Annotated in this window: 38 protein-coding genes and 2 pseudogenes; 16 read left to right on the top strand and 24 right to left on the bottom strand. The window is 68.5% G+C overall.

Annotated elements, in window-relative coordinates; translation table 11 throughout:
* From MZTS_RS25090 to MZTS_RS02585, 4 genes and pseudogenes are all read left to right on the top strand, one after another.
* A pseudogene (locus MZTS_RS25090) lies at nt 1–178 on the top strand (septum site-determining protein MinC); the annotation flags it as partial.
* Nucleotides 179–190: 12 nt separating this feature from the next.
* Nucleotides 191–1,006 carry a septum site-determining protein MinD gene (gene minD / locus MZTS_RS02595; RefSeq protein WP_192281182.1) on the top strand — a complete coding sequence of 272 codons (816 nt, stop codon included), beginning with the start codon at nt 191–193 and terminating at the stop codon, nt 1,004–1,006.
* Nucleotides 1,003–1,284: a cell division topological specificity factor MinE gene (minE, locus tag MZTS_RS02590; RefSeq protein WP_192281179.1), complete on the top strand. Its 282-nt coding sequence runs from the start codon at nt 1,003–1,005 to the stop codon at nt 1,282–1,284. Before minD ends, minE begins: the two co-directional genes overlap by 4 nt.
* A 165-nt stretch (nt 1,285–1,449) precedes the next feature.
* Complete coding sequence (locus tag MZTS_RS02585; protein ID WP_192281176.1) at nt 1,450–2,061, top strand: PepSY domain-containing protein; 612 nt, start codon at nt 1,450–1,452, stop codon at nt 2,059–2,061.
* A 57-nt stretch (nt 2,062–2,118) separates the two neighbouring features.
* Here the strand turns inward: MZTS_RS02585 and MZTS_RS02580 are convergent, their stop codons facing one another.
* From MZTS_RS02580 to MZTS_RS02520, 13 genes are all read right to left on the bottom strand, one after another.
* A complete protein-coding gene (locus MZTS_RS02580; RefSeq protein WP_192281172.1) occupies nt 2,119–3,471 on the bottom strand; it encodes a cytochrome P450 in 1,353 nt (450 codons plus the stop codon).
* A 142-nt stretch (nt 3,472–3,613) separates the two neighbouring features.
* Nucleotides 3,614–4,552 carry a glycoside hydrolase 5 family protein gene (locus tag MZTS_RS02575; RefSeq protein ID WP_192281169.1) on the bottom strand — a complete coding sequence of 313 codons (939 nt, stop codon included), beginning with the start codon at nt 4,550–4,552 and terminating at the stop codon, nt 3,614–3,616.
* Entirely contained in the window at nt 4,552–5,316 is a 765-nt protein-coding gene (locus tag MZTS_RS02570) for a TIGR04290 family methyltransferase (protein ID WP_192281166.1), read from the bottom strand. The genes MZTS_RS02575 and MZTS_RS02570 overlap by 1 nt, the downstream gene beginning before the upstream one ends.
* Complete coding sequence (locus MZTS_RS02565; RefSeq protein ID WP_192281164.1) at nt 5,313–5,918, bottom strand: histidine phosphatase family protein; 606 nt, start codon at nt 5,916–5,918, stop codon at nt 5,313–5,315. The genes MZTS_RS02570 and MZTS_RS02565 overlap by 4 nt, the downstream gene beginning before the upstream one ends.
* Nucleotides 5,915–7,018 (bottom strand): inositol-3-phosphate synthase, encoded by a 1,104-nt coding sequence (locus MZTS_RS02560; protein ID WP_192281161.1) that lies wholly within the window; start codon nt 7,016–7,018, stop codon nt 5,915–5,917. The genes MZTS_RS02565 and MZTS_RS02560 overlap by 4 nt, the downstream gene beginning before the upstream one ends.
* A 169-nt stretch (nt 7,019–7,187) precedes the next feature.
* Entirely contained in the window at nt 7,188–8,276 is a 1,089-nt protein-coding gene (locus MZTS_RS02555; protein WP_192281159.1) for a UDP-glucuronic acid decarboxylase family protein, read from the bottom strand.
* Nucleotides 8,273–9,406, bottom strand: coding sequence for a CgeB family protein (locus MZTS_RS02550; protein ID WP_192281156.1), 1,134 nt, complete (start codon nt 9,404–9,406; stop codon nt 8,273–8,275). Before MZTS_RS02550 ends, MZTS_RS02555 begins: the two co-directional genes overlap by 4 nt.
* Nucleotides 9,403–10,512: a CgeB family protein gene (locus MZTS_RS02545; protein ID WP_192281153.1), complete on the bottom strand. Its 1,110-nt coding sequence runs from the start codon at nt 10,510–10,512 to the stop codon at nt 9,403–9,405. The genes MZTS_RS02550 and MZTS_RS02545 overlap by 4 nt, the downstream gene beginning before the upstream one ends.
* Nucleotides 10,509–11,630: a CgeB family protein gene (locus tag MZTS_RS02540; protein WP_009866426.1), complete on the bottom strand. Its 1,122-nt coding sequence runs from the start codon at nt 11,628–11,630 to the stop codon at nt 10,509–10,511. Before MZTS_RS02540 ends, MZTS_RS02545 begins: the two co-directional genes overlap by 4 nt.
* On the bottom strand, nt 11,627–12,745 hold the full coding sequence (locus MZTS_RS02535; RefSeq protein ID WP_192281150.1) for a glycosyltransferase: 1,119 nt from the start codon (nt 12,743–12,745) through the stop codon (nt 11,627–11,629). The genes MZTS_RS02540 and MZTS_RS02535 overlap by 4 nt, the downstream gene beginning before the upstream one ends.
* A complete protein-coding gene (locus tag MZTS_RS02530; RefSeq protein ID WP_192281147.1) occupies nt 12,736–14,028 on the bottom strand; it encodes a TIGR04295 family B12-binding domain-containing radical SAM protein in 1,293 nt (430 codons plus the stop codon). Before MZTS_RS02530 ends, MZTS_RS02535 begins: the two co-directional genes overlap by 10 nt.
* Complete coding sequence (locus tag MZTS_RS02525) at nt 14,025–15,122, bottom strand: SDR family NAD(P)-dependent oxidoreductase (protein ID WP_192281144.1); 1,098 nt, start codon at nt 15,120–15,122, stop codon at nt 14,025–14,027. The genes MZTS_RS02530 and MZTS_RS02525 overlap by 4 nt, the downstream gene beginning before the upstream one ends.
* On the bottom strand, nt 15,119–16,168 hold the full coding sequence (locus tag MZTS_RS02520) for an NAD-dependent epimerase/dehydratase family protein (protein ID WP_246481958.1): 1,050 nt from the start codon (nt 16,166–16,168) through the stop codon (nt 15,119–15,121). Before MZTS_RS02520 ends, MZTS_RS02525 begins: the two co-directional genes overlap by 4 nt.
* On the opposite strand from MZTS_RS02520, the gene MZTS_RS25085 reads away from it, so the two are divergent.
* From MZTS_RS25085 to MZTS_RS02490, 7 genes are all read left to right on the top strand, one after another.
* Nucleotides 16,112–16,309: a hypothetical protein gene (locus MZTS_RS25085; protein ID WP_246481959.1), complete on the top strand. Its 198-nt coding sequence runs from the start codon at nt 16,112–16,114 to the stop codon at nt 16,307–16,309. The genes MZTS_RS02520 and MZTS_RS25085 overlap by 57 nt on opposite strands.
* A gap of 523 nt (nt 16,310–16,832) precedes the next feature.
* Nucleotides 16,833–17,789: a helix-turn-helix domain-containing protein gene (locus MZTS_RS02515; protein WP_192281140.1), complete on the top strand. Its 957-nt coding sequence runs from the start codon at nt 16,833–16,835 to the stop codon at nt 17,787–17,789.
* Nucleotides 17,790–18,241: 452 nt separating this feature from the next.
* The gene (locus tag MZTS_RS02510) at nt 18,242–21,019 is read left to right on the top strand and encodes a xanthine dehydrogenase family protein molybdopterin-binding subunit (RefSeq protein WP_192281138.1); all 2,778 of its coding nucleotides are present in this window, start codon (nt 18,242–18,244) and stop codon (nt 21,017–21,019) included.
* Nucleotides 21,016–21,531 (top strand): 2Fe-2S iron-sulfur cluster-binding protein, encoded by a 516-nt coding sequence (locus tag MZTS_RS02505; RefSeq protein ID WP_192281135.1) that lies wholly within the window; start codon nt 21,016–21,018, stop codon nt 21,529–21,531. The genes MZTS_RS02510 and MZTS_RS02505 overlap by 4 nt, the downstream gene beginning before the upstream one ends.
* 11 nt (nt 21,532–21,542) lie before the next feature.
* The gene (locus MZTS_RS02500; protein WP_009866029.1) at nt 21,543–22,163 is read left to right on the top strand and encodes a hypothetical protein; all 621 of its coding nucleotides are present in this window, start codon (nt 21,543–21,545) and stop codon (nt 22,161–22,163) included.
* 86 nt (nt 22,164–22,249) lie between these two features.
* Nucleotides 22,250–23,374, top strand: a complete 1,125-nt coding sequence (locus MZTS_RS02495) for a hypothetical protein (RefSeq protein WP_246481955.1) — start codon at nt 22,250–22,252, stop codon at nt 23,372–23,374.
* A gap of 379 nt (nt 23,375–23,753) precedes the next feature.
* Nucleotides 23,754–25,073: an MFS transporter gene (locus MZTS_RS02490; protein ID WP_246481954.1), complete on the top strand. Its 1,320-nt coding sequence runs from the start codon at nt 23,754–23,756 to the stop codon at nt 25,071–25,073.
* Between the two features lie 53 nt (nt 25,074–25,126).
* Here MZTS_RS02490 and MZTS_RS02485 read toward each other — a convergent pair whose 3' ends face one another.
* Entirely contained in the window at nt 25,127–25,783 is a 657-nt protein-coding gene (locus MZTS_RS02485) for a 2,3-bisphosphoglycerate-dependent phosphoglycerate mutase (RefSeq protein ID WP_192281132.1), read from the bottom strand.
* A gap of 105 nt (nt 25,784–25,888) precedes the next feature.
* Here MZTS_RS02485 and MZTS_RS25635 point away from each other — a divergent pair, with 105 nt between their 5' ends.
* Nucleotides 25,889–26,446, top strand: a complete 558-nt coding sequence (locus tag MZTS_RS25635) for a hypothetical protein (protein WP_210329076.1) — start codon at nt 25,889–25,891, stop codon at nt 26,444–26,446.
* Here MZTS_RS25635 and MZTS_RS02475 read toward each other — a convergent pair.
* The 9 genes from MZTS_RS02475 to MZTS_RS02435 all read right to left on the bottom strand — a co-directional run bounded on the left by MZTS_RS02475 (nt 26,433) and on the right by MZTS_RS02435 (nt 35,065).
* Nucleotides 26,433–28,028, bottom strand: coding sequence for an aspartate:alanine exchanger family transporter (locus tag MZTS_RS02475; protein ID WP_192281127.1), 1,596 nt, complete (start codon nt 28,026–28,028; stop codon nt 26,433–26,435). The two genes, MZTS_RS25635 and MZTS_RS02475, sit on opposite strands and share 14 nt — an antisense overlap.
* Before the next feature lie 125 nt (nt 28,029–28,153).
* Nucleotides 28,154–28,750: a glycosyl hydrolase family 65 domain-containing protein gene (locus MZTS_RS02470; protein WP_192281124.1), complete on the bottom strand. Its 597-nt coding sequence runs from the start codon at nt 28,748–28,750 to the stop codon at nt 28,154–28,156.
* A complete protein-coding gene (locus MZTS_RS02465; protein ID WP_192281121.1) occupies nt 28,743–28,985 on the bottom strand; it encodes a hypothetical protein in 243 nt (80 codons plus the stop codon). The genes MZTS_RS02470 and MZTS_RS02465 overlap by 8 nt, the downstream gene beginning before the upstream one ends.
* Before the next feature lie 3 nt (nt 28,986–28,988).
* A complete protein-coding gene (locus tag MZTS_RS02460; protein ID WP_192281118.1) occupies nt 28,989–29,993 on the bottom strand; it encodes a 2-hydroxyacid dehydrogenase in 1,005 nt (334 codons plus the stop codon).
* A 483-nt stretch (nt 29,994–30,476) separates the two neighbouring features.
* Entirely contained in the window at nt 30,477–30,737 is a 261-nt protein-coding gene (locus MZTS_RS02455) for a PRC-barrel domain containing protein (RefSeq protein ID WP_246481953.1), read from the bottom strand.
* A gap of 160 nt (nt 30,738–30,897) precedes the next feature.
* Nucleotides 30,898–31,887 carry an AraC family transcriptional regulator gene (locus tag MZTS_RS02450; RefSeq protein WP_192281185.1) on the bottom strand — a complete coding sequence of 330 codons (990 nt, stop codon included), beginning with the start codon at nt 31,885–31,887 and terminating at the stop codon, nt 30,898–30,900.
* Between the two features lie 584 nt (nt 31,888–32,471).
* Nucleotides 32,472–33,536: a heme-dependent oxidative N-demethylase family protein gene (locus MZTS_RS02445; protein ID WP_192281111.1), complete on the bottom strand. Its 1,065-nt coding sequence runs from the start codon at nt 33,534–33,536 to the stop codon at nt 32,472–32,474.
* An 18-nt stretch (nt 33,537–33,554) separates the two neighbouring features.
* On the bottom strand, nt 33,555–34,499 hold the full coding sequence (locus tag MZTS_RS02440; RefSeq protein ID WP_192281108.1) for a PDR/VanB family oxidoreductase: 945 nt from the start codon (nt 34,497–34,499) through the stop codon (nt 33,555–33,557).
* Nucleotides 34,496–35,065, bottom strand: coding sequence for a dimethylamine monooxygenase subunit DmmA family protein (locus MZTS_RS02435; RefSeq protein ID WP_192281105.1), 570 nt, complete (start codon nt 35,063–35,065; stop codon nt 34,496–34,498). The genes MZTS_RS02440 and MZTS_RS02435 overlap by 4 nt, the downstream gene beginning before the upstream one ends.
* An 867-nt stretch (nt 35,066–35,932) precedes the next feature.
* Here MZTS_RS02435 and MZTS_RS02430 point away from each other — a divergent pair.
* Complete coding sequence (locus tag MZTS_RS02430; protein ID WP_192281102.1) at nt 35,933–37,678, top strand: trimethylamine N-oxide permease; 1,746 nt, start codon at nt 35,933–35,935, stop codon at nt 37,676–37,678.
* Nucleotides 37,679–37,759: 81 nt separating this feature from the next.
* Here the strand turns inward: MZTS_RS02430 and MZTS_RS02425 are convergent, their stop codons facing one another.
* Complete coding sequence (locus MZTS_RS02425; protein ID WP_343068685.1) at nt 37,760–38,884, bottom strand: helix-turn-helix transcriptional regulator; 1,125 nt, start codon at nt 38,882–38,884, stop codon at nt 37,760–37,762.
* Nucleotides 38,885–39,257: 373 nt separating this feature from the next.
* Here MZTS_RS02425 and MZTS_RS02420 point away from each other — a divergent pair, with 373 nt between their 5' ends.
* From MZTS_RS02420 to MZTS_RS02410, 3 genes and pseudogenes are all read left to right on the top strand, one after another.
* A complete protein-coding gene (locus MZTS_RS02420; protein ID WP_192281097.1) occupies nt 39,258–40,388 on the top strand; it encodes an aminomethyl transferase family protein in 1,131 nt (376 codons plus the stop codon).
* 35 nt (nt 40,389–40,423) lie between these two features.
* Entirely contained in the window at nt 40,424–41,779 is a 1,356-nt protein-coding gene (locus tag MZTS_RS02415) for a flavin-containing monooxygenase (protein ID WP_192281094.1), read from the top strand.
* A gap of 40 nt (nt 41,780–41,819) precedes the next feature.
* Nucleotides 41,820–44,114, top strand: a pseudogene (locus MZTS_RS02410) (trimethylamine N-oxide demethylase); the annotation flags it as partial.
* Between the last annotated feature and the right edge of the window lie 75 nt (nt 44,115–44,189).

Below are 44,189 nucleotides of genomic sequence, written 5' to 3'. Positions count from 1 at the left end.
CATCGCGGGCGCCGCCCGCAACCCCCGCGCACGCATCTACTGCCGCAAGTTCGAGCCCGAGCTTCTCGGCATCGACCGCCTCGTCCGCACGGCCGAGGACATGGGCACCCACCTGCGCGGCCAAGCGGTCCAGATCTGGTCCGACGGCGGCGCGATCAAGATCGCAGCCTTGGGTTAAGGGGAAACGAGAATGGCCAAGGTTCTTTGTGTCACGTCCGGCAAGGGCGGCGTCGGAAAGACGACCACGACGGCGGCGCTCGGCGCGGCGCTGGCGCAGGCCGGCGAGAAGGTCTGCGTGGTCGATTTCGATGTCGGCCTGCGCAACCTGGACCTCGTGATGGGCGCCGAGCGGCGCGTGGTCTACGACCTCATCAACGTCACCAACGGCGACGCCAAGCTGCCCCAGGCGCTGATCCGCGACAAGCGCCTCGACAACCTCTCCCTGCTGCCCGCCTCCCAGACCCGCGACAAGGACGCCCTCACCGATGAGGGCGTGGCCAAGGTGATGGACGAGCTGCGCGGCAAGTTCGACTGGATCGTCTGCGACAGCCCCGCCGGCATCGAACGCGGCGCCCAGCTCGCCATGCGCCACGCCGACGTCGCCGTGGTGGTGACGAACCCCGAGGTCTCCTCGGTGCGCGACTCGGACCGGATCATCGGCCTGCTCGATTCCAAGACCGTGCGCGCCGAGCGCGGCGACACGATCGAGAAGCACCTGATCCTCACCCGCTTCGACCCGGCCCGCGCCGATCGCGGCGACATGCTCAAGGTCGACGACGTGCTCGAGATCCTCTCGATCCCGCTGCTCGCCATCATCCCGGAGAGCCTCGAAGTCCTGCGCGCCTCCAATGTCGGCTGCCCGGTGACGCTGAACAACCCGCTCTGCGCCCCGGCCCGGGCCTATATCGACGCGGTGCGCCGCCTGAAGGGCGAGACCGTGCCGATGGCGATCCCGTCCGACCGCAAGTCCCTGATCAACAAGCTGTTCACACGGAGGGCCGCATGAGTGTCCTGACCTTCCTCAAGCCGCGCGGCTCCGGTTCGGTCGCCCGCGAGCGCTTGCAGTTGATCCTCGCCCACGAGCGGGCGGAGAACGGCCGGCCCGACCTGATCATCACCTTGCGTGAAGAGATCCTCAACGTCATCGCCAAGCACGTCACGGTCGAGCGGGACAAGGTGCAGATCAAGCTGGATCGCGGCGAAGGCGTCTCGACGCTGGGCGTGGACATCGAGTTCCCCGTCGACGCGGTGATCAAACCGAAGGCGAAGCGCGCCTCCGCCTGATCCCGGCTACCGAGCCATCGAAACCCGCGGCATCGCGCATGATGCCGCGGGTTTTCTCGTTTTTTCCAGCCCTTGCCGGTGCTCGGATCGGAGCGGCCATGCAACCCAACCGTCCGCTCGGCTGTTCAAGGAGCCCATTCCCATCTGACGCACGGAAGATTCGATATGACGACGAGGGTGCTCCACCTCATGGCCGCCGCCGGTCTGCTCGCCCTGACGACGGGAATCGCCGCCGCCCAAAACCCCGACGTGACCACCAACCCGGAGAATACCGGGCGGGCCCCGACCGCGACCCAGGCCAGCAAGGACGACAAGAACCTGAAGGAGTGGCAGGTCGCCAAATCGGCCAAGGTCGATCTCGCCACGGCCATCGCCACGGCGGAAGGCAAGGGCGACGAGAAGGGCGGCAAGGCCATCGACGCCGATTTCGAGAAGGCCGGCAGCAAGAACCCGGCGCATTACGCGGTCAAGGTCGTGTATCCGAGCGGCAAGCTCGTCGAATACGGCATCAATGCCGATACCGGTGAGGTCTACAAGACCGAGAACCAGCCGATCGAGCGCTACTTCACCCGCCTGAAGGTCAGCGACTTCCAGAACGCCAAGGTCTCGCTGAAGGACGCCATCGCCCTGGCGGAGAAGACGGCGGCCGGCGGCAAGGCCTACGAGGCCGAGGTCGAGCGCGAGGGCAATGCCGTCGAGTACGAGATCAAGGTGGCGCTGACCGACCGCGAGCAGGAGATCAAGATCGGGCCGGACGGCACGGTGAAGAAGGACTGACCTTCTCTCAGGCTCGCAACCTTCGGCGGGTGCCGGTCTAGGCCGGCATCCGCCTCGTCATGTCCGCAGCGTCAGCCGGAAGGCCGGGGCATGGTCGGGCTGCGTGGTCACCACCGCGGCCGGCAGCACCGGGCGGGCATCCGCCCGGGCGAGCCGGAAGCGCCCGACGATCCGGCTCAGCGCCAGGGTCGCCTCGGTGAGGGCGAAGGCGGCGCCGATGCAGACCCGCGGCCCGGCCCCGAAGGGTAGGTAGGCGAAGCGCGGCACCGGGCTCGCGCCGGGCAGGAAGCGACCGGGGTCGAAGGCGTCGGGATCGCGCCACAGCCGGCGGTGCCGGTGCAGCAGCCAGGGCGAGATCGTCACGCTGTCGCCGGGCTGCACCGTCTCCCCGCCGAGCGTGTCGACACCGGCGGCGCGGCGGGCCAGCACGAAGGCCGGAGGATAGAGCCGCACCGTCTCGTCGATCACCGCGCGGGTGAAGGGCTTGTCCGCTTGACCCGATTCGGCCGCGACCCGCTCCTGGGTTTCGGGCGAGAGCGCGAGCAGGGTGCAGGCCCAGAGCAGGGTCACCGCCGTGGTCTCGTGGCCGGCCAGGATCATGGTGGCGACCTGATCGCGCAGCTCCTCATGCGAGAAGCCCCGGCCCGTCTCCGGATCGCGGGCGGCGCGCAGCAGATCGAGAAGGTCGCGCGCCTCGCCCTCCCGCCCCTCGTCGCGGTCGGCGATGACCTGATCGAGGAAGGCGACCCACTCGCGCCGGAAGCGGGCGCGGGCCCGGTCCAGGGGCGTGGCGAAACGCAAGGGCACGATGGCGTCCGTGAGATGCGGGCGGCCGAGCCGCTCGGCATAGGCCGCGAGGTAACCGCGCAGACGCCCGCCGTGGCTTTCCATGCCGACCGAGAACATGGTCCGCCCGGCGATCTCCAGGGCGAGGCGCTGGAGGGCGGCGAAGAGATCGACGGGCCCTTTCGCCGCCTCGATCTCCAGCGCGGCGACCGCCTCGTCGCTGGCCGAGAGGATGTGGGGCACCAGGGTCTCCACCGCCCGCGGGGTGAAGGCGGGGGCCAGGGTCCGCCGCTGGTGGCGCCATGGGGCGCCCTCGCTGATGAGCAGGCCGTCGCCGAGCAGGGGCCGCAGCATGCGAATGGTGATCGGCGTGCGGATGTAGTTGGCGGCGTTGTCCACCAGCACGCGCCGCACCGCCTCGGGATCGCTCACGGTGAAGCGCGTCCGCCCGAGCAGGCGCCGCCGCAGCAGGGGCGCCTCGTAGGCGGCGGCCGGCCAGCAGCCGATGCCGTTGGTGCGCATCGCGGCCACGAAGCGCAGGGTCGGCAAGTCCCGCTCCGGCGGCGCCGGCACCGGCGGCACCAGACGCGGCACCGCCTGAGCGAGCGGAGCCTGCATGTCCATTCCTCGTTCCCCTGCACCCTTCGGTCGGTCCGCCCAGCGTTCTAGGCACTCGGGCAGCGCCCCGAAAGGTGACGGCCGGCTGCCCAGGATTGCAGATCGCGGGATGCGGACGGGAGACGCAGGGCGCGGAGAGGAAGGCGCTCTACGGCAGCGACATCTCCGACACCGGCACCGCCTCGGCCCGGACCGCAGCGGGTTCGGCGTAGCGGCTCACCATCGCGGCACAGAAGGCGGCGAATTCCTCCCGCACCAGCGGGGCGCTGGTGTGGTGGGGGGCGATGCCGCGATGCTCGGGGGTGAAGCAGAAGGTGACCGTCACCTTGAAATCCTGGAGCGCCGCCATCTGCCGGTCGAACCAGTCGAGGGCATTGGGGCGAAAGATGTCGGCCCAGGACAGGCCGGTGCGCAGATAGGTGACGCCGAGGCGTTTCATCCAGGCCACCGCCTCGTCGAGGCGGTGATCTTCGTAGTGGAACCACTGGCACAGGCCGAAATCCGGCGTGCAGCGGGCGAATTCCTCCAGCGCTCGCTTCGGCGTGCCGTCCTGGCGCAGGAGGCCCATGTGGAAATGGCGGTAATAGGAGGAGCCCTCCGCCTCCCGGTGGCGGGTGGTGGCCTCCCATTCCCGCGGCAGATCGTAGAGGCTGTACCAGTGGATGCGGGGGGCTTGGCCCTTCAGCAATTCGGCGGTGCGGCGGCAGCCCCAGGCCTGGACCTCCTCGGCGCCGAAGCTCGACACGCCGACCTCCGAGACCCAGACCGGCAGAGGGGTGACGGCGCGGATCTCGGCGATCTTGGCCGGCCATTCGTGGATCTGCCAGAGATTCCAGTCGAGGGGGAAGCCGTGGACCGCCACGGCGTCGAGCCCGTCGAGCACGCCCTGCGCCTGCATGCGCCGGATGAAGCCCGGATCGATCGGCGAGATCCCGCCGAGCACCTGCGGCAGGGTCGGCGCCTCGGCCCGGATCGCGCGGGAGGCTTCCTTCACCATCTCCCCGAACAGGAACCAGTCCGGATCGATCTCGGGATCCCAGTGCGATTTGTTGTTGGGCTCGTTCCAGAGCATCACCGAGTCGAGCATCACGTCTCCCCGTTGCCGACCGGGCGCGCCGGATAGACGGCCTCCGCTCCGTAGGGAGCCTCGACCCGGCGGCAGAGATAGACCTCCGCCTCCGGCCGGCTTTGAATGGAAAAGCCGCTCGCGCGCAGCATCGCCTCGATGCCGGCGCGGTTCGGAATCCACCAGTTGGTGCAATCGTTGGCGTAGGCGTGCTCGACGAAGTGGAGCTTCGGGTAACCGGGCCGCTCGAAGGCGTCCATGTCGAAGAAGTCGTAATCCTCGGCCACCGGCTCGACCTGCGGCGAGCCCCGCAGCATCGATTGGAACACCAGGAGATCGTCCGCGACATGCGCGTGGATCAGGTCGAGGGCGAGCAGGGGGTGGCGAAGGTGGTAGAGCACCCCCATGAACAGCACCACGTCGAAGCGCTCGCCCAAGCGCCCGACATCGTAGACCGAGAGGTTGCGGAACTCGATATCGTAGCCCAGCCGCTCGGCGACGAAGCGTCCTTGCGCCAGGTAGCGCGCGTCCGAATCCAGGCCGAGCACGCGGGCGGCACCGCGCCGCTTCATCTCCACGCTGTAGAAGCCGGCATTGCAGCCGATATCGAGCACCGATCGGCCGGTGAGATCCTCCGGCACAGAATGCGCGAAGCGGCGCCACTTGAAGCCCGGATAATCGCCGAGGAAATGGTTCGGCGCGGTCCAGACGCCCTCGCCCAGATCGATGTTGTGAAACCACGGCCCAAGGGCCTCCGCCTGCCGGCGCAGTTCGGCCTGCCTCATCCGGTGAACCGCTCGTTGAGGGACACGACCCGGCCGCCGCCGGGCCAGAGTTCGGCTTCGCTGCACGAGGCCGGCGCGACGACGATCCGGTCATAGGCGTCGAGGAAGAGCCCGAGCAGACCGAGCAGGGCGGCGCGGATCGGATCGCCGTGGCTCACGAGGAGGACGGGTGGCCCCTCCTCCCGCGCGAGGCGGTCGAGCAATCGCCCGATCCGGGCCTGCACCTCGCCCATGCTCTCGCCGCCCGGCGGGCGGGCCGAGGCGCGGGTCGCATTCCAGGTGTCCCAGGCCGGATCGCCTGCGAGTTCGGAGAAGCTCCGGCCGGTCCATTCGCCGAAGGCGATCTCGTCGAGTTCGGGCATGATCTCGATGGCGAGACCCAGCCGGTCTGCGAGGGCCGCCGCCGTCTCCCGCGTGCGCGCCTGCGGGCTCGACAGGAGGCGGAGCCCCCCCTCCCCGGCGAAACGCTGCGCAAGAATGTCGGCCAGGACTCTCGCCTCGGCATGGCCGCTCTCGCTCAAGGACACGCCGGGCATCCGCCCGCAGAGGATATGCCCGAGCCGGTCATGGCTGCCGTGGCGCAGGAAGACGACGCGCCTCATGCGGGCTCGCCGGCCACGAAACGGAGGGTACGCTCATGCGCCTCCCCATCGGTGAATTGCAGCGGCGGCGACTTCATGAACCACGCCGACGGGCCGGTCAGCGCCCCGCCGATGCCCCGGTCGAGGGCGATCCGGGCGCAGCGCACGGCATCGACGACGATGCCGGCCGAGTTCGGCGAGTCCCAGACTTCGAGCTTCAGTTCCAGGTTGAGCGGCACGCCGCCGAAGCCGGTGCCCTCCAGGCGGATATGCGCCCATTTGCGGTCTTCGAGCCAGGGCACGTGGTCGCTCGGGCCGACATGGACATTGCCCGGCGCAAGCGGCGCGGCGAGTTGGCTCGTCACCGCGCGGGTCTTCGACAGCTTCTTCGATTCCAGCCGGTCCCGCTCCAGCATGTTCAGGAAATCGGCATTGCCGCCGAAATTGAGCTGATAGGTCCGGTCGAGCCGCACCCCGCGCTCACGCAGGAGATGGGCCAGCACCCGGTGGACGATGGTGGCCCCGACCTGGCTCTTGATGTCGTCGCCGACGATCGGCAGGCCCCTCTCCTCGAACCGGGCCCGCCACGCCGCGTCGGAGGCGATGAAGACCGGGATGCAATTGACGAAGGCGCAGCCGGCATCGAGGGCGCAGCGGGCGTAGAACTCGGTGGCGCGCTGGGCGCCGACCGGCAGGTAATTGACGAGCACCTGGGTGCGGCTGCGCTTCAGCTCCTCGACGACGTCGGCGACCGGTTCGGTCGCCTCGGCGATGATACCTTCGAGATAGCGGCCGATCCCGTCGAAGGTCGGGCCGCGCCGCACGGTGACGCCGCTCGCAGGCACCTGGGCGAAGACATGGGTGTTGTTGGGAGCCGCCAGGATGGCCTCGGCGAGATCCCGGCCGACCTTGGCCGCCGAGACGTCGAAGGCGCTGACCACCGCGATGTCTCCGATCCGGTAGCCGCCGAGATCCGGCGAGATCAGGCCCGGCACCGCTTCGTCTCCAGAGACGTCGCGGTAATGGTGCAGCCCCTGCACGAAGGACGAGGCGCAATTGCCGACGCCGACGAGCCCGACGCGGATCGGCTCGGAGCCTGTGTGACCGAGGTGCTCTGGCACGCTCAAGCCTCCTCATGCTGAGGCGCCGAGCAAGGCTTAAGCCTCGAAGCGCCCCGGAACGACCACCGATCCCTTGGCAGCTCTTCGCCGGGAGAAGCGTGGCGGCGTGCGTCGAGGTTGCTGACGCAGCACCTCGGCATGAGGAAAGCCGGGGGAGCGATGAGGGCCGTCATGACTGCCCCTGGGCGAGATCGCCGAGTGCCGGCTCGGTCGGCGGGAAGGGGCGGCTTCCGACGAAGCGGCCGAGACCAGGCACCGCCGCCGGCTCGGCGGGGCGGATTTCGGGGGTGAGGATTTCCTGGGCGAACCATGCGATGGTCGCTTCCAGCCCCTGTTCGAGCGGCACCTGCGGCGACCAGCCGAGCAGGTCCTGCGCGCGGGTGATGTCGGGACGGCGGCGCTGGGGATCGTCCACCGGCAGCGGGCGGCGGGTGATCGTCGAACGGGTGCCGGTCATCCGGCTCACCAGGGCGACCAGTTCCGCCACCGTCATCTCGCGCGGGTTGCCGAGATTGACCGGACCGCCGGGGGCCTCCTCCCGGTCCATCAGCCGCATCAGCCCCTCGACGAGGTCGGCGACGTAGCAGAACGAGCGGGTCTGCTCGCCATCGCCGTAGACGGTGATCGGCTCGTCCGCGAGGGCTTGGCAGACGACGTTCGAGACCACGCGGCCGTCATCGGCCCGCATCCGGGGGCCGTAGGTGTTGAAGATGCGCGCGACCCGCACATCGAGCCGGTGCACCCGCTCGAAGTCGAAGGCCAGGGTTTCGGCCGAACGCTTGCCCTCGTCGTAGCAGGCGCGCGGACCGGTGGGATTGACGTTGCCCCAGTAGGATTCGGTCTGCGGATGAACCTCGGGATCGCCGTAGACCTCGCTGGTGGAGGCCTGCAGGAAGCGCGCGCCGTCCTCCCTCGCCCGCTCCAGCAGATGGTTGGTGCCGACGACGCTCGTCATCATCGTGTGCATCGGGTCGGCTTGGTAATGCGGCGGCGAGGCGGCGCAGGCGAGATTGAAGATGCGGTCGAAGCGCGGCAGCCTCGGCAGGGGCCGCGTCACGTCCGCCTCGACCCACTCGAAGCGTGCCTCGCGCCCGAGATGGGCGAGGTTGCCGCGCCGCCCGGTCAGGAAGCTGTCGAGGACGACGACGCTGGCGCCCCGCGCCAGCAGCGCATCGACGAGGTGCGAGCCGATGAAACCCGCGCCTCCCGCCACGAGAACGCGCTTGCCGTCCTGCTCGCCCATCGCTCGACTCGTCATGCACTCACTCCCTCGACTGGGGCTTCGCGGAACAAGAGTGGGGCACCGGGCCTGCGCCGGTCAGCGGCCTCGCGCAGATGTGCGTCGAGTTCCGCGGCGCGGTGCGCGGCCGAATGCCGGGCCAGCACCGCCTCCCGCGCCGCCGTTCCGATCCGGCGGCGCTCCGCTTCCGGTCGGTCGCGCAGAATCGCGAGCACGGCATCGGGCGTGTCCGGACAGAGGATCTCGCGATCCGGGGCCAGGATCGTCTCGAGCCCGTCCCAGCGGTCGCTGATGAGGGGCGTGCCGGTGCTCGCCGCCTCGAACAGGCGCACGCTCGGGCTCCACCCGGCGGCGATCATGTCGGCGCGGGTGACGTTCAGGGTGTACCGGCTCGACGCGTAGAATGCCGGATGCGCGTCCGGCGCCAGGTGATCGATGCGGGTGACGTTGGCCGGCCACTCGATCCCGGCCGGATATTGCGGTCCGCCGACCGCGAAGCGCAGATCCGGCGCGCGCCTTGCGGGCTCGATCAGCAGGCGTTCCAGGGTCGGCTGCCGGTCGGGGCTGTAGGTGCCGAGATAGCTGAGATCGTAAGCCGGCTCACGGTCGAGCGCGGGATAGGCCTGCGGATCGACCGAGCAATACAGCGCGCGGGCGGCCGGGGCACCGTAGTCCCGCTCCAGCCGCTCCAGGGTCGGGCCGCCGGTGAAGGAAAGGTAGAGGTCGTAATCGCGGATCTGGGCGCGGCCGAGATAGGCGCAGGTGCCGGCTTCCAGTCCGGTCAGGGTGATCGGCGTGTCGATGTCGTAGAAGGCCCGCACGCCCCGCGCCCAGGAGAGGACGCGGTTCCCGACCGCGATCCCCTCCGGCACGTAGGAGCCGACGATGACCGCGTCCGCCGCCTCGATCAGCCCGCGATGGGCCCGCAGCTCCGAGAGATCCGCGTAGAGCATCAGCCGGCAGAAATCGGGATCGGGCAGATCGCGGTGGGCGGCGTACCAGGGCACGTCGCGCTCCAGGAAGGTGACGGTGTGGCCGCGCGCGGCGAAGGCCTTGAGCAGGGCGCGATAGGTGGTGGCGTGGCCGTTGCCCCAGGACGAGGACAGGCTCAGGCCCAGAACCACGAGGCGGAGCGGGGATTCGGTCATGCCACGCTCCGCTCGAACGAGGCGGCGGCCTTGCGCGTGGCCTCCTCCCGGAAGATCGCATCGACCTGGGCGCCGCGCCGGGCATAGGTGTGCTCGGACAGGATCCGGCGGCGGGCCGCCTCGCCGATGGCGCGGGCGCGCTCAGGGGTCAGCGCCGCGACATGATCGGCGACGTCGCGGCCGTCGCGGGCGACAAGCACTTCCTCGCCCTCCTTCAGGAACAGGCCGAGCCCCTCCCAGGCATCGGTGATGAGGCAGCCGCCGGCGCCCGCCGCCTCGAACACCCGGGTCGCGGGCGAGAAGCCCACCGCCGCCATGCTCTCGCGGGCGATGTTGAGGACGGCCAGCGGCGAGACGTTGAAGGCGTTGTGGTCGCGGGTCGAGACATGGCCGATGTGGCGCACGTTGAGCGGCAGGCCCCTCGCCTCCCAGCCGCTTCCGCCCAGGAGGAAGCGCCGCTCCGGCAGGCGCGCCGCCGCGACGAGGAAGAATGTCTGCACCCGCTCCTCGCGGTCGGGCAGGCGGTTGCCGAGGAAGGCGAGATCGGCGGCGAAGCGCGGATCCGGCGCAACCGGGTGGTGGGTCTCGGGATCGAGGGCGTTGTAGACCGGGATGCAGGCCCGCGCGCCGAAAGCTTCATAGGCCGACACCACCGGCGGGCCGCCGCCATAGGTGAGGACGAGATCGAGGGCGGGCATCGCCCGGTGCAGGACATGCCCCGGATCGCCGCGCATCTCGGCGAGCGTCGCCGGCGCGTCCACGTCCCAGAAGATGCGGATCGCCTCGGGCCGCGCGGCGGCGGTCACACCCTCCAGAAGTTCGTCGTCGAACACGCCGACGCCGCTCGCCTTGACCACGATGTCGGCCGCCGCCGCCTCGGCGACCACCGCCCGCATCGCCTCCGGCGTCGCGGGATAGACCCGCACCCGCGCCCAATCCGGCGGGTCGATGTCGCGGTGGCTCTGCCGGTCGAAGGCGTCGGGCTCGTAGAAGGTGATGCGGTAGCCGCGCCCGGCGAGATCGCGCAGCAGGCCGCGATAATAGGTGGCGGCGCCGTTCCAGTACGAGGAGAGCAGCGAGGAGCCGTAGAACGCGATGGTTTTCATGCGCGCCTCCAGGAGCGGGGGGCTGCGGCGGGTCCGGTGAGGGACGCCGCGATGGCCAGAAGTTCGTCGGCGCGGTGCCGGCAGGTGTGGCGGGCGCGGATCGTGGCGAGGCCGTGGGCGGCGAGCGCCCGGCGCAGATCCGCGTCGGAGGCGAGCGCCCGCAGGTGGCGCTCCATCTCCGCGCCGTCCCGGGCGACGAGGTAATCCGCGCCCGGCGTGAACAGCCCCTCCGCATCGTCCCACGGCGCGCTGGCGAGCGGGATGCCGCAGGCGAGCGCCTCGAACACGCGGATGGTCGGGATGCCGGGCAGCGCCTCGACATAGAAGCGGCGTGGCACATGCACGGTGGCGAGGGCGCGGGCGAACAGGCCCGGCGCGAGGGCGTTCGGTGCCCAGCCATGGTAGCGGGCGCCGTAGCGGTCCAGCGTCGCCAGCGCCGCCTCGGGATAGCGCACGCCGTAGATGTCGAGGGGCAGGCCGGCGGCTTCGGCCGGGCGGAACAGGAAGTGTTCGAGTTCCCGCGTGCGCTCGCCGTCGCCCCAATTGCCGATCCAGACGAGACCGGCGCGGTCGGCCTCAATGGTGGGCGGCTGGAAGAGGCGGGTATCGGCGGCCTCGTGCCAGACGAAGGTGTGCCCGTCCCACCCGCGGGCCCGATAGACCCGGGCCAGGGCTTCGCCGAAGGCGAGGATGCCGTCGTAGCCGGAGAGATCGAAGGCAGCCATCTCGTCGGAGGCGCTCACCGCCCGGTGGTGGGTATCGTGGAACAGCAGGGTGCCGAACCGGCCGTTCTTGCGCGCCCGCCCGAGGCCGGCGATCAGGCCGGGGGCGTTCCACTCATGGGCGATGACGAGATCGGCGCCCCGCGCCCGCTCGACGGCCTCCGCCTCCTCCCGATAAGTGCGCGACGAGAGTTCGGGATAGGCTTGGCGATAGGCATCGAGCCCGGCCGGTCCCCGGTCGCGCAGGAGGTTGTCGAGGCTCCAAGCGCCCTCGGGCTCGTGGGCCTCGACGCCGTGACCCTGGGCAATCAGTTCGCGCAGGACGCCGCGCAGAAAATGGGCGTTGCCGTGGTTCCAGCACGAGGCCAGGGAATGGGTGAAATAGACGATCCTCATGCGGCCGCCCCCGCTGCATCCGCGCCGAGGCAATCGCGGAACACGCCGAGCACGCCCGCCGTCATGGCCTCGGTGCCGTAGCGGGCGGCGCGGGCACGGGCCGCCCCGGCGAGCCGCGCCCGTTTGTCGGGATCGGCGAGCAGGCCCTTCGCCGCTTGCGCGGCGGTGGCCTCGTCGTCGGCCGGAATCAGGATCGCCGCGTCCTGCCAGAGTTCCGAAAAGGTCGGGATGTCGGAAAGCACCAGGGCGCAGCCGGCACCCGCCGCCTCCAGCACCGCGAGCCCGAACGGCTCGTAGCGGGCGAGCGAGACGAAGACCGGGCGCCGGTCGAGTTCGCGCGCCATTCCCGCGCCGTCGAGGCGGCCGAGGGGACGCAGATGCGTCGGCGTGCAGCGCTCGCCGTTCGGCCCCTCGACCGGCCCGGCCGCGAACAGCGGCACGTCGAGGCGGGCCGCCATCCGGTCGAGGGCGGTGGCGTTCTTGGCCGGATCCCAGAGCCGGCCGGCGGTGAAGGCGTGCGCGACCGGCGCCGTTTCCGGCAGCGTCTCGGCGCAATGACGCCCGTTGCACACGACCTGCGGCGGTTGCGGCAAACCGTAAGCGGCGCGGGTCGCCTCGGCGAAGGCGCGGGTCGGCGCCAGCAACCGGTCGGCGGCGCGGCAGCCCCGCGCGGCGAGCTCGCTGCGCCACGCGAGATCCTCCGGCAGCGGGCCGTCGCCGAGGGCCGCCCACCATGTCGCGACACAGGAATGGCACACCGCCACCACCGGAACCTCGAAGGCGCCGAGCGCCAGGGCCGGGGCATGGAGATGGACGAGATCGGCGCCGACATCGCCGGCGAGCCGCGCCAGGGCGGCGGCAGCGGCGACGACCTCGGCGGGGCGGCGGGCGGTCCAATCGAGGGGCAGGCCGGTCGGCACGATCCGGGCGCCGGTCTCGGTCTCGGCGCGGGTCAGGGCCCCGGCGGAAGGCGCCGGCCCCATCAGCGCCAGCGTCACCGACAGGCCATGACGCCCCAGGCCCCGGGCAAGTTCGAGGCTGTATTGCCAGACACCGCCGAGGGCATCGGCGCTCATCAGGATATGCGGCCGGGCCGGCCCCTGTCTCATCGGCATCCGCAGCCTGCCTCCAGTTCGGCCAGGGGCAGCGGGCGCTCCTCTTGGATGTCGCTGAAGCGCTCGAACTGAGCGAGGTAATGCGCGTGCGCCCGCTCCCAGGCGCCGTCATCGGGCTCGCCCCAGAGCCGGCGGTAATCCGGCGAGCTCGGATAGGGATAGAGCGGCACCGGATCGTTGGCCCAGACGCCCTGTCCGCGCAGGCGGTCGCGCCAATCGGCGACGAGACCGGGATCGTCGCCCGCCACGGCAATGAGATTGGCCTGAACGAAGGGGACGGAGCGGCGGGCATAGATCAGCCGCTCGGCAAGATCGTCGGTGGAGGCGCGGCATTTCTTGTCGAGGGCGGCGCGGCCCTCCTCGGTCAGGCTCTCGACCCCGGCCTCGATGGAGACGCAGCCCGCCGCCCCGAGCAGGTCGAGCATGTCCGGCTTCCAGAGATCGATCCGGGTCTGCACCCCGAACTTCACCCGTCGCCCGACCAGGGCTTCCAGCAGCGGCTTCTGCGGCAGGAAAATTTCGTCGACGAAATAGAGATAGGTCACGCCCTGGGCGATCAGCCCGTCGATCTCGTCCAGCACGAGGGAGAGATCGCGGCGGCGATAGGCATCGCGGAAATCGATCTTGGCGCAGAAGCTGCAGGTATAGGGGCAGCCGCGTGAGGCCTCGACCTCGGCGCCCGGCCCGTCGGGCACGGTGTCGAAGCGGTGGTGGTGATGGTGGTGGCAGGCGATCCAGGCATCCGGCCAGCGTAAAGCCGGCAGATCGGTGAAGCGGGCGGCCTGGGGCGGGCCGGTGACGGCGGTCTCCCCTCCAACGCGATAGGCCAGCCCTGGAAGGGCGCGGACATCCTCGGCTCCGGCGAGGCGGGCGACGATCTCCTCGCATTCGCCGCGCACGACGAGGTCGCAGCCGAGCTTATCCAGGGCCGGGCGCGGCGTGGCCGAACCGTGCGGGCCGACCGCGACGGTGCGACCACCCCGATCCCCGAGGGCGTCGAGGAACAGGCGCGGCACCCGCAATTCCGGCGGGGCGCAGCGCCAGAACAGATAGGTCGGGGCCGTGGTCACCACGGTCATGCCGGGGGCGAAATCGGCCACGCGCCCGGCGGCCTCCTCGGTCGAGAGGCCTTCGAGGGGGGCGTCGACGATCAGCGTCTCGTGGCCGGCAGCCCGCAGCAGGGCGGCGGCATAGCCGAGCTCGAGCGGCAGATGCGGCGCGCGGCAGCCGAAATAGATGCTGTTGCGGTAGTCCCAGGCGGGATTGACCAGGGCGACCCTCACAGCGCGGCCTCCGTCTGGCGGCGCGGCACCGCCGCGGCGGGCGGCGGCTCCACCCATTCGGCAAGCCAGCGGGCGAGCTGCGCCACGCCCTCGCGCCACGGCAGGGGCCGTTCCAGGCCGAGCGCCGCGATGGCGCGGCGCGGATCGGAGACGTAGTAGCGCTGGTCGCCCGGCCGCCACGGACCGGTCTCGATCGCGATGCCGCGGCCGAGCAACTGGCCGGCATGGGCGATCAGCCCGCGCAGCGACACGGCATTGGCCGGCCCGCCGCCGAGATTGAAGGCCCGGCCCGCCACATGGTCAATCCGCGCCAAAGCCGCCCGGTAGGCGGCAACGCAATCCTCGACATGGAGGATATCGCGCACCTGCCGCCCGTCGCCGTAGAGCGTGATCGGCTCGCCCCGCAATGCCCGGATCAGGAAATGCGCGACCCAGCCCTGATCCTCGTTGCCCATCTGGCGGGGGCCGTAGATGCAGCTCATCCGCATCACCACCGTGGGCAGGCCGAAGCTGCGGGCATAGTCGAGCACGTAGGCATCGGCGGCGCCCTTGGAGCAGCCATAGGGCGTGTGGAAGTCCAGCGGCCGGTCCTCGCCGACGCCGTGGGCGCGCAGATGCGGGTCGTCCGGCCGGTAAGCCTCGCCCTCGACGCCGAGGGCGATCTCCGGCAGGCTGCCATAGACCTTGTTGGTCGAGGCGAAGATCAGCGGCACGGGTTCGCCGCGGGCGCGCAAAGCCTCCAGCAGGTTCAGCGTCCCGCCGAGATTGACCTCCATGTCCTCACGCGGCGCGACGAGGCTCGTCGTCACCGCGACCTGGGCGGCGAAGTGGAACACGGCGCCCGCCTCCCGCACCGCTGCGTCCAGCGCGTCCCGGTCGCGGATATCGGCGATCACCGGCACGATCCGCCCGCCATGGCGCTCGGTCAGCCAAGCGAGGTTGCGCTCGACGCCCGGCCGCGCCAGCGCGTCGTAGATGAGCACGGTGCGCCCCTCGGCGGCGAGGCGGTCGGCGAGATTGGCGCCGACGAAGCCGGCCCCGCCAGTCACGAGGACGGGGCGGTCATCGGCAGGAGAGGATGAGGCGGCGCTCACGCGACGAGCCCCCGCGCTTCAAGCTCGCGCCGCGCCTCGGCCACCCGGTCGACGGCCTGCTGTTCGGCGACCCAGGCGGCGAGTTCGGCCAGCCCTTCCTCGAAGTCGCGCTTAGGGGCGTAGCCGAGTTCGCGGGTGATCTTGCCGATATCGGCGATGCAGTGGCGGATATCGCCGGCCCGGGCCTGACCGGTGACCTCCGGCGCGATGGCCTCGCGGCCCATGGCGCGGGCGAGGAGGCGCGCGACCTCGCTCACCGTGCGGTCCTGCCCCGAGCCGACATTATAGACTTGGCCCGCCGCATCCGGATGTTCGAGGGCCAGCACGAAGGCCTGAGCCACGTCCTCGACATGGACGAAATCGCGCCGCTGCTCGCCATCCTCGAAGATCATCGGCGGCTGGTTGTTGAGGAGCCGCGCGGCGAAGATCGCGAGCACCCCGGTATAGGGATTCGAGAGCGCTTGGCCGGGGCCGTAGACGTTCCACAGCCGGAGCGCGACGCCCTCCATGCCGTAGGCAGGGGCGAGCGTCAGGGTCAGGCGCTCCTGCATGTACTTGGTCAGGGCATAGACCGAGGCGAGCGCCGGGCGCTTGGTCTCCGGGGTCGGCACCGGCCGCAGCGGGTGCCCGTCCGGGCCGAGGGGATCCCAGGGCTCGCCCGGCTTGCGGGCCTTGCGCACCGCGTCCTCGACCGTGGCGCCCCCTTCCGTGCGGTAAAGCCCCTCACCGTAGATGCTCATGGAGGAGGCGACGACGACGCGCTTCACCGGCGCCTCGATCAGCGCCTGGAACAGGGTCGCGGTGCCGCAATCGTTGACCGAGACGTAGCGCTCGACCGCGTACATGCTCTGGCCGACGCCGACTTCCGCCGCGAGATGCACCACATGGGTCGCTCCCGACAGCGCCCGTGCCATGGCCTCACCGTCGCGCACATCGCCCGCCACGAACTCGATTGCGGGGTCGAGACCTTCGGGACCACTTCGGATGCCGTGCACCTGCTCGATCAAACTATCGAGAACCCGGACGCGGTAGCCTCGACGAAGCAGGGCATTCGCGAGATGCCGACCGATGAAGCCGGCGCCCCCAGTGATGACGGCGAGATGTTTCATGGGCAGGCGAACGTCTCCTGTCGCGACCAGCGCGAAATGATCTTTCAGCGCAAAGCAACCTATGATGATGACCTATGATATTTGAATAAAAACCTCATTTGATTGCCGGAATATTCTACCAGCACTCGCTTTGGATATCTCGGCGGCGAGGATCTTTGTTCCTGCTTTTTCATCCCCAAGGCGCAGATGTGTCGATCGGGGCGAGCGCGTCGCAGCGGCCGTGTCAGGCGGCGCTTCCTTCCATCCAGCGACGGCGCGGGCGGGCTGAACATCTCGAGATCGTCGGCGAACCGATCGAGGATCGGGCACGCATTCGCCGGGCAGGTCGGCAGGTACTCCGTTCCGTCAGTGCCGGAGGCACGTCCTCGCCGAGCAGGCGGTCATTCGCGAAAGTCAGGGCGAGCGCGCAGAAATGGCGAGCGCACAGAAGCCGAAACAGACGCGGGTGGCCGGGGATCCGCTGAGCGCGCCCCGCGAAAGACGCCGAGACCAGGCAAGCTCAGGCCCAGGCGCTCCCGCAGGTTGCCAACGCGGCGCGCTTCAACAGATAGATCCAAACAAAGGATAGGTCGGCGTCCTCGGGCAAACAGGAAATCTGTGCGTGTCTGAATGTGAGGTTGTGCATAGCGTCATCGAGACGACGAGCCATGTCGAGCCGACACGCGCCTTCGAGTTCTGGCGCAGCACGGCGCTGGCCCGCTTCGGCGATGTCGATCTCCAGCATCCGCGCGAGTCGTTCTCGGCCAAACGCCTCACGGTCGCGCAGCCGGACTGGATCCTGACGCATACGGTCAGCAGTCCGATCGGGCTGAATTTCAGAACCCGGCACATCGACCGCAATGCGCGGGACATGGTGGTGATCGGCCTGGGCATCGATGGGATCGGATATCAGCAGCAAGGTGAGCGCGGGACGCAACTCGGAGGCGGCGATGTGAGCCTCCTGTCCCGTGCTCGCCCTTTCGTCGTGGGAACACGGAGCGCGTACGAGGAGATTCGCCTCGCCGTGCCGCGGGAGACCATCGAGGCCCGGATCGGCCCTGTCGAAGCCTTCGCGGGCGGCTGCGTCGGCGCGCCGTCGGCGAGCGCGGAGTTCAGGGCCTTCATGCGCAAGCTCGCCGCATCCGTCGCCTGGATGACGCAGAGCGAGGCACAGGTCGCGATCGACAGCGCGCTGCACCTGCTGGGTTGTCTCGCCCGCGACACGGCCGAGCGGTCCGATACGGAGGTCTCGCATGCGATGGCGGTCTCGCTCGCCCGCGCGCACATCGTGCGCCGGATACATGATCCGAATCTCGACCCACACGAGATCCATGTCGCGCTGGGCATCTCGCGGGCGCAACTCTACAGGGCCTTCTCACAGACCGGCGGCATCGCGGCGGCGATCCGCGACACGCGACTCGACCTCGCATACCGGCGCTTGACATCGCCGCGCGACGACAAGCGGAAGATCGCGACGATCGCGTATGCCTGCGGCTTCACCGACATCCCGACCTTCAACCGCGCGTTCCGCCGGCGTTTCGATCTCTCGCCGCGCGACGTTCGGACGGGCCACGCCTGATCGACCGCCCGTGGATCGGGCCGTCGCCGCCGCGGCCCGCGGACATATTCCTTGTCGATCCGTCTCGGGGGCGTGTGAAGTCGGCGGATTGGATACTGTGTGAGACAATGGAGTCCTTCCAAGGCGCTGTGTGACGCGCCGAGATGCGCAGCGGCTGCCAATATAGTTTTTGCCAATTTCAGTAATCTGAAATTTACAAATATGTCTGTTTTACAGCGCAATAACCCGTTGATTTGCGCAGGCAAGACGTGGTTTTAAATCCTTCAAGAGAAAGCGCGGGGCATCATTCTGCCGGCGGATACAAATCCCCAATCGAACAATTGGCATCATATTTTATAATATCGATATAACCAAACAAGCGGGAACAGGATTTCAAAATTTTCGAAATCCGCGCTCAATTTGGGTGAGGTCGCAGCCGCACGTCTGGCGCATGTTGTTGGGGAGTCTGCAGGATGCGAGCGTCGCGGCGCGATTTCGTCAAGTTCGGCATGGCCGGCGGCATCGCGGTCACGCTGTCCCGTCTCGGCCCGGCCCAGGCGGCCTCCGGGCCGCAGCCCTTCCTCGTCCATGAGACGCTGCCTCAGGCGAGCTCCAGCAGCCCGGCCACCGGACGGATCGACGGCGTCGCGAAGGTGACGGGCGAGAAGCTCTATGCCTCGGATTTCCGCGCCTCGGACATGCCGGGCTGGCCGGCCCTGACGAGCCACGCCCTGCTCGTGCGCGCCCACGACGCGACGCATATCTACGAGGGACTCGACCTGTCCCGCCTCGACCCGGCCGCCGCCCCGGACGTGGTGGTGACGGCCGCTGACCTCGCACGCCTCGGCGTGACGGTGCCGGCCTTCTACGCGGGCGACCTCCTCTGCCCGGTCGGCGAGACGCCGCTCTATCTCGGCCAGCCGGTCGCGCTCCTCCTGTTCGCGCAGTTCGACGCCTACGACCGGGCGCGGCTCGCCTTCCGCGACGGCGGGCCGCTCACGTTCGGCCGCGAAACCGGCCCGCTGAAGCGGCCGAACTATGCCGCCTATCGCTTCACCCGCGTCGCCGGGGCGACGCCCGAGGCGCCCGACCTCTACGCGCCGATCCGGGAAGGCTGGATCAGCCCGGGCTTCACCGAGAGTTCCGGCCGGCCGATCTGGGCGCCGCTGCCGGTGGCCGAGGGCGGAGCCTACGCCCAGGGTGCCCGGCACGGCGAGGCGATCCGCGCGGAGCTGAAGGCGGCCGGTCCGGGCGTGCTGACCCTGGAGCGGGATTTCACCACCCAGTCGGTCGACCCGATGTTCCTGGAGCCGGAGGCCGGGCTCGCTTGGTACGAGCCGTCGGCCAAGGTGCTCGACATCGTGCTCGGCGTGCAATCGCCCTTCGAGGCGGCGGAATCGGTGGCGACGCTGCTCGGCAGCGCGCAGGCGGATCGCCGTCCCACGCGGATCGACGCCAAGTTCGCCCATGTGGGCGGCGGCTTCGGCGGGCGCGACCACACGCCCTTCCCCCTCTACGTGGCGCTGGCGGCGCTCTTCCTGCCCGGCCGGCCGGTGCGCCTCGCCCACGACCGGTTCCAGCAATTCCAGGGCGGCGTGAAGCGCCACGCCTTCGCCATGCGCTCACAGATCGGGGTCGACCGGGCGAGCGGTTTGATCCGCGCCTTCGCCGCCGACCACGTTCTCGACGGCGGCGGCCTCGCCAACTACTCGGCCAGCGTCGCGGCGGTCGGAGCCACCGGGGCAATCAGCCTGTACAGCGTGCCGAAGGTCGACGTGACCACGGTGGCCGAGCACACGCGCGGCGTCACCGCCGGGTCCATGCGCGGCTACGGCACGCTGCAGACCATGACGGCGCTGGAGACGCTGATCGACGAGGTGGCGACCACCCTGCCCCTCGACCCGATCGAGCTGCGCCGGCGCAACGCCCTGCCGCCCGGCGGCCGCACCATGACGGGCAACCCCTTCTCGGTCTCGGTCCGCGCCCTCGAGATCCTCGACAAGCTCGAGGCCCATCCGATCTGGCGGGACCGCGCGCTCCATCAGCGGCAGGCGCGGCCCGGCCGGCTCGTCGGCACGGGCGTCGCCTGCGCGGCCAAGGATTACGGGACCGGGGCGGATTGCTCCCTCGGCGCGGTCAGCATCGACCCCGAGGGCCGCGTCGCGATCCACAGCGACGCCGTGGAGATGGGCAACGGGATCGGCACGGCGCTCGCCAACCGCGTCGCCGCTCAGATCGGCCGCCGCGCCGACGCGGTGACCGTCGCGCAGATCGACGCCTTCGATGCGCTGAGCCTGCGCACCTCCGGCGATCCCTACGCGATCAGTCAGGCCGAGCAGGACGCGGCGGCGCGCGACCCGCGCTGGGTGCCGGCGATCTCCTCGCCGACCAGCGCCTCCATCGGCGCGCATGTGGGCACGCACGCGGCCGCCGAGGCTGCCCGCGTCGTCTTCCGGTTCGGCCTGTGGCCGGCGGCGCTGGCGCTCTGGGACATCGGTCCCGGCGATCCGCGCGCGCGCCAGTGGCGGGACGCCTACTGGCAGGGCGACCGGCTGATCCTCTCCGGCCTCCCGCCCCTGGCGCTCGGGACCATCGCCGCCAAGGCCCATCAACAGGGGGGCGTGACCGGCGCGATGACGCACGCCTTCTCCCGCTGGGCCTGGGCGGAGGCGACCTTCGGGCTTCCCGGCGAGGACTGGACCGCCGACATCGACGCCCTCGCGGTCCGGCGGGGCGCGGGCGGCTTCGAGCGGATCGACCGCCAGGCGGTCGCCTTCCCGCCGACGGAGTACAACCGCATCGGCACCGCCTTCACCTCCCTGTGCGGCACGGTGGTGCGGGTGGAAATCGACCGCGCCAGCGGCGCGCTCACCATCGCCAAGGCCTACAGCGTGCTCGAATGCGGCGCGGTGCTGGTGCCCCAGGTCGTGCTCGGCCAGGCGCAGGGGGGCTTCGCCATGGGAGTCGGCTACGCCCTGCTGGAGACCCTGCCTCCGTTCGAGGACGGGCCCGGCAACGGCCAGTGGAATCTCGGACGCTACGTGGTGGCGCGCGGCTCCGACCTCCCGCTGCACGACCTCGAGATCGAGGTGCTGCCGCCGCTCTCGCCGCGCGAGCCGCCCAAGGGCATGGCGGAGGTGGTGATGATCCCGGTGGTGCCGGCGCTGCTCAACGCGATCCACGCGGCGACGGGCCACCGCTTCCAGTCGCTGCCGGTGACCCAGGCGATGATCAAGGGAGTTCTGGGGTGACGACGATCTCGCTCACGATCAACGGGCGCCCGCACGGTCCGGTCACGGTCCGCGACGACCTGACCATGAACGACTTCCTGCGCGAGGTGCTGGGCCTGACCGGCACCAAATTCGGCTGCGGGGCGGCGCAGTGCCTGAGCTGCGCGATCATCGTCGACGAGCCCGACGGCACCAGCGCGACGACGCCGACCTGCATCGTGCCGGCCGTGTCCTTCGACGGGAAGGCGATCCGCACCGTCGAGGGCCATGCCCGGGACGGCCGGCTGACGGCCCTGCAGGCGAGCTTCGTCGAGCATTTCGCCTTTCAGTGCGGCTACTGCACGCCGGGCTTCCTGAACGAGGGCCAGGTGCTGCTGGAGCGCCTGGAGAAGGCCCCGATCGCCCGCGCCGACGTGGAGCGGGTGGTGGCCGAGGCGCTCGACGGCCATCTCTGCCGCTGCTCGGGCTACGTGAAGTATCACGAGGCGGTGCGCACGGTCATCCTCGCCGACCCCGCTCGCTTCCTCGCCTGAGGGACGTGGCGATGCGCATCGCTCTCCGCGCCGCCGTGATCGGCCTCGCCGGCCTCCTCGCCGGCACGATGGCGAGCCGGGGCGCTCCCGCCGAGCCCGGCGACGGGCCCGCCACCGCCCTGGCGAGCCCCGAACGCTTCGCCGGGATCGCCGATCCCGCGGCGCGCTCGGCGGCCATCTTCACCGAGCTCGGCCGGGTGCTGACCCACCCGCGCTGCACCAACTGCCACCCGGCCGGGGATCGGCCGCGGCAGGGCGACGGGGCCCGGCCGCATCAGCCGCCGGTCTTCCGCGGTGTGGACGGCCATGGCCTCCCGGCCCTGCGCTGCGCCAGTTGCCACGGGCCCGCGAATTTCGACCCGGCCGGCATGCCCGGCCATCCGGTCTGGCACCTCGCCCCGGCGGAGATGGCCTGGGAGGGCCGGAGCGTCGCGGCGATCTGCGCGCAGATCAAGGATCCGGCCCGCAACGGCGGCCGCTCCCTGCAGGATCTCGTCGCGCATATCGGCAACGACAGCCTCGTCGGCTGGGCCTGGGCGCCGGGCCGTGGGCGCAGCCCGGCGCCCGGCACCCAGAAGCGAGCCAAGGCGCTCGTCGAGGCCTGGATCGTCAGCGGCGCCGCCTGCCCCTGACACGCCGTCCGCGAACGGTGAGAGCGGGCGCGGCCCTGTCGCCCGGCCCGGGGATGAGACCTGTCCGTCGCGACTTGGAGCCATCGATGAAGAGGAAAGACATGAGCCGCCTCGCCGCACCGCGCCGCTGGTCCGCCGCCGCGCTGTCCGCCGTCCTCGCGCTCGCCGCTGGCACGGCCCAGGCGCAACCCGAGATTCCGGCCTATATGGACGTCATCGTCGGCGCCAAGGTGCCGACGCCGGCCCAGGCCGCGCGGCAGGACGTGCTGGCCCTCAACACCGGCATGTTCGATCTCTACGCCGATGCCGGCCGGCTGGTGCAGGCGAGCATCCTGGCGCAGCACCCGGTGATCCTCGGCCTGTTCTCCGGCGCGGGCGGCCGCTTCCTCCTGTACCGGCCGGGCCAAGCCCCCCTGGAGGCCCCGGCGGTGCCCGAGGTCTACCAGCTGCTCAAATCGGTCGGGCACAGCGTGATGGCCCTCGGCGTCGTGGTCGGCCCGCATATCGGCAAGACCGACGACGCCTCCTGGCAGCCGCAGGTGCGCGCCTACCGGGTGCGCCTGCAAGCGGCGCTCGACAGCCTCGACAAGACCAGCATGCCGGAGGAATGGCGCGCCAACAACCGTGCGCTGATCGCCGAGAACATCGCCTTCATCGACCGGGTCGCCGCCGCGAAGGTCGTGCGCTTTGCCGACATGCAGACCTTCGCCGCGGCGCAGAAAGATCGGCTGAAGCTCAACATCCGCTGGGCGGCGGATACGCAGGTGAAGCACTGGATGGGCGTGCTCGCCGAGTGGAAGCAGCAGCTCGGACCGGACTGGCCCAAGGTCTATGCGGCGAGCAACACCATCTACGTCGCGCGGCAGAACAACGTGCTCTACAGCGTCCTGGCCCAGTTCTTCACTCCGGAAGACATCAACGCGCGCCTGATGCTCATCGAGACCGTATCCTTCACCACCACGCCGCAGGACATGCTGGACTCTCTCACCCGCATCATCGCCGACCGTACCGTGGGCGAGACCTTCTTCGGCAGCCGCTACCTGATGGATTACGAACTCATGGGGGGCGATGCGCGCGACTCCATCGTCGCCGAGACCGAGGCCCGCGGCATGGTCCCCCACCTGCCGCCCAAGGTGCCGTTCGGCTCCCACCAATGGCCGACCCTGGTCACGACCGGTCCCGGTCCGGCCTCGCTCGCGGATCTGCCTTGAGTGGGGACGCCGGCGCGGGCGGCTCGGCAGGGCGTAGACGCTCTCATTCCCGGCGATTTCTGCAAGGCGGCCGAGCCGCTTCCGCCATTTGAGCCAGCGAAGCCGAGAGGGGGGGCGATGCCGTCGGCCCCCTGCTCGAATCCATGGGGCGGAAGCGGGTAGGGACGGGAGCCGCTGGGATCGTTATGCCGCCGAAGACTTCGGCCGGTGAGGACGGGAACGGCGCGCGGCCGTTTCGAGACATCGCTGAACGCGGGCTCATCCGGCTCGGAAGGGGCATGAGTTTGATCAAGCTACGTGAGGCCCCCCGATTGCCCGGGACGCTGCGGATCCCGGCGGGAACGGCTCCGTCGCAACGGTTGCGCAGCGGCTGGACCTTTTGCCGATCACCCGGCTTCATTGGGCGATCCTCGCGCTCTGTACGCTCGGCCTTTTCACGGATATCGCCGAAGTCGCTCTGAGCAACGCGCTGGCGGCCATCTTTCTGGCCCCGCCCCACAGCTTGCCGCGCGGCAGCCTGTCTCTGCTGCTGACCTCCGTCTTCGCCGGCGGGGCGGTCGGAGCACCGGTCTTCGGCCTGCTGGGCGACCGCTTCGGACGCAGGCGCGCCCTCCAGGCCTCTCTCGGGCTGATGGCGATCGGCTCGATCGCCGCTGCCATGAGTTCGGGCCTCACATCCCTCACGATCGCTCGCGCGGTATCGGGTTTCGCGATCGGCGGATTTCCACCCCTGGTCGCAACCTACCTCGCCGAAGTGATGCCGCCCCGGCGCCGCGGTGCCATGCTGATGACCTGCGCCGGGATCGGTTTCCTCGGCGGCTCGGCCGTGATCTCACTCATCCAGGTGCTCTCACCGGCCGCGCCGCTAGGGATCGAGCCGTGGCGCTGGGCGCTGATCGTCGGCGCCGTGCTGTCGGCCCTCGCAGCCGCGCTGTTCGCGTTCGTATCGGAATCGCCGCGCTGGCTCGCTTCGACCGGACGCGCCCGCGAGGCCGACCGTGCCTGTCGGGAGTTCGAGCAGGCTGCGCGGATGCGGCCGGCCGCGGCACCGGCCGGACCGTTTCCGGAACCGCCGCATTCGGGACAGGCCGACGCCCGCCCGCCCCTCGCGCGGCGATCCGCGACGCGCAGGACCGCGCTGTTCGTCGCCCTGTACGCCCTCGCGCCCTGGGCGACCCTGGGCTTCCCCCTGCTCAGCGCCGTCGTGCTGTTGGAGAAGGGCTATAGGATCGACCAATCCCTGCTCTTCGCCGCCCTGTCGATGTTGGGGCCGCCGTTGGGGACCCTGCTTGCGGCGCTGGTGATCGACCGGCTGGAACGACGCGCATGCTTGGCGGCTCTGGCGGGGACCATGGCGATCCTCGGAACGGTCTTCGCCGCGAGCGACGCGTTTCTCACCCTGGTTCTGGTCGGCATCGCGTTCAACACGGCCGCAGCGAGCTATGGCGCCATCTTGTCGATCTATGCGACGGAAGTGCTGCCCACACGCCTGCGGGCCTCGGTTCTGACCTGGGCTTGGGCGGCCGGTCGAGTCGCCTCCGCGCTGGCCCCCTTCGTTCTTCTGCCTGCCCTGGCCTCCTACGGTCCCCACGGCATGTTCACCGTGCTCACGGCCGTCCTCCTGGCCAGCGGCGCGCTCCTCCTGGGCGGCCCGCGAGGCTTGTCCGGCCAACCCATCGCTCATACTCTCAGCGCTTGATCCAAGCGGTTACCGAAGAAACCCGGTATCGCTGTCGCCAGAGACGGAGAAACTCATCCCGGCCTGTCGCCGGACGGGCTCGATGCAGGAAGCCGCCGCAGCGCCAGGGGCGCGACCGGATCGAGCCCGCCATAGACGAGGAATTCGGCGGTGCCGATATTCACCTCCTCGATGGCCTCCGGCGCGATGCCGTCGAGACGCACGAGCAGGGCACGCAGGGCGTTCCCGTGGGCGACGACGAGCACGCGGGCGCCGTCCCGGAGCCGGGGCGCGATCGTCCCCTCGAAGAACGGCCAGACCCGGGCCGCCGTCATCGCCAAGCTCTCGCCGCCCGGCGGCACGGCCTCGTAGGATTTGCGCCAGGATCGGACCTGCTCGACCCCGAACCGGGCGCGGGCCTCCGTCTTGTTCAGGCCGGCCAGCGCGCCGTAATCCCGCTCGTTGAGGGCGATGTCCGCCTCGACCGGCAGATCCGGCTGGCCGAGTTCCTCCAGCAGGAGCGCGAGGGTGGCCTGAGCCCGCCGCAATCCGCTGGTGAAGGCACAGTCGAAGCGCAGGCCCGCAGCCTGCATGGCGCGTCCGGCCGCCCGGGCCTCGGCGATGCCCCTGGCCGTCAGGGCGGGATCCCGCCAGCCGGAAAAGAGGTCGCGCTCGTTGTCCTCGCTCTGCCCGTGCCGCATCAGCACAAGCGTCCGCTTGTCCGCACCCATCGCCGTCCATACCCGATGCCGGGCGATGCCCTCCGCCCGCGCCGACGTCTTTGCCTCAACCAAGCGTGACCGGCGAGAGGTCCTGTGAGGATCGGTGCCGGTTTCTTGCGCGATGTCCTGACACTGGATGTCCTGGCACTGGATGTCCTGGCACTGGATGTCCTGGCACCGAACGCCGAGGCACGGAACTTCAGGCGGTTCCGTCCGGACGAGGACACCTCCAACCGCTGGCAGGACGCTCTCGACGTCACCAGCCGCGCCCGGGTCGCCGAAACTCTGCCGTGGGACGATCACCGCGCGCCCGATGGCCGCGTGATGGAGATGCTGAGCGAACATCGGGACCAGGGCCGGCTCGAAGGCGAGCCGCTGACCGGCCGACACGGCTTTTCCTGCCGTGAGGCATTCATCCATATCATCGCCTCGATGCTTGGCCAGAACGCCAAACGAGCGAAGTCTTGCAACCACATTCCTCGGCAAAAACCGACCGGTTCGCTCGATAACTTACTATGGAGCCAGTCGGATTCTCTGGATCCTCGTTGCGGCGCGGGTTTTTCAATCGGATTGCCCTTCGTCGCAAAGCGCTCGGGCGCGGATGGGCGATGCATCGCGCGGTACATCGTCCATCCCGTTCGAGGGCCCCCAGCAAACGTCAGCCGCCGGTGAAGATCAGGCCGATGATTTGTACGCTGAAGACCTTCACGATGGTCATCGATGGAAAGATCATCGCGTAGCATATATCCGGCCGCTCTGTCGGCGCGGTGTGCGCGGAATAGGCCAGGATCGCTGGATTGCCCGTGGCGCCGGAGGCGACGCCGAGCAGGTCGTCGTAAGGGATTCCGAGCAGGTAAAAGCCCACGAGCAGCACGATCGCCACCGTCGTCAGCAACACCGCCACACCGATCAGCAGCATCAGCGGTCCGGTCTGCACGACGGTGGCGACGAAGGCTTGGCCCGAATTGATCCCGACCGTGGCCAGAAACAGGGTCAGGCCCAGATTGCGTAGCACGATGTTGGCCGGCAGCGGCATGACCCAGCTCAGCCGGCCGGTGCGCCGAAGCCGGCCGAGGATCAGCGCCACGATGAGCGGTCCGCCGCCGATGCCGAGTGCCACGGTCCCGACACCCGGCACCGGGACCGGGATCAGCCCGAGAAGAACGCCGAGCACCATTCCGAGGCCGGCCGAGACGTAACTGAAGTCTGCGGTCGCCTTGAGCGTATCGCCGAAATGCGCGCGGGCGCGCGCCACGTCGTCGGGGGCCACGAGGAGCCCGACCCTGTCGCCCAGCTCCAGCATCAGGTCGGGCGAGGCCAGCAAGTCCATGTCGTAGCGCCGCACATGCAGAATCCGGATCGGAACATCCGCCGGCAATGGCAGCTCGGCCAGCTTCACGCCGGTCAGCGCCGCCTTCGAAACGAAGAAGCGCTGGTAGGTCAAATCCGCGCGATCTTTGGCGAGCCGGCCCCGATCGACATATCCGAGCGCCGTGGCGACCTCGTCCACGGCCACGGCCCGATCGGCCGCGATGAGCAGCGCGTCGCCCGGATGCAGTTCCAGATCGGCATCGGGAAGCAGATTACGATGCTCCTGCCGCACGCCCGCGATCTGCACGCCATCGGGCAGGATCGCCATGACCGCACCGACCGTCGTCCCCGAGGCCGGCAATCGCTCGACCGTGACCTCGCCCATGTGGAAGCGGACCGGCCTGGGTGGAAAGACCGGCTTCACCCGCCGCGTCATGAAGTAGAGGCAGAGAATAGGGCCGATCACGCCGAACGGATAAGTGACCGAGTAGCCGATGGAGGGATCCCGATTCTCGATCGTGTCAATCGCGGCCTGCAGGGCCGCCGTGCTGACCATCGATCCGGCAAAGATGCCGAGGGTGTGGCCGACCTTGACCTGAAAGACCGCGCCGAGACCGAGCGCCACCAGCAGCCCGGCGGTGACCGCGCCGGCCGCCAGCACGTTATAGACGCGACCGGGTCCCGACAGGCCTTCGAAGAACTGCTGACCGTAGAGTATGCCGATCGCGTAGAGAAACATGATCAGCCCGACCAAGCCGAGTGGCCCGGCGATCTGCAATTTCGGTGCGATGGCACCGATGAACAGGCCGACAAAGAGCACGGCTCCCACGCCGAGAGAAAAATCCCAGATCCTGATCTGCCCCACCGCGTACCCAAGGCCGATGACGAGGAAGAGTGCGAGAATCGGCTGCGTTCCAATGAGTTCGCTGATTGAGGCCATCATGGAAGAAATCTCCTCTTCCGTCCGTTATGCCCCCCGTTCGGAGGATCTCCGGCGCAGATCACGGTCACGCCGGCCGACGACCCCGCATCTCTCTTCTCCTGGAACGGACCGATTGCCGACCTTCGTCAGCGCACAGGCGAGGCAGACCGACCGCCGGCGCCGCCGGAGCGCGGACGGCCCTGCCCAACCGGGCGCGTCAGGATCGGCTCGGCGCACGACAGGACATACGCTTCTCCGGCCTGCGAGAAGCTCAGCCGCTCGCCGTTCAAAAGCCGGCAGGTCGCCGATCCGTGGTCGATCTCGACCCGAAACGACTGTCCTCTCACCGTCAGAACGAATGTCAGGGCGGACCGCGCCTCGGACAGAACGGGATTGAACGAGATCCGGCCCTCGGTGTCGCGCAATCCGACGAAGCCGTAGACCGAGACGAGCCGCGTGCCATCGATCGCAGCGACGTGAGCGCCATGCATCATGGTGCCGCCAATATCCGACATGTCCATCGCTGCGGCGCATTCGACATACGCGATTGCTTTCTGCTCGAATCCACTTTCGTTCGCGATGATGCTCTGGATGCGCACGGGCAGAAATGAATCGTGCGTCGTCAGGGGATCGCAGCACTCGAAGCTGCGCCGTTTTCCATCTTTCGTGAAATGTTTACCGAGAATAACCATAGCCATCACGGCGCCGGCTCGCTTGATAGCCCGATATCTATCACTATCCATGGGAAGATCTCGGCCGACATTCGTAGAAGCCGCTGAGATAGGTGCCTGCTTCCCGGACCGGTGTTCCTTCTTCCAAGGGACCACGGATGCCCAGATATTCCTTCGACACCGCGAACATCGTCTCCGCTTGGCCAGTCGGCTCACGCGCCAGCCTTGCGCCATGGCGGACCGCCTCGGACACCCAGGGGGTCGACGGACAGATGTCTTCCGGTGGACGGTAGCGCGGGCGCAGCATGGATCATCCGTTCGAACGGGTATGGCTAATCCGATTCGTCAAAGCGCGCCCGGACTCAAACTCCGAAATGCTCTCAAGCGTTGTTCCCAGGATGGTACTCAGCGCCTCTCGCGTGAAAAACGCTTGATGCCCCGTTACAATGACATTCGGAAAGGAGATGAGACGCTGCAAGACATCGTCAGAGATGACGGTACTTGAAAAATCCCTGTAAAAAAGACCCGCCTCCTGCTCGTAGACATCGAGAGCCATTCCTCCGAGCCGGCCCGACTTCAACGCGTCGATCGCCGCTTCCGTGTCGACGAGCCCGCCGCGGCTCGTGTTGATAAGGAGTGCGCCATTCTTCACCCGCGCCAGCGTTCGACGGCCGACGATGTGATAGGTCTCGGGTGTCAGGGGGCAGTGCATCGAGATGACATCCGCCGTCTCGACCCCTTCGGCATCGACGTAGCGACCACCGATCCTCTCGAACTCGGGTGAGCGATGGACGTCGAACCCGATCACGGTGCAGCCGAAGCCGGCCATGATCCGGCCGAAGATGGTGCCGATCTTTCCAGTCCCGATAACGGCTACGGTGCGCCCGACGAGGTCGAATCCCATCAGGCCGTCGAGCCTGAAGTCGCTCTCTCTCGTTCGATGATAGGCCCGATGGATTTTTCGATTCAGGGCCAAGAGCAATCCGACGGCAAATTCGGCCACCGAGTTGGGCGAGTAATTGCTCACTCGAACGACTTCGATTCCAAACTCCTCCGCCGCCTCCAAATCGATGTGATTGAATCCGGTACAGCGGGTGGCAACAATTTTCGTTTCACCCCGAGCGAGATGCCTGAGGACATCGCGGTCGACGGTATCGTTGACGAAAACGCTGACCGCAGGGAATCCCGCCGCGAGTGGTGCGGTTTCGGATTCGAGCAACGCATCGAGGTAGACGAGGTCGTGACCGTGACTTGCGTTGAGCTCGTTCAAAAGCCCACGCTCGTAATCCTGCGCGCTGAACATCGCGACTCTCATGCCCACGCCTCCCTACTCAGGCGTTGTGACGCCGTCCGTCAGCGCTGCGTCAAACGAAATCGATCGAAGGTGCTGGGCCGCGCTTCGCTCCAACGATGACGATCCGTTGCTTTCTCGGGCGTCAGACGCCGTATTGTCTGCTGGATCAGGCGACATTTATTCGATTGAATTTGTCCATGACCCATACTTTGTACGGGGAAGGATCTTGCGCTTGATTGATCGGGACAGCTGATCACGGGGCGTCGAGCGAACGTCCGGTCTTCGCCCAGACCCGCGGCGTCGGCAACATGACAGCCGATGCAGCTGCTGCGGCGATGCGGACGACGGTTCGAGGAAGCGTAACCGGTGGTCGGCCGATCGCCGGATTCTCCGTGATCGACGAATCGGCTCGCGCGGGCGATCTCCTCGATCGAGCGACCGATGATCCTCGCCCGGTTTGGCGCTGTCGGGGGACGAGCGGGCGCCGCCATCGGCCTTCGTCCGTCAGGGCACAAGAAGGGGGATTTGCCGAACGCTCTCGCGGGTAGCGCCGACGGTGATGTCGTTGTCCCGCTGATGCAGCGCCGGGACCGGGATGCCGATCTCGCCCCCGCCGAGCCGGCGCCGTCGGGCGACGACGGCGATCAGTGTGTTGCCGTCCCGCGACACCCTGACATCCCGCACATACCCGACGACGAGCTTCTGATCCGCATAAAGCCAACGGCCGCGCAGGACCGGAATCAGCGAGGCTGCGGCTTGCTGCATGCGCGAATCCGCCTGATCCGCGAGAGGCGAGCGCCCCTCCTGTGCTCCGGCCCCGCCCGCGACGATCGCGAGGGCGCAGGCCAAGGCGCAAACGAATGGCCGCATCCGACATCCCTCCTTCCGCTCGGGCAGGGCTCGTCTCAGGGGCCGGTTCAATGCCTCACGGCCGGTTCTCATGCCGCCAGATGCTCGGCGCCATGCCCGACCAGCGCCGGAAGGCATGCGTGAAGGCGGCCGGCTCGGAAAAGTTCAAGGCTGTCGAGATCTGCGTCAGGGTCATGCTCGTGTCGGCGAGGAGTTGCATGGCCACCCGGAACATTGCGTCGTTGGACAGCTGCCTGAAAGTCGTGCCCTCGGCCCGCAGATGTCGGCTCAACGTCCGGCGGTGCACGAGCCGCATACGCGCCACGCGCTCCGCCTTGCAGCGTTGCCGGGTCACTTGGGTCCGGAGGTAACGACGAAGCTCATCGGTCAAGCTGCACGATTGTTTGGCTGCGAGTTGGCGGATGCGGCCCTCGACCAATCGTCGGACAATCGGGTCGGCGCCGTCGACGGGCTTCTTGAGAATTTCGTCCACGAACACCAGGGCGGCCACTTCCTGGTCGAACCGGACGGGCGCCTGGAAGAAGCGCTCATAGGGAATGACCTTGCGGGGCTTGGAGCGGGGCAGCAGAACCTCGTCCGGAGCCCAGTCGAGACCACAAAGCGCCCGAAGGACGTTGGTCATGGTAGCCAGCGCCCTCTCCGAATGGATGGCAGCGCCCTCCGCCTCCGGGCCATAGGGGGCATAGCTGAGGACGGTCACGCCACTGTCGATGCCAAGCCCTACCACCGCGCCCCAGTTCTGCGTGCCGGAATGCGCTGCGAGAACCTGCAAGGCGTCGCCCACGGTGTTCGAGTGGCGCATCAGCAGGCCGAGCCGCCCCAACGACGCCAGGGTCGCGCGTTGTCCGACGAGAAGCCCAAGATGAGGACAGTTCGTGCGCTCCGCCGCGAGTGCGATCAGACGGCCGAAATCGGCATAGGAGACAAGTTTGCCGCCTTCGGAATGCCGGGGATCGAGCCGTAGCTCGGCAATGAGGGCATTGGGATCGGCACCAAGTTCGATCAGTGTGGCGTAAATCGCCGGCCCTACCCCAGGACGGCTCATGGCCATGGGGAGCGACTTCGGGAGCGACTTCCCGGTCGCGCTCAGACCTCCGGTTCCCGCCGTCTGATTTGATGGTTCAAGTGGGTCTGCAGTCGCAGAAGAGCACATGGACACTCCCATTTCAGACGCTGAGCGAGCCAAGGCGAATCAGTTGACGCAGATTTTGAATAACGCAGACCCTGGCATCCCAACTTGATCGAAGAGGACAGATTGCAGCCGTGCAGGATCCGTCGCCGGCCAGGAAAAAAAGAGGATACCTCGTAATATTCGCGCCGCGAATGCGCAGAGCTGGCGGCGAAACGCACGCCCGTTGCTCTGACTCGGTGTCGACGCGTCGCCGAAAACGCTCCGAAAGGCGAGCGCCGCATGAGCGCCAACCCGCACGCACGCCAACGGCGGCGCGCTGTTGCGCGACCTCCGGCTGCCGGATTTGCGCGACCCGCCGTCACCGTGACCGCCCCCGGCACCGCCACGGCGGAAGCCACGCGCGTGATGGACGGCTTAGCGAGCCTCACACAACTCCCGCTTCCGCATCGTGTCCTCTCTCTGGCCGCGACGGCGCGGCGGGAGCTTTGTGAGAGACATTAGGCCGGTGGCAGCACCGTCTGGTCGGGCTGGATGCCGGGCGAGAGTTCCGCCCCGTCGTCGTGCGGGGCGAGATGGGCGATGATGGTGTCGCGGTAGCGGGTGAGCCCCTTATACTCCGCGAGTTCGGGCGGCAGCGTCGTCAGCACCCGGTGGAGACGCTTGCGCCATTTCTCCACGCGCTCGATGTCTTTGAGGCTGAGAAGGTAGCAGCGAATGCCGAACAGGATCGCGTTGGAGCGCGGCAGCCGGAACAGGGTCTGCAGCTCGACCCGCAGATGCACCTTCTCGGCGACGTTCTCCGGCGTCACCGTGGTCCGGTCCGGTCCCCAATCGGGATAATTCTCCGGCGAGGTGTCCAGGCGGGGATTGATGGTCATGGTCCAGTTCAGGCGCCGGACCGGATGCCCGTATTGTAGGCGCAGGAGGAAGCGCAGGGCCCGGTCGAACACGCCGGTCTCGTGGGCGAGCGGCACCGGCCCGTGCCATTCGTGGAAGGACATGCCGATATCGAAGTCGAGGGACCAATCGGCCTGAGTCGTCACCATGCCGCCATCGACGAAGAGGTTGTCGTCGCGCTGATCCTGCAGGGTGAAATCGCCCTGCGCTTGCCGGGTGATGTATTCGAACGGCGCACAGGGCAGCGTCTCGGGCCTGCCGAAAACGAAGCTCTGGTCGATGCCGAGCGGCCGGTTGATCCAGCGCCAAGTGTCGCCGTCCTTGTCCAGGCTGAAATGCTCGGGGTAATCCGCCGCGAGGCTCTCCATCAGCAGCTCGAGCGTGTCCCATTGCGCCGGCATCATGTGCGGCAGTACCTGGCAGCGGCCGGGATCGTCGGCGAGCACCATCGCCCTCTCCTGGCACTCGGCGATGTAATGCTCGTCGATGTCGAAGGCGTGGGCGAAGGCCGGAGTCGGGCCGCCGGGGATATGAGGCTCGATATTGACCGAGTACATGTAGCGGTCCTCCCCGAACGGAAAGGGAAAGCGCAGCACGCCCGCGTCGCTGTTGACGTAGGAGAAGTTCTCGCGGAACCGCTCGTCCTTGCGGAACTGAATGCCCATCGGGGTTCCTCCTTGATCTTACAGGTCGAGCACGAGCGCGTCGGAGCGCGCCCGTGAGACGCAGGTGGCGATCAGCTTGCCGTCGGCCCGCTCCGCCTCGGTGAGGACGTGATCGCGGTGCTCCACCTCCCCGTCGATCACGCCCGTGAGGCAGACGCCGCAGGCGCCGCCGCGGCACAGGCAGGGCGCCTCGATGCCCGCCGCTTCGAGGGCTTCGAGCAGGCTCTGCGTGTCGGAGACGGCGATGCTGCGCCCCGAGCGGGCGAGCCTGACGCTGAAGGGCTTGCCGCCCTCGGCCCCGCCGAAGCTCTCCTTGTGGATGGAATGGCTCGGCCAGCCGAGATCGAGCGCCGCCGCCTCGACCGCCGCCATCAGGCGCTCGGGGCCGCAGGTATAGACATGCGTGCCGAGCGGCTGGTCGGCGAGGATCTCGGCGACCGAGCGCCGGGAGGTACTGCCATGGATGGTGACGGCGCCGCCCGCCTCGGCGAGCAGGCGGCCGAAGGTCTCGGTCTCCGCGTCGGTGCAGTATTGATGCAACTCGAAGGCGGCGCCCCGCTCACGCAAGACCGGCAGGAAGGACAGGAACGGGGTGAGCCCGATGCCGCCGCCGATCAGGACGTGGCGGCGGGCGAGGCTGGCGATGGGAAACAGGCTCGCCGGCGTCCCGATCTCGACGCGGTCGCCAGGGCGAAGGTGGTCGTGCAGGAAATGTGAGCCGCCCCGCGATTCCTCCACCCGGCGCACGATGATCGCGTAGGCGTCGCGCGCCTCCGGCGGCGTGACCAGGGAATAGGCGTTCTTCCAGACACGCTCGGGCCCGCGCAGGGTGACGAGGACATGCGCCCCCGGCGCGGCGGTCGGGAAACACCCTCGCTCCGGCTCGAAGCGGAAGCGCTTCAGGGTCGGGCTCAGGGAATCGATGCCGGCCACGCGGGCCGGGAGGGTGCCGTCGAGGATCATGGATAGGCCCGTTCCGCCTGCGGGACATCGCCCGGCTGTTCCGCGTCGATCTTGACGCCCTGGAAGGCCGAGAGCCGGCGCGAGAAGTGATCGCGCACGAACAGGTTGGCGCCGCAGCCGGCGCAGCGCACGATCGTGGTGGTGACGCCCTCGTTGAAGGTCTTGCAGTGAACGCACTGGACCCGCCGGGCCAGGGTGCCGGACTGCTTCAGGAAGATTTCCTGCCGGCCGAGGCCGTGCGCCTGGGCGACGCCGTAGACATCCCAGAGGAAATCCTCCGGCCCTTCGACGTAGAGGCGCAGGCCCATCCGCTCCCCGGCGAGCCGCCGCCCCAGCGTCTCCATGAGGTAGCGGGTGGAGCGGAAGCGGCGCTCGCCCACCCCCTCCGGGCGCGGGAGCGTGCCCTCGCAGGTCGTCGGGGCGACCGTCCAGCTTTCGAGACCGTCCTGCGCCAGAGCGTCCGGGGGCGGCCCCGATCCGGCGGAAACGTAGAGATGGCGGCGCCCGGACGAATCACGGCGCAGAGTCGCATAGATCGGCCGGCTCTTGATGCCCTGATCGGTCATCGCAACCTCCGTGGAAAAGGGATGTCGAGTGCTTGTTCCGGCGGCGGAGCCGGCATGGCGACGATCGGCATCCGGCCGTCGAGTTCTCGATGAGAACGACAGTTTCTCATGAAGAACAACAATGTCAATCCATTCCGATGAGAGGCCGATACCTTCCGGCGGACAAGCCCCGGCCAGTCGCGCTCTCCACCGGCACAAATTGCAAATCACTGAATGGAATAAGGAATTTCTACGACAGAGCTGACCCTCTCGAAGTCCTCACCCAGGGGCGATGCAGGGATCGGTGCCTCTGTTTCAGCGTGCTGCGTCCATCTTCTGAGCAGCATGCCCCGATGTGCGCCAGAAAGCCGAAACCATTGGCACACATCAGATGAAGCGGTGAAACGGCACAGGATTGTGCTTGACAGCCCCCGCCTTGGGAGAAATGAATATTCTCATCGAGAATGAAGCGTCTCTCGCAAAACTCCCGCTGCGCCGTCATGGCCAGAGGAAGAGCGGTGCGTCCTCGGGAGTTGTGTGAGGCACTTTAAGTCGGGCTGCGCGCCATCGATGACCCATCGTTCGGAACGGTGGGCCGTTGCGGCACCGGATCACCCCTTCGAGGGCGATACCCTGTTGAATCTCACTGCGGGCAAGACCTTTCGGCGACGACAAGGTGAGACAGTCCGTACGCGACTGACATTCCACGCCCCCTTCGCCTGAACGCGAAGCCGAAACAGAGAAAGGATCCGCCGCTTTCCGCGGTCGGAGCCGTCTCGCCTGTTCAATCCGCCCGCATCGGGCCGGATCTCGGAATGACCCGATTCGAGCCCCTGCTTTCTCGAATCGGGCCGCATCACCCCACAAACTGACTTGGGAGATGTCACGATGAGTGTCGGAATTTCCTCGACGGGGCCGGCATCGCCGGCCGTCCCCATCGCCGCGTCGGTGGATCAGGGCCAGCTCCACCGCAGCATCAACTGGACCGGAGCGTTCTGGGTCGCGAGCGGCGTCCCGGCCCTGGTGCTGTTCTCCGTGGGCGGCATTGCCGGCAATACCGGCAAGCTCGCCTTCCTGATCTGGACCCTGTCGATGCTGATGGGCTTCATCCAGTCCTTCAGCTACGCCGAGATCGCCGGCCTGTTCCCGAACAAGTCGGGCGGCGCCTCGATCTACGGCGCCGCCGCCTGGGTGCGCTACGCGAAGCTGATCGCGCCGCTCTCGGTCTGGTGCAACTGGTTCGCCTGGAGCCCGGTGCTCTCCCTCGGCTGCTCGATCGCGGCCTCCTACATCCTCAATGCTCTCGCCCCGGCCCCCTCGGCGACATCGCCTGCGGTCGTGCAATGGCTCGCCGCCCACGGCGCCGCGCTCCAGGGCACGGAGGCGGAAAAGCTCGCCGCGGCGGTGGCGGCCGTCTCCCCGACCTTGCGGAGCTGGACCCTGTTCTCGACCACCCTCGGGCCGGTCTCGCTCTCGCTCAATGCCGCCTTCGTCATCGGCGCGGTGCTGATGCTCGCGGTCTTCGCCGTGCAGCACCGGGGCATCCTCGGCACCGCCAGCGTGCAGAAATGGATCGGCCTGCTCGTCATCGTGCCGATGTTCATCGTCGGCGTGGTGCCGCTGCTGCTGCACGGGGTGAACTGGAGCAACTTCACGCCGCTGGTGCCGCTGGCCGCGCCGGCCGCCCCCGAGCCCGGCGCCTGGAACGTCACCGGCTGGACGCTGGTGCTCGGCGGCATGTTCATCGCCGCCTGGTCGACCTACGGCTTCGAGACCGCGATCTGCTACACCAGCGAGTTCAAGGATCCGAGCCGCGACACCTTCAAGGCGATCTTCTATTCGGGCCTGCTCTGTCTCGCCCTGTTCACCCTGGTGCCCTTCACCTTCCAGAGCATGCTCGGCGTGGAAGGCATGCTGGAGCCTTCCGTGGTCGACGGCTCGGGCGTGGCGGCGGCGCTCGCCCACATGGTCGGCGGCGGCCCGGTGGTCGAGAGCGTCCTGGTGATGCTGATGATCCTGGCCCTGATCCTGTGCATCATGACCGCGATGGCCGGCTCCTCGCGCACGCTCTACCAGGGCTCGGTCGATGGCTGGCTGCCGCGCTATCTCGGCAAAGCCAACGCGCACGGCGCCCCGACGGCCGCGATGTGGACCGATCTCGGCGTGAACCTCGTGGTGCTGGCGATCGCCTGCGCCGACGCGACGAGCTTCTTCTTCATCCTCGCCGTGTCGAATTGCGGCTACATCATCTTCAACTTCCTCAACCTGCACTCGGCCTGGATCCACCGCATCGACTCGGCCGGCGTGCCCCGCCCCTACCGGGCGCCGACCTTCGTGCTGGTTCTGGGCGGCGTCTTCGCCTTCGTGAACGTGGTCTTCATGGGCGCGGGCGCGAAGGTGTGGAACCCGGTCGCCCTCTGGGCCGGCCTCATCACCGCCGCCCTGATCATCCCGGTCTTCCTGTTCCGGCACTATGTGCAGGACGGCGGCAAGTTCCCGCACGAGACCTTCGAGGATCTCCATGTCGGGCCGGAAGGGGCCAGGAGCGTGAAGCGGGCCGGCATCCTGCCCTACCTCACCCTCGTGGCCGGCGTGGCGGTGCTGCTGATCTCGAACTGGATCTTCACGCTCTGAGAACGGGTTAGGCTGTCCGCACAGCCCGGCGCGGGACCCTCCCGCGCCGGGCTTTTTCCGTGACGACGCGCGGCCGCCGCGTCAGGCCGAGGGGAAGAACGGGCTGAACTTCTTCACGAGGTCGCGCTCCGACGAGACCTCGGCCTTGCGGTAGATGCGCAGCTTGCAGTTCTTGATCGTGCCCTTGCTGATCGCCAGTGCCTGGGCGATCTGCCCGGTCGCCTGCCCCTTCATGGTCAGGGTGAGGATGTCGCGCTCCCGCGGCGTGAGCGCCTGGAGGATCGTCGCCGCCGCCCGGTGATCGACCGAATCCTCCGCCGCGGCTCTGGCCTCCAGGGTGAAGATCCGGCCGCCGGGGGCCAGGGGGAAGTCCCGGTCGAACGGCTCGGTTTTCAGCACGAAGTCCCGGCCCTGCAGGGTGGTCAGGCCTTCCAGGCCGCCGAGCGCCTCGGTCAGGGGCAGGATCGAGGCATCCGTCGTCACCGCCGCGCGCCAGGAGGCGTTCGAGAACACCTCCACGCCGTGCCGGTCGCGGATCAGGGTCGGGCGGCTGACGAGGCCGCCGCTCTCGGCCCCGCCGGTGTAGCGCAGGTGGTTGAACAGCTGCCCGAGATGGCTGCGGTGATAGCCTTCGAGCGCCGGAAAGATCAGCTTGGCCCGCTCGATATCGGCCTTCGAGAAGCTGCCCCGCTCGCGTTCGAGGAACAGGCCGAAACAGCAATGGCCCACGGTGGAGAAGAACATCCCGATCTCGTCGGAGATGTTGGCCGCCGGTGTGAAGATCTTGGTGTAGAGGACCGATTCGGGGCTCTCGTTGGCGAGCTCGGACAGGGTCAGAACCCCCGGCTCGCCGGTGCGCCGCCAATGGGCCGAGAACGGATCGAGATACTGCCCCTTCTCGTCGTAGAAGGCGACGATTTCCGCCGGCACGCCCGAGGTGTAGAGCACGTCCGGCGGCGCGACCCGCGAATAGCGGATGATCCAGCTCGAATCGTGCCGGATACACAGCCCGGCAAGGCGGAGCAGCTTGCGGTGGAAGCTGTCCGACCCGATCGAGGCGGCGACCTCCCCGAGCTGCGCGAACCACGCACCGTCCGTCAGCCGGACCGTTTCGGCGATCTGCGCGTCGTCGCTCAGGCACGAGGAGACCTGTCTGAGCGCGTCGGCGGTTTCGAAACCCATGGTCGCGGAAGGCAATGACAGCACCTGAACAGGCCTCTCTTCGCGCGTCCCGATTCTCTCGGCCGAACACTCTGCTGTGCTGAAGGCGCCGGACGCAAGGATCTTCCGCAGGCAAGGATCGTGCGGAGATGAGCCATTCCGGACCGCCCTCACCTGATTTTCGGCGCTGCGGGGCGGCGATGGTGCCAACAGTCACCATTGCCCGACGCTTTGGACCGCGTCTAAAAATTTTCCCGGCAAGAAAAATACTGGCGAGACAGGCACAACCCGTCTCGCCTGCCGACCTTCACGGTCCCTGACAGTCCGGACCGTGTGGCGGCCGTCCGATGAGCCGGAACGGCGTGGGCAGCGCATCGCCTCCGGTCGGGAACACTCCGCGAGAGAAGGGGCCAATGCCATGGGCTACAAAGATTTCCCCCGCCAATCCGCCCTCAACGAGCGCCATCTCGCGCTGGGCTCGAAGCTCGACGCGGAATGGAACGGGATGCCGATTCCGCAGACCTACGCCACCGATCCCTACGAGGAGACCACCACCGTCCGCTCCCGGGCCGGCCTGTTCGACGTCACCGGCCTGCGCCTCGTCAACGTCTCCGGCCCCGATGCCGAGGCGATGCTCAACGCCATGCTGACGAGCGACGTCTCCGCGCTGAAGCCCGGCGAATCCGCGATCAGCAACATCGTCGACGACGAAGGCTCCCTGATCGACGACGTGCTCGTCTATCGCGACGGGCCGCAGGATTTCCGCCTCTCCCATGGCGGCGGCAGCCTGGAGGAGGCGTTGCCGCTCTTCACCGAGGGACGGAACGTGACGGTCGCCAAGGACGACGACGTCCACATCCTCTCGCTCCAGGGACCGCTCGCCCTCGACATCCTCAAAGCCCATACGCCCCTGGATCTCGCCGGGCTCAAATACTTCCGGCACGCCCGCACGACGCTGTTCGGCTACGACGTGTCGCTGGCCCGCGGCGGCTATTCCGCCGAGCGCGGCTACGAGGTGTTCTGCGCCGCCAAGGACGCGGTGGCGATCTGGGATGCGATCATGGAAGCGGGCCGGCCCTTCGGCATCTGCGCCGCCTCCTGGGCCTGCCTCGACATCGTGCGCGTCGAAGGCGCGCTGCTGTTCTTCCCCTTCGACATGCCGCAGCCCGACACGACCCCCTGGGAGGTCGGCGCCGACTGGACGGTCGATCTCAGCAAGCCGGATTTCCGCGGCAAGGCCGCCCTGGAGCGGCGGCGCAACGAGATCCGCTTCCGCCAGGTCGGCCTGGAGGTCCTCGACGACGAGGCGGTGCCCCCCGGCTCCCGGATCTTCTACGAGGGCCGTGAGGTCGGCACCCTCAACAGCTCGACCTATAGCCGCCACCTGATGAAGTCGCTCGGCCTCGCCCACCTGCCGCCGGAGCTCGCTTCCCTCGGCACCGCCGTCGAGATCCGCACCGACAAGGGCAATCTCGCGGCCAATGTGGTGCGCACCCCCTTCTACGACCCGATGCGCCTGCGCACGCATCCGCTCGACGAGCGCGCCTGATCCCGTCCTTCAGCCGATTTCCGAGGGAGCCCATCATGACCAAGCGTGTCGCGATCATCGGCGCGGGCCCGAGCGGGCTGGCGCAGCTGCGGGCCTTCGAGGCCGCCCGCCGGGCCGGCGCCGAGGTGCCGGACCTCGTCTGCTACGAGAAGCAATCGAACTGGGGCGGATTGTGGAACTACACGTGGCGCACCGGCCTCGATGAGAACGGTGAGCCGGTCCACGGCAGCATGTACCGTTACCTGTGGTCGAACGGCCCGAAGGAATGCCTGGAATTCGCCGATTACTCCTTCGAGGAGCATTTCGGCCGGCCGATTCCCTCCTACCCGCCCCGGGCCGTGCTGCACGACTACATCGCCGGCCGGGTCGAGCGCAGCGACGTTCGCAAGTATATCCGCTTCTGCACGCCGGTGCGCTGGGTCTCCTATTCCGAGGAGACCGGCAAATTCACGGTCACGGCCAAGGACCTGATCAAGGACGAGCACCAGACCGAGGAGTTCGACTATGTGGTCGTCGCCAACGGCCACTTCTCGGTGCCCAATGTCCCGTCGTTCGAGGGCATCGAGCAGTTCCCCGGCCGGGTGATGCACGCCCACGATTTCCGCGTGGCGGACGAGTTCGCCGGCAAGCGCATCCTGATGGTGGGGTCGAGCTACTCGGCCGAGGATATCGGCACGCAGTGCATCAAGTACGGCGCGAAATCGATCGTGTTCAGCTACCGCACCAAGCCGATGGGCTTCGACTGGCCCGCCGGCTTCGAGGAACGGCCGCTCCTGACCAAGTTCACCGGCAAGGTCGCCCATTTCAAGGACGGCTCCTCGGCCGAGGTCGATGCGGTGATCTTCTGCACCGGCTACCAGCACAGCTACCCGTTCCTGCCGGATTCCCTGCGACTCAAGACCAAGAACTGCCTCTACCCGGCCGGTCTCTACAAGGGCATCTTCTGGCAGGACAATCCGAAGCTGATCTATCTCGGCATGCAGGACCAGTATTACACCTTCAACATGTTCGATGCGCAGGCTTGGTACGCCCGCGATTGGATCATGGGCAAGTTCGAGCTGCCGAGCCGCGAGGAGCAGGCCGCCGACATCGCCAAATGGCTGGCTTATCAGGACACCCTGACCAACCCGTTCGAGGCGATCGACTTCCAGACCGAGTATGTGCGCGAGCTGCTCGCCGCGACCGATTACCCGCATCTCGACGTCGACAAGGTGGCGGCCCTGTTCAAGGAATGGGAGCACCACAAGATGGAAGGCATCCTGACCTATCGCGACCGGTCCTACCCCTCGACCATCACCGGCACGATGTCGCCGGGCCATCACACCACGTGGATGAAGGCCCTGGACGATTCGCTTCCCGCCTTCATGGGCCTGCCCCAGGCCGCCGAGTAGGCCGCCCCCGTCGAGAACCGATCCCGAGGAGAGGGGTGCCATGAATCAGGTCTGGTTTCAGCCTGCCCTGCGGCCGGAGAGCGGAACCGCCCTCTCCCCGCGGGAGCGCGCGATCCGCGTGCCCGGCGGCCAAGGCTGCGTCTTCGCGGTCTCGGCCGGCGATGCCCTGCGGATCACCGATCCGGAAGGCCTGCAGGGCGGCCTGCTCTACGCCCTGGCCGGCACCTTCGCGCCCGTGGAGCCGGGAGAGGCACCGGACCTCGCCGCCCTGCTCGACGGGATCGGCGGCGGCGCGGCGGCACGGACCGCCCTGGCGGCAGGCGGGATCGGCCCGTCGGATCTTGCCGGTCTCGTGATCCTCGACGGCGAAACGACGGCCGGCGCGGCCTGGGAAGGCATCGCGGCCAGGGATTCGCTCTGTCTCCTCGCCGCGCCCGGAGCGGCGATGGCCCCCGAGGCGCAGAACCCGCCGACGGAACTCCACCTCGCGATCCGGCCGAAAGCCTCGATCGTCGGGCAGGCTCCCCCGCCCCTCGCCCCGCCGCTGCAGGACCTGCGCGTCGCGGCCGCGACCGCCCGCGCCTATACGGTGAAGGCGGGACAATACATTCAGATCATCGACGTCGACGGGCGCCAATGCGCCGACTTCCTGGCTTTCGACGCCGCCGAGCTGGCGCAGGGCCGCGAATTCGGTCTCGACGCCACCACGACCCATACGCTGATGGGCACCTCGTCGCCGAAGCCGGGCCTCCATGCCAAGTATTTCGATGCGCGGATGGTGCCCCTCGTCGAGGTGGTGCAGGACACGGTCGGCCGCCACGACACCTTCATGCTCGCCTGCTCGGCGAAGTACTATGAAGACATGGGCTATCCCGGCCACTCCAATTGCACCGACAATTTCAACGTGGTGCTGGCGCCGCACGGCATCGACGCGCGCAAGGGCTGGCCGGCGATCAACTTCTTCTACAACACGATTCCGGGCACGAACGACCGGATCGACATGGACGAGCCCTGGTCGCGACCCGGCGATTACGTGCTCCTGCGGGCCCTGACCGACCTCGTCTGCGCCACCTCCTCCTGCGCCGACGACATCGACCCGGCCAATGGGTGGTGTCCGACCGATATCCATGTGCGCGTCTACGACGCCGCCTGTGCGTTTCCCCATGGGATGAGCCACCGCATGACGCCCGATTCCGAGCCGCGCCTGACCCGCGAGACGGGTTTCCATCCCCGCACCGCCGCCCTGACCCGCAAGATCGAGGATTATCGCGGCTTCTGGCTGCCGAGCAGCTTCTCCTCGGCGGGACCGATCGAGGAATACTGGGCCTGCCGCGAGCGGGCGGTGGTGCTGGACCTTTCGGCCCTGCGCAAGTTCGAGGTGATCGGCCCCGATGCCGAGGCCCTGATGCAGCGCGCGCTCACCCGCGACGTGCGCAAGCTCGCGGTCGGCCAAATCGTCTATGCGGCGATGTGCTACGAGCACGGCGGCATGATCGATGACGGCACGCTGTTCCGGCTCGGGCCGAACAACTTCCGCTGGATCTGCGGCGACGTCTATTGCGGCCTGTGGCTGCGCCAGCTCGCCGAGCGGAACGGCCTCAAAGCCTGGGTCAAGGACTCGACCGACCAGCTCCACAACCTGTCGGTCCAGGGGCCGCGGTCCCGGGACATCCTCGCGCCCCTTCTCGTGACGCCGCCGCATCAGCCGAGCCTGTCCGAACTGAAATGGTTCCGCTTCACCGTGGGCCGCCTCGCCGGCGTGCCGGTGGTGGTCTCGCGCACCGGCTATACCGGCGAACTCGGCTACGAGGTCTGGTGCCATCCCTCCCAGGCGGTCGCGGTCTGGGACGCGATCATGGAAGCGGGCGCGCCGCACGGCCTCACCCCGGCGGGGCTCGCCGCCCTCGACATGCTGCGCATCGAAGCGGGGCTGGTCTTCGCGGATTACGAGTTCTGCGACCAGACCGACCCGTTCGAGGCCGGAATCGGCTTCGCCGTGGCGGCCGCGAAAGCCGATCCGTATATCGGCAAGGAGGCGCTCGACCGGCGGCGGGCGGCACCGCATCGCCGCTTGGTCGGCCTCGACATCGCCGGCAACGAGGCGGTCGGCCACGGCGACCCGGTCTATGCCGGGCGCGCCCAGGTCGGCGTGGTCACCAGTGCCGTGAAGTCGCCGATCCTGCGCAAGACCATCGCCCTTGCCCGGCTCGACATCGCCGCCGCGGAGAGGGGCGGGCCGGTCGAGATCGGCAAGCTCGACGGTCATCAGAAGCGGCTCGCGGCGACCATCGTGCCGTTCCCGCACTACGACCCCGAGAAGACACGGGTCCGGGCCGAGGCGGCGGCCCTCGCCTCGCCTCCACCGGCCTCGGCCAGCGATACCGTCGCCACGGCCCGGACCCGTGTCTTC

Origin of the sequence: Methylorubrum zatmanii (assembly GCF_014845115.1) — a bacterium.
Lineage (GTDB): Bacteria > Pseudomonadota > Alphaproteobacteria > Rhizobiales > Beijerinckiaceae > Methylobacterium > Methylobacterium zatmanii.
The sequence above is the reverse complement of the archived record's forward strand: the minus strand, read 5'-3'. Positions and strand labels throughout refer to the sequence as shown.

What these genes read in the sequence shown, in the direction of transcription:
- minD (WP_192281182.1), top strand. Translation starts at nt 191, where the DNA reads ATGGCCAAGGTTCTTTGTGTCACGTCCGGCAAGGGCGGCGTCGGAAAG.
- minE (WP_192281179.1), top strand. Translation starts at nt 1,003, where the DNA reads ATGAGTGTCCTGACCTTCCTCAAGCCGCGCGGCTCCGGTTCGGTCGCC.
- MZTS_RS02585 (WP_192281176.1), top strand. Translation starts at nt 1,450, where the DNA reads ATGACGACGAGGGTGCTCCACCTCATGGCCGCCGCCGGTCTGCTCGCC.
- MZTS_RS02580 (WP_192281172.1), bottom strand. Translation starts at nt 3,471, where the DNA reads ATGGACATGCAGGCTCCGCTCGCTCAGGCGGTGCCGCGTCTGGTGCCG.
- MZTS_RS02575 (WP_192281169.1), bottom strand. Translation starts at nt 4,552, where the DNA reads ATGCTCGACTCGGTGATGCTCTGGAACGAGCCCAACAACAAATCGCAC.
- MZTS_RS02570 (WP_192281166.1), bottom strand. Translation starts at nt 5,316, where the DNA reads ATGAGGCAGGCCGAACTGCGCCGGCAGGCGGAGGCCCTTGGGCCGTGG.
- MZTS_RS02565 (WP_192281164.1), bottom strand. Translation starts at nt 5,918, where the DNA reads ATGAGGCGCGTCGTCTTCCTGCGCCACGGCAGCCATGACCGGCTCGGG.
- MZTS_RS02555 (WP_192281159.1), bottom strand. Translation starts at nt 8,276, where the DNA reads ATGACGAGTCGAGCGATGGGCGAGCAGGACGGCAAGCGCGTTCTCGTG.
- MZTS_RS02550 (WP_192281156.1), bottom strand. Translation starts at nt 9,406, where the DNA reads ATGACCGAATCCCCGCTCCGCCTCGTGGTTCTGGGCCTGAGCCTGTCC.
- MZTS_RS02545 (WP_192281153.1), bottom strand. Translation starts at nt 10,512, where the DNA reads ATGAAAACCATCGCGTTCTACGGCTCCTCGCTGCTCTCCTCGTACTGG.
- MZTS_RS02540 (WP_009866426.1), bottom strand. Translation starts at nt 11,630, where the DNA reads ATGAGGATCGTCTATTTCACCCATTCCCTGGCCTCGTGCTGGAACCAC.
- MZTS_RS02535 (WP_192281150.1), bottom strand. Translation starts at nt 12,745, where the DNA reads ATGCCGATGAGACAGGGGCCGGCCCGGCCGCATATCCTGATGAGCGCC.
- MZTS_RS02510 (WP_192281138.1), top strand. Translation starts at nt 18,242, where the DNA reads ATGCGAGCGTCGCGGCGCGATTTCGTCAAGTTCGGCATGGCCGGCGGC.
- MZTS_RS02500 (WP_009866029.1), top strand. Translation starts at nt 21,543, where the DNA reads ATGCGCATCGCTCTCCGCGCCGCCGTGATCGGCCTCGCCGGCCTCCTC.
- MZTS_RS02495 (WP_246481955.1), top strand. Translation starts at nt 22,250, where the DNA reads ATGAAGAGGAAAGACATGAGCCGCCTCGCCGCACCGCGCCGCTGGTCC.
- MZTS_RS02485 (WP_192281132.1), bottom strand. Translation starts at nt 25,783, where the DNA reads ATGGGTGCGGACAAGCGGACGCTTGTGCTGATGCGGCACGGGCAGAGC.
- MZTS_RS02475 (WP_192281127.1), bottom strand. Translation starts at nt 28,028, where the DNA reads ATGATGGCCTCAATCAGCGAACTCATTGGAACGCAGCCGATTCTCGCA.
- MZTS_RS02470 (WP_192281124.1), bottom strand. Translation starts at nt 28,750, where the DNA reads ATGGATAGTGATAGATATCGGGCTATCAAGCGAGCCGGCGCCGTGATG.
- MZTS_RS02465 (WP_192281121.1), bottom strand. Translation starts at nt 28,985, where the DNA reads ATGCTGCGCCCGCGCTACCGTCCACCGGAAGACATCTGTCCGTCGACC.
- MZTS_RS02460 (WP_192281118.1), bottom strand. Translation starts at nt 29,993, where the DNA reads ATGAGAGTCGCGATGTTCAGCGCGCAGGATTACGAGCGTGGGCTTTTG.
- MZTS_RS02455 (WP_246481953.1), bottom strand. Translation starts at nt 30,737, where the DNA reads ATGCAGCAAGCCGCAGCCTCGCTGATTCCGGTCCTGCGCGGCCGTTGG.
- MZTS_RS02450 (WP_192281185.1), bottom strand. Translation starts at nt 31,887, where the DNA reads ATGAGCCGTCCTGGGGTAGGGCCGGCGATTTACGCCACACTGATCGAA.
- MZTS_RS02445 (WP_192281111.1), bottom strand. Translation starts at nt 33,536, where the DNA reads ATGGGCATTCAGTTCCGCAAGGACGAGCGGTTCCGCGAGAACTTCTCC.
- MZTS_RS02440 (WP_192281108.1), bottom strand. Translation starts at nt 34,499, where the DNA reads ATGATCCTCGACGGCACCCTCCCGGCCCGCGTGGCCGGCATCGATTCC.
- MZTS_RS02435 (WP_192281105.1), bottom strand. Translation starts at nt 35,065, where the DNA reads ATGACCGATCAGGGCATCAAGAGCCGGCCGATCTATGCGACTCTGCGC.
- MZTS_RS02430 (WP_192281102.1), top strand. Translation starts at nt 35,933, where the DNA reads ATGAGTGTCGGAATTTCCTCGACGGGGCCGGCATCGCCGGCCGTCCCC.
- MZTS_RS02420 (WP_192281097.1), top strand. Translation starts at nt 39,258, where the DNA reads ATGGGCTACAAAGATTTCCCCCGCCAATCCGCCCTCAACGAGCGCCAT.
- MZTS_RS02415 (WP_192281094.1), top strand. Translation starts at nt 40,424, where the DNA reads ATGACCAAGCGTGTCGCGATCATCGGCGCGGGCCCGAGCGGGCTGGCG.